Origin of the sequence: Actinophytocola sp., assembly GCF_035762905.1 — a bacterium.
GTDB lineage: Bacteria > Actinomycetota > Actinomycetes > Mycobacteriales > Pseudonocardiaceae > DASYTH01.
The window spans coordinates 1-57,671 of the sequence record NZ_DASUCC010000157.1 but is presented as its reverse complement, the minus strand read 5'-3'; the positions used below and the strand labels follow the sequence as shown (position 1 = coordinate 57,671).

The 57,671-nt window shown below is 72.3% G+C and carries 30 protein-coding genes, 13 tRNA genes and 1 pseudogene (1 of these 44 running past the window's edge); 30 read left to right on the top strand and 14 right to left on the bottom strand.

Translation table 11 applies throughout. The features are described from left to right. Positions 1-1,034 carry the 5' portion of a carboxylate-amine ligase gene (locus VFV67_RS35195; RefSeq protein ID WP_414636403.1) on the bottom strand. It extends 139 nt beyond the left edge of the window, so the window shows 1,034 of its 1,173 coding nt (coding positions 1-1,034); its start codon is at positions 1,032-1,034; its stop codon lies off the left edge, out of view. A 528-nt stretch (positions 1,035-1,562) separates the two neighbouring features. Between VFV67_RS35195 and VFV67_RS35190 the strand changes: the two genes are divergently transcribed. Continuing rightward, positions 1,563-2,549, top strand: a complete 987-nt coding sequence (locus tag VFV67_RS35190) for an alpha/beta hydrolase (RefSeq protein WP_326475042.1) — start codon at positions 1,563-1,565, stop codon at positions 2,547-2,549. 141 nt (positions 2,550-2,690) lie between these two features. On the opposite strand, the gene VFV67_RS35185 is transcribed toward VFV67_RS35190, so the two are convergent. Beyond that, the gene (locus VFV67_RS35185; protein WP_326475041.1) at positions 2,691-4,094 is read right to left on the bottom strand and encodes a hypothetical protein; all 1,404 of its coding nucleotides are present in this window, start codon (positions 4,092-4,094) and stop codon (positions 2,691-2,693) included. 238 nt (positions 4,095-4,332) lie between these two features. Between VFV67_RS35185 and VFV67_RS35180 the strand changes: the two genes are divergently transcribed. The 4 genes from VFV67_RS35180 to VFV67_RS35165 are packed head-to-tail and all read left to right on the top strand — an operon-like array spanning position 4,333 to position 5,733. After that, entirely contained in the window at positions 4,333-4,608 is a 276-nt protein-coding gene (locus VFV67_RS35180; protein WP_326475040.1) for an RGCVC family protein, read from the top strand. A 14-nt stretch (positions 4,609-4,622) separates the two neighbouring features. Next, entirely contained in the window at positions 4,623-4,781 is a 159-nt protein-coding gene (locus VFV67_RS35175) for a DUF6307 family protein (protein WP_326475039.1), read from the top strand. After that, positions 4,778-5,347, top strand: coding sequence for a DUF5994 family protein (locus tag VFV67_RS35170; protein WP_326475038.1), 570 nt, complete (start codon positions 4,778-4,780; stop codon positions 5,345-5,347). Before VFV67_RS35175 ends, VFV67_RS35170 begins: the two co-directional genes overlap by 4 nt. Then, on the top strand, positions 5,344-5,733 hold the full coding sequence (locus tag VFV67_RS35165) for an HPF/RaiA family ribosome-associated protein (RefSeq protein ID WP_326475037.1): 390 nt from the start codon (positions 5,344-5,346) through the stop codon (positions 5,731-5,733). The genes VFV67_RS35170 and VFV67_RS35165 overlap by 4 nt, the downstream gene beginning before the upstream one ends. A gap of 4 nt (positions 5,734-5,737) precedes the next feature. Here VFV67_RS35165 and VFV67_RS35160 read toward each other — a convergent pair whose 3' ends face one another. From VFV67_RS35160 to VFV67_RS35145, 4 genes are all read right to left on the bottom strand, one after another. Then, positions 5,738-6,211: a general stress protein gene (locus VFV67_RS35160; RefSeq protein WP_326475036.1), complete on the bottom strand. Its 474-nt coding sequence runs from the start codon at positions 6,209-6,211 to the stop codon at positions 5,738-5,740. Between the two features lie 82 nt (positions 6,212-6,293). Further along, complete coding sequence (locus VFV67_RS35155) at positions 6,294-7,127, bottom strand: ABC transporter ATP-binding protein (RefSeq protein ID WP_326475035.1); 834 nt, start codon at positions 7,125-7,127, stop codon at positions 6,294-6,296. Further along, positions 7,127-8,182, bottom strand: coding sequence for a FecCD family ABC transporter permease (locus tag VFV67_RS35150; RefSeq protein ID WP_326475034.1), 1,056 nt, complete (start codon positions 8,180-8,182; stop codon positions 7,127-7,129). Before VFV67_RS35150 ends, VFV67_RS35155 begins: the two co-directional genes overlap by 1 nt. Before the next feature lie 82 nt (positions 8,183-8,264). After that, positions 8,265-9,296: a FecCD family ABC transporter permease gene (locus VFV67_RS35145; protein WP_326475033.1), complete on the bottom strand. Its 1,032-nt coding sequence runs from the start codon at positions 9,294-9,296 to the stop codon at positions 8,265-8,267. 98 nt (positions 9,297-9,394) lie between these two features. Between VFV67_RS35145 and VFV67_RS35140 the strand changes: the two genes are divergently transcribed. From VFV67_RS35140 to VFV67_RS35130, 3 genes are read left to right on the top strand one after another with little or no spacing between them, the layout of a single operon-like run. Continuing rightward, the gene (locus VFV67_RS35140) at positions 9,395-11,071 is read left to right on the top strand and encodes an ABC transporter ATP-binding protein (protein WP_326475032.1); all 1,677 of its coding nucleotides are present in this window, start codon (positions 9,395-9,397) and stop codon (positions 11,069-11,071) included. Between the two features lie 20 nt (positions 11,072-11,091). Continuing rightward, positions 11,092-12,873 carry an ABC transporter ATP-binding protein gene (locus VFV67_RS35135; protein ID WP_326475031.1) on the top strand — a complete coding sequence of 594 codons (1,782 nt, stop codon included), beginning with the start codon at positions 11,092-11,094 and terminating at the stop codon, positions 12,871-12,873. A 34-nt stretch (positions 12,874-12,907) separates the two neighbouring features. Further along, positions 12,908-13,969 (top strand): iron-siderophore ABC transporter substrate-binding protein, encoded by a 1,062-nt coding sequence (locus VFV67_RS35130; protein ID WP_326475030.1) that lies wholly within the window; start codon positions 12,908-12,910, stop codon positions 13,967-13,969. 124 nt (positions 13,970-14,093) lie between these two features. Here the strand turns inward: VFV67_RS35130 and VFV67_RS35125 are convergent, their stop codons facing one another. The 3 genes and pseudogenes from VFV67_RS35125 to VFV67_RS35115 all read right to left on the bottom strand — a co-directional run. Next, positions 14,094-14,303: an MbtH family protein gene (locus VFV67_RS35125; protein ID WP_326475029.1), complete on the bottom strand. Its 210-nt coding sequence runs from the start codon at positions 14,301-14,303 to the stop codon at positions 14,094-14,096. Continuing rightward, entirely contained in the window at positions 14,300-33,001 is an 18,702-nt protein-coding gene (locus tag VFV67_RS35120; RefSeq protein ID WP_326475028.1) for a non-ribosomal peptide synthetase, read from the bottom strand. The genes VFV67_RS35125 and VFV67_RS35120 overlap by 4 nt, the downstream gene beginning before the upstream one ends. After that, a pseudogene (locus tag VFV67_RS35115) lies at positions 32,998-37,146 on the bottom strand (amino acid adenylation domain-containing protein); the annotation flags it as partial. The pseudogene VFV67_RS35115 and the gene VFV67_RS35120, both read right to left, overlap by 4 nt. 273 nt (positions 37,147-37,419) lie before the next feature. On the opposite strand from VFV67_RS35115, the gene VFV67_RS35110 reads away from it, so the two are divergent. The 3 genes from VFV67_RS35110 (at position 37,420) to VFV67_RS35100 (ending at position 41,335) form a co-directional block, all read left to right on the top strand. Continuing rightward, a complete protein-coding gene (locus VFV67_RS35110) occupies positions 37,420-39,168 on the top strand; it encodes an ABC transporter ATP-binding protein (RefSeq protein WP_326475026.1) in 1,749 nt (582 codons plus the stop codon). A 248-nt stretch (positions 39,169-39,416) separates the two neighbouring features. Then, the gene (locus tag VFV67_RS35105; RefSeq protein WP_326475025.1) at positions 39,417-40,304 is read left to right on the top strand and encodes an ABC transporter permease; all 888 of its coding nucleotides are present in this window, start codon (positions 39,417-39,419) and stop codon (positions 40,302-40,304) included. A gap of 14 nt (positions 40,305-40,318) precedes the next feature. Continuing rightward, positions 40,319-41,335: an ABC transporter substrate-binding protein gene (locus tag VFV67_RS35100; RefSeq protein WP_326475024.1), complete on the top strand. Its 1,017-nt coding sequence runs from the start codon at positions 40,319-40,321 to the stop codon at positions 41,333-41,335. A gap of 42 nt (positions 41,336-41,377) precedes the next feature. Here the strand turns inward: VFV67_RS35100 and VFV67_RS35095 are convergent, their stop codons facing one another. Then, the gene (locus VFV67_RS35095; RefSeq protein ID WP_326475023.1) at positions 41,378-42,553 is read right to left on the bottom strand and encodes an acyl-CoA dehydrogenase family protein; all 1,176 of its coding nucleotides are present in this window, start codon (positions 42,551-42,553) and stop codon (positions 41,378-41,380) included. A gap of 92 nt (positions 42,554-42,645) precedes the next feature. Here VFV67_RS35095 and VFV67_RS35090 point away from each other — a divergent pair, with 92 nt between their 5' ends. Continuing rightward, the gene (locus VFV67_RS35090; RefSeq protein ID WP_326475022.1) at positions 42,646-43,338 is read left to right on the top strand and encodes a winged helix-turn-helix transcriptional regulator; all 693 of its coding nucleotides are present in this window, start codon (positions 42,646-42,648) and stop codon (positions 43,336-43,338) included. 14 nt (positions 43,339-43,352) lie between these two features. On the opposite strand, the gene VFV67_RS35085 is transcribed toward VFV67_RS35090, so the two are convergent. After that, on the bottom strand, positions 43,353-45,794 hold the full coding sequence (locus VFV67_RS35085) for a helix-turn-helix transcriptional regulator (protein WP_326475021.1): 2,442 nt from the start codon (positions 45,792-45,794) through the stop codon (positions 43,353-43,355). Positions 45,795-45,977: 183 nt separating this feature from the next. On the opposite strand from VFV67_RS35085, the gene VFV67_RS35080 reads away from it, so the two are divergent. Both VFV67_RS35080 and VFV67_RS35075 read left to right on the top strand, forming a co-directional pair. After that, positions 45,978-46,844 carry an alpha/beta hydrolase gene (locus VFV67_RS35080; protein WP_326475020.1) on the top strand — a complete coding sequence of 289 codons (867 nt, stop codon included), beginning with the start codon at positions 45,978-45,980 and terminating at the stop codon, positions 46,842-46,844. A gap of 79 nt (positions 46,845-46,923) precedes the next feature. After that, the gene (locus VFV67_RS35075) at positions 46,924-47,346 is read left to right on the top strand and encodes an MmcQ/YjbR family DNA-binding protein (protein WP_326475019.1); all 423 of its coding nucleotides are present in this window, start codon (positions 46,924-46,926) and stop codon (positions 47,344-47,346) included. A gap of 22 nt (positions 47,347-47,368) precedes the next feature. On the opposite strand, the gene VFV67_RS35070 is transcribed toward VFV67_RS35075, so the two are convergent. Continuing rightward, the gene (locus tag VFV67_RS35070) at positions 47,369-47,989 is read right to left on the bottom strand and encodes an L-threonylcarbamoyladenylate synthase (protein WP_326475018.1); all 621 of its coding nucleotides are present in this window, start codon (positions 47,987-47,989) and stop codon (positions 47,369-47,371) included. An 858-nt stretch (positions 47,990-48,847) separates the two neighbouring features. Here VFV67_RS35070 and VFV67_RS35065 point away from each other — a divergent pair. The 13 genes from VFV67_RS35065 to VFV67_RS35005 all read left to right on the top strand — a co-directional run bounded on the left by VFV67_RS35065 (position 48,848) and on the right by VFV67_RS35005 (position 50,177). Beyond that, positions 48,848-48,923 (top strand) — tRNA-Arg (locus VFV67_RS35065). A 30-nt stretch (positions 48,924-48,953) separates the two neighbouring features. Next, positions 48,954-49,026: transfer RNA gene (locus VFV67_RS35060), tRNA-Gly, on the top strand. 72 nt (positions 49,027-49,098) lie between these two features. Beyond that, positions 49,099-49,172 (top strand) — tRNA-Asp (locus tag VFV67_RS35055). Positions 49,173-49,178: 6 nt separating this feature from the next. Continuing rightward, positions 49,179-49,252 (top strand) — tRNA-Leu (locus tag VFV67_RS35050). Between the two features lie 10 nt (positions 49,253-49,262). After that, positions 49,263-49,336 (top strand) — tRNA-Thr (locus tag VFV67_RS35045). 4 nt (positions 49,337-49,340) lie between these two features. After that, positions 49,341-49,419 (top strand) — tRNA-Leu (locus tag VFV67_RS35040). Between the two features lie 7 nt (positions 49,420-49,426). Then, a tRNA-Gln gene (locus tag VFV67_RS35035) sits at positions 49,427-49,498 on the top strand. A gap of 56 nt (positions 49,499-49,554) precedes the next feature. Then, a tRNA-Arg gene (locus tag VFV67_RS35030) sits at positions 49,555-49,626 on the top strand. Between the two features lie 5 nt (positions 49,627-49,631). Further along, a tRNA-Asn gene (locus VFV67_RS35025) sits at positions 49,632-49,704 on the top strand. Positions 49,705-49,839: 135 nt separating this feature from the next. Continuing rightward, a tRNA-Val gene (locus VFV67_RS35020) sits at positions 49,840-49,909 on the top strand. Positions 49,910-49,911: 2 nt separating this feature from the next. Then, positions 49,912-49,988, top strand: a tRNA-His gene (locus VFV67_RS35015). Positions 49,989-50,011: 23 nt separating this feature from the next. After that, positions 50,012-50,083 (top strand) — tRNA-Ser (locus VFV67_RS35010). Positions 50,084-50,106: 23 nt separating this feature from the next. Beyond that, positions 50,107-50,177: transfer RNA gene (locus tag VFV67_RS35005), tRNA-Cys, on the top strand. Between the two features lie 73 nt (positions 50,178-50,250). Here the strand turns inward: VFV67_RS35005 and VFV67_RS35000 are convergent. Beyond that, on the bottom strand, positions 50,251-52,092 hold the full coding sequence (locus VFV67_RS35000) for a hypothetical protein (RefSeq protein WP_326475017.1): 1,842 nt from the start codon (positions 52,090-52,092) through the stop codon (positions 50,251-50,253). Positions 52,093-52,187: 95 nt separating this feature from the next. Between VFV67_RS35000 and VFV67_RS34995 the strand changes: the two genes are divergently transcribed. The 3 genes from VFV67_RS34995 (at position 52,188) to VFV67_RS34985 (ending at position 57,510) form a co-directional block, all read left to right on the top strand. Then, positions 52,188-52,667, top strand: a complete 480-nt coding sequence (locus VFV67_RS34995) for a DUF1707 domain-containing protein (protein ID WP_326475016.1) — start codon at positions 52,188-52,190, stop codon at positions 52,665-52,667. A gap of 97 nt (positions 52,668-52,764) precedes the next feature. Continuing rightward, entirely contained in the window at positions 52,765-56,109 is a 3,345-nt protein-coding gene (locus VFV67_RS34990) for a TIM-barrel domain-containing protein (protein WP_326475015.1), read from the top strand. Positions 56,110-56,538: 429 nt separating this feature from the next. Continuing rightward, entirely contained in the window at positions 56,539-57,510 is a 972-nt protein-coding gene (locus VFV67_RS34985) for an acyl-CoA desaturase (protein ID WP_414636402.1), read from the top strand. A gap of 5 nt (positions 57,511-57,515) precedes the next feature. On the opposite strand, the gene VFV67_RS34980 is transcribed toward VFV67_RS34985, so the two are convergent. Continuing rightward, complete coding sequence (locus VFV67_RS34980; RefSeq protein WP_326475055.1) at positions 57,516-57,653, bottom strand: hypothetical protein; 138 nt, start codon at positions 57,651-57,653, stop codon at positions 57,516-57,518. Between the last annotated feature and the right edge of the window lie 18 nt (positions 57,654-57,671).

Sequence of the window (57,671 nt, the reverse complement as noted above, 5' to 3'; positions counted from 1 at the left end):
CGGACCACGGCGAGATCGCCGGCCTCGGCAAGCGCGGGGGACACCAGGTCGACAAGCTCGGCCAGCAGCCGGGCGGCCGCGACCGGACGCCCGGTCGGCAGGTGTACGGCCGGGCCGCGCAGGCCGTACCGGGCCGCCGACCACACCGCCGCCGCGGCCAGCTGCCCGTCGACTGGGGCCGCCTCCCGGCCGGCGGCGAGCTCGGCGAGCGCGGTGCGCACCAGGGCCCGGGACAGTGCGGCCTGCAACACCGCGCCGGCCACGGTGGCGGCGGTGTCGGCCACCCGCAGCTCCACCGTCGGCAGCCGCGGCGAGAGCCGGGCCAGCCAGAACGACTGGTGCCGGTCGGCCAGCACCCCGCAGTCCACCAGCGCATCGACCTGGTCGTCGTAGGCGGCCGCGGAGCCGAACCACGGCGCCAGACCCGACCCGGGAAACCGCGACTGGGTCACCATCCGCCAACTCGCGTATCCGGTGTCGGCTCCGCGGTCGAACGGCGAGTTCGCCGACAGCGCCAGCAACGTGGGCAGCCACGGCGCGAGGTGGTTGAGCACCCCGACGGCGGTGTCCCGATCCGGCACGCCGACGTGCACGTGACACCCGCACGAGTGGTAGTCGGCGACCACCCCGGCATACCTGGTGGCGATCCACCCGAACCGCTCGCCGGGACTGGGTGGCACCGGTGCGCCGGCCAGCACCGGGGTGCCGCTGGCGACCAGCCACAACCCGCCCGCCTCAGCCGCCGCGGCCAGGCGACGACGCCCCTGCTCCACCTGCCGCTCCAGCTCGGCCAGGTCCACGCAGACACCGGTCGCCGCCTCGACCTGGGTGCCAAGCAACTCGGCATGCACCGCCGCGTCCGGCGCCGGTCCTGGCAGACCCGCCGCCCGCACCAACACCTCGTCCGCCCCATCGACCGGTTGACCGGAAACCGGATCGACGAGCAGAAACTCCTCCTCCACGCCCACGGTCCGGCCGGCCCCGATCTCCTCCACCACCATGGCGGAGGAGATACCCCGTCCGCCCGCGCCCACACCCCGTGGCAGGCAGCAGACCGTCGCATGAGGACGCACCGACCGGTGACACGGGTGGAAGACCCGGGGTGTAGTGTCGGTCGTACCGAGAGTATTTCGTGTGCTGGCAATCAAGTCGGCGCCGTTCTCGGCGAATCCACCGGCCGCAGGGCGGCCACGGACAGGAGCACCGGCATGGTGCCGAGCCCGTACGTTCACCCCATTACCGCCGACGGCGGTCTGGTCTACCGGCGCAGCTAGCCCCTCACCGCCAGGTTGGACGTGGCTGGGGTCGTGATCACCAGCCGGCGCCTTCGCTCGGATCGGTGAGAAACCGCCGTTCACCCGCCGCGTCTCATCGCTGCTGCGACTCCTCGCAAACCCCGTCACCACCGCCGATCCCCACGGCGCAGCCGTCACCCCTTGCCGGCCGAGATACCCCCATGGTCGCCGAAGGGCGCTCGACGCCGCCGTGATCCGGCACCGCGATCGGTTCACCGAGAACCATCGCCACCCGGCCTTCGAACGGCCGCAACGAAAGGAACCACCGTGTCATCGCAATTCAGCAGAACCGTCGTTCTCGAGCCCGCCGCCCAGGCCTTCGCCGATGCCAACAACTCCCGGCCATACCTGTTCGAGCTCGGCGCCGAGCAGGGCCGCGCGGCCCTGCACCAAGTGCAGTCGGGCACGATCAGCAAGCCTGAGGCGGAGATCGCCGACCTGACCGTCCCCGGTGGACCCAACGGCGACGTCGCGGTCCGCATCGTCAAGCCGGTCGGCACCAGTGGCCCGCTTCCGGTCGTGCTGTTCGTCCACGGTGCCGGCTGGGTGTTCGGCGACACCACCACCCACGACAGGCTGATCCGCGAGTTGGCCGTCGGTGTGGGTGCCGCGGTGGTGTTCCCCGACTACCGGCGCTCCCCGGAGGCCCGCTACCCCTCGGCCATCGAGGAGTGCTACACCGTCGCCAAGTGGATAGTTGACAGCGGCGCGGAGCACGGTCTGGACGCGGCGCACCTGGCCGTGGCCGGCGACTCGGTCGGCGGCAACATCGCCGCTGCGCTCACCCTGCTCGTCAAGCAGCGCTCCGGCCCGACCTTCGCCGCGCAGGTGCTCTTCTACCCGGTCACCGACGCGTCGTTCGACACCGGCTCCTACCACCAGTTCGCCGAGGGCTTCCACCTGCGCCGCGACGCGATGATCTGGTTCTGGGAGCAGTACAGCACCGAGTCCCAGCGCGCCGAGATCACCGCCTCCCCGCTGCGCGCGACCAACGAACAGCTCACCGGACTACCCCCGGCGCTGGTCATCACCGCCGAGGCCGACGTCCTGCGCGACGAAGGCGAGGCCTATGCCGACAAGCTGCGTACCGCGGGCGTGGCCGTCACCGCGCAGCGTTACCCAGGCGCCATCCACGACTTCGTGATGGTCGACGCCATGGCCGACAGCAACGCCGCCAAGGACGCCACCGCACAGGCGATCCAGTTCCTCACCACCGCCCTGCGCCGTGGCCTGCCGCCGACGGCATCCAACTAACCAACACGACCGGGCGTGCTCCGCGATTGAGCGTTGCCGGAGGACATACCGGCCCGGCCCGGCGTTCGCCGAGCGCCCCGACAACGGGGGGTTCGGCGGACGCGCTCGTCGACCGGCGGCGTCGGCGATGCTTCCGTCCGGTCAGTGGCCGAACTGGGCTTCCAGTGCGCCGCGGCGGATGGCTACCTCGTCGGGGTCGTCGCCGAACACCAGCAGTTGAAGAGTGCTCTGCCGGACGGGGTTGTCGGTGCGGACGGTGTCGTGGCCGGCGATGGCGAGCAGGCCTTCGGCCGACAGTGCCGGCCGCAGTTCGGCGAGCAGTTCGGCGATCGGCGCGGGCACGGTCAGTTTCGTCGATTCGGCGGGCTGGTCGAGGGTGTCGGGTCGCACCGACTGCAGTGCCAGCAAGGGGATGGTTCCGCTGGTGATCCGGAAGTTCAGGTCGAGCATGACCAGTTGGCCGTCCCAGCTTTGGGCGCAGTCAAGGCTGCACAGGCCCCGGTAACCGAGGTCGGCAGCGCGCTGGGCGATCGCGACGCACTCGGCGAGCAACTCGGTTGGCGGCGGGGTGACCAGCCCGAAGATTCCGCCGACGTAGATTCCGGTGGCGTCGACGCGTTGTTCGGTGATGGCGAGAAGTCGCGCTCGGGCATCGACTCCGATGGAGAGCTGGATGCCCCAGTTGCGCCGGATCCGCAGGTATTCCTCGACCACGAACTCGCCGAGCACATCGGTGAAGGCCGGCAGCGTGATGTGGTCGCCCGCTCGGTGCAGATACACGTCGAGGCTGCCGCCGTGTGACTCGTCGGTCGCGGCCTTGAGTACCCAGGACGTGTCCGCCGGTGCCGCTTCGGCGAGTTGCCTGCGCGGTACGACCCTGCGGCGCGCTTGGAAGCGCGGATCGACGAGGGTGCTGATGCTGGCCTTGTTGTTCAGGTGGCCCACGAGCCGCGCACTCTTGACGGCGTGGTCGTCCGGGCACAGCGTGGTCGGCTGCGGGTATTCCATCGAGATCAGCAGACCGTCACCGATCGCCTCCCGCACGCGCGCGGCGAACTCCGCCTCGTCGCGGAACTCGCGCAGGTCGGTGCTGACCGGCAAACCGCCGTTGCGCAGCACCGCCAGCAGGGTCGGGTCGGTGCCACCCGCGCTGCAGATGACCGGTGTACCGGCGGCGACCGCGATGGGCCTTGCGGACAGCACGTCGCGGGTGTGGCGGTGCCTGCCCGGTGGCTCGGTGGGCGCCAGCGCCGGCCGCGCGCACATGGCGACGCCGGGACCGTAGACGTCGGCGAGAGCACTTGGGGTGGTGACGGCAGGCGAGCGCGGAGGGGAAAGGGTAATGGCGAATCTCCCGTGCGGTGCGGTCGAAACGTGTTGATATGACAAGGAAACAGCCGGCGCCCGCTGGCAGGCGGAGCTCACGAGCGAGATTCGTGAGACCGGTCGACGAACAGCCCAGACGCAAGCTGCCGGCGGGTCCGACCTGAGACGGCCGGGCGACCCTGCCTGCTCGATATACGGAACTCTACACGGTTCGTCCAACTGCCTTGCGCCTCGGAGGAAAACCCGGCCGCTGCCGTCACCTGTCGAGATTGATGACTTCATCGGGGCGCTGACCGCGTGGATGGCGAGTAGACTGTGAGGTATCCGGACACGATGACATTCCCGTTTCGAGGTGCCAGCCACGCCGGCTATCCAGGAACGGCCTCATGCCAGTCCGTCGACACCAGCGCACCGCTCCGATCGCTCCGCACCCAGCCACAGCGGCCGTCGAGCTGCCATGGTCCCGCACCGCCGTCGCGCCGGCCAGCACGCTTTGAGTACACAAAGGACAGAAAGGAGGTCGACCGCCATGCCGGTAACCGATGTGACCCCGGACGTCTCCGGCCACGCCGCCAGCGGTGAGGTTGCCGCAGAGTGTGCGGTATGTCCCCATCCCTGGACGTTCCACGATCGGATCGCGACCCGTTACTGCACCGCGACGGTCGCCGGGAAGTTCAACCGGGGTTGCGTCTGCACGGCCTACCCCGACGCCACGGAAATCCACAAGGAATAAGGAATGAGGACACGATGACGCACAACGGCACCTACGTCTCCCTGTACGACCTGAGGGTCAAGATGGTCCAGAAAGCGCTGCAGGACAACTCCGCACTCGACGACAAGCTCTCGTTCGACCTTGCGGTGCACGTGCTGCACGCCTTGGACCACATCCCCGAGAAGTCGCGTTGACCGGGCACGAGGCGTGGCCGACCTCGAACCCGGACACCGGCGCCGGCGCACCGGCGCCGGTGCGCGGCGGGGTGCGGTTACGGATGAAGCCGCACACGGCCACCCGCGGCCATGTGGACGGAGCCTGGTGGCCGCGATCCCACGATCCAGCCAGGGAATTCCCCGGGCTCGTGCTGGCGATGAGCTCATGGGTGGGCCCGGTCCGCCGGGTGTCCTATCACGTCGACGACTGGGACAAGACCAGGCGCGAGCTGACCGTGGAGGGCTGGTCGGTCACGGTGGTCGGGTTTCCCATGCTCGATGCGAACACGGTCGTGGTGACCGGGTCGAACCGGCGCCAGATGATGCTGCTGGTGGTGCCGCCGGACACGCCCGGCGGCCTCGCGCGGGCCGTGCTGAGGTCGGCGGCCGGACCGGACACCGTGGCCAGCGTCGAGGAAATCCTGGTGAGCAACGGTATCCGGCTCGACAGACGCACCCTGGCCCGGCCCGAGGTCGTGGAATCGGAACCGGGGCAAGGGAGAATGACCAGGCAGCCAGAGCTGGTCGAGCGGAGCCGCACGTGACCAACCCACCAAGCGCCGCACCCGACGGCCCTGCGCAGGACCCGACCGTGATCGCCCAGCGACTCAACCTCGCCACCGGATTCCAATCGTCCGAACGTGACTGGGTCGTCCACCGTCTGGCGGCACTGGGGTCGAGACTGCGGTCCTTCCCGGACACCCAGGTCGAGTTGGAGATCAGCATCAAGGAACGTCACGGTGCCGGTCAACGGATCACGCTGGAGTGCTGGATCAGCCGGAATCCCCGGCTGCATCTGGTGTCCACGTCGTCGGCCGGGGACGTGTCGGTAGCCGTCGGCGAGGTCCGCGACGACCTGATCCGTCAGATCGACGACGCCAAGACGCGCACCGAACATCGCGGCGGTCACGCTCGGCGGCCCACGCCATAGGGGTTCAGGCGGTCGCCGGGGCCTTCATCGACAGTGCCGCAAGCAGATTCCGGCCACGTTCGGCGGTGCGCGGCTGACACAGCACGTCATACCGGCGGGCGACGAGCTGGCTGTGCGAGAAGAAGTCGCGCTGCCCGTTGGTCGCGGCGTACCTGAACCCGGCGGAGGCGAGGCCGAATCCCACTCCGCCGACCAGGCCGATCAGAATCGGTAGCGGGCCGGCACCGGCCGTGAACAGGCTCAACAGCAAGCCGACGAACAGGCCGAGCCATGCTCCGGAGGCCGCTCCCGCGCCAAGCACCCGCTTCCAGGTGAGCCGGCCGGCCACTCGTTCGACGACCATGGGCTCGACGCCGACGATCGTGACACCCTGAACGGGGAACTCCTCGTCAGCGAGATGGTCGACGGCCCGCTGAGCCTCCTTGTAGGTGTCGTACGACCCGATCGGCCAGCCCTCCGGAAGTGTCGGCAGGTTCATGGTCGATGGGTGCTGTATGAGTGGTCTGGTCACACTCGTACCAACACCCGAGCAGCTCACGGTGATGGCGGATTCCGAATACTCACAGCTGATTCTCAGCGGACTTCACGACCGCAGCGGACCGCGTGCGCGAGCGGGTGACCGCGGGGATCACGAGCGGGGTTCCCGCCTCGGGGTCGATGATGACCCGGCAGGGCAGGCCGAAGACGTCCTTCACCAGCTCCGGGGTGACGATGTCGGCCGGATGGCCCTCGGCGACGATCGCGCCCGCGCGCATGGCGATGAGGTGGGTGCCGTAGCGGCAGGCGTGGTTGAGGTCGTGCAGCACGGCGACCAGCGTGCGGCCCTGCTGCTCGTGCAGGTCGGCGCAGAGGTCGAGCACCTCCACCTGGTGGGCGATGTCGAGGAACGTGGTCGGCTCGTCGAGCAGCAGGATCGGAGTCTGCTGAGCGAGCACGAGGGCCAGCCACACGCGTTGGCGTTGACCGCCGGAGAGCTCGTCGACCAGCCGGCCGGACAGGTCCGCGACCCCGGTCAGCACCATCGCCTCGGCGACCGCGGCCTCGTCGTCGTGCGACCACTGGCGCAGCAGCCGCTGGTGCGGGTAGCGGCCGCGGGAGACCAGGTCGGCGACGGTCATGCCGCTCGGCGCGATCGCGCTCTGCGGCAGCAGGCCAAGGCGCCTGGCCACCTCCTTCGAGGAGTAGGCGGAGATCAGCGCGCCGTCGAGGTACACGGCTCCCTCCCGGGGACGCAGGATCCTGGCGAGCGCGCGGAGCAGGGTGGACTTGCCGCACGCGTTGGGGCCGACGACCACCGTGAACTCGCCCGGTGGGATGCGCACGTTCAGCTCGCGCGCCACCACCCGCGCGTCGTAGCTCAACGTCACGTTCTCGGCCCGCAACGGCTCGTCCATCAGCCTCTGCCTCTCCGCCACTCGCGTCCGATCAGCCAGGCGAGGTAGACCCCGCCGATCGCGCTGGTCGCCACCCCGACCGGCAGCTGGACCGGAGCGAACACCCGCTGCGCGGCGAGATCGCTCACCGCCAGCAGCAGCGCCCCCATCAGCCCGGCGACGATCGGGCTCGGCCGGCCGCCACCGACCAGGCGGGCGGCGAGTTGTGGCGCGGCCAGCGCGACGAACACCACCGGACCGGCGGCGGCGGTCGCCACCGCGCAGAGCGCGACGCTGATCAGGATCAGCACCAGCCGGGTGCGCTCGACCGGAACCCCGACGGCCGTTGCGGCGTCGTCGCCGAGTTCCATCATCGGCAACCGGCGCGCGTAGCGGAGCACCAGCGGCACCAGCACGGCCAGCGCGACGGCGACCGGCGCGACGGCGTCCCAGCCGCGCGCGTTCAGCGAGCCGATCAGCCACACCTGCGCCGTGCGCGCCTGCTGCAGGGTCGAATGGATGATCAGGTAGGAGTTGACCGCCTCGAGCATCGCGCTGATCCCGATGCCGATCAGGATCAACCGGAAGCCCTGCACGCCGTTGCGGTAGGCGAGCAGGTAGATCACCACCGAGGTGATCAGGCAGCCGATGATCGCGCCGGCCGCGACCTGGTAGGCGTCGCCGTCGAAGACCAGGATCATGATCAGCGCACCGCTCGCCGCGCCGACCGTGAGCCCGACCAGGTCCGGGCTGCCGAGCGGGTTTCTGGTCAGGCTCTGGAAGAGCGACCCGCTGATCCCCAGTGCCGCGCCGACCAGCAGGCCGGTCAACAGCCGGGGCAGGCGAAGCTCGTTGACGATGAAGTCGTCGCCCGGCCGGCCTTCGCCGAACAGCGTGCGGAACACGTCGGCGGCCGGCATCGGGAAGTCGCCGATGGTCAACGCGGCGACGCCGACGGCCAGGATCGCCAGGAGCAGCACCGCGGCCACGAGCACCGAGCGCGGCCGCAGCCGCACCGACAACCCGCCGCGCGGCGTGCGGATGACCAGGCCGGGTCGCTCGATGGTGCTGGTCATGACATCGCCTCGCAAGCTCGGCGATGTCCGATCCGACGGCTCGCAAGCTCGGCGCCGGAACCGTGCTCAATGGCTCGCTCGCTCATGGCGCGGCGATCCGCCGACGCCGGCACAGCGCGATGAAGAACGGAGCGCCGAGGAACGCGGTGACGATCCCCGCCTGCAACTCCGCAGGGGCCACCACGACCCGGCCGACGATGTCCGCGCCGAGCAACAGAATCGCGGCCAGCACCATGGCGTACGGCAGCACCCAGCGGTGGTCCGGTCCGGTGATCATCCTGGCCACGTGCGGCACCGTCAGGCCGACGAACGCGATCGGGCCGGCGCCCGCGGTCGCGGCGCCGCAGAGCACGGTGACGGCCAGAATCCCGGCGGCCCGGGTGCGGCCGACGCCCGCGCCGAGCGCCCGCCCGGTCTCCTCGCCGAGCGCAAGTGCGTTGAGCGGGCGGGCCAGCAGCACCGTCACCACCAGGCCGGCCAGGATGAACGAGGCCACCTGCTCGACGACCGGGGCCTTGCGCCCGGCCAGCGAACCGACCTCCCAGAACCGGAACTCGTCGAACGCCCTCGGGTCGAGGTTGAGCACGACGTAGATCATCGCGCTGAGCGAGAAGCTGATCGCGGCGCCGGCCAGCACCAGGCGCTCGGGGCTCGCCGCCGCCCCGGTCGAACCGAGCGCGTAGACGACGACCGAGGCCACGCCCGCGCCGAGGAAGGCGAGCCAGATGTAGCCGCCCATCGAGGTGATCCCGCCGTAGGCGATACCGATCACCACCGCGGCCGCCGCACCCTGGCTCACCCCGAGCAGGCCGGGGTCGGCGAGCGGGTTCCTGGTCAGCGCCTGCATGAGCGCGCCCGCGGCCCCGAGCGCGGCACCGACCAGGATGCCGAGCAGCGTCCTGGGGATCCGCAGGTCATGAATGATGATCGCGTTGCTGGACCCGTCGTTGGTCCATAGCGCCTCCCACACCGAGGCGAGCGACATGCCCTTGGTGCCGACCGCGACGCTGGCCAGCGCCACGACCGCCAGAACGCCGAGCGCGACGAGCAGGCCGACGCCGCGGGCCAGGGCCGACCGCGACCGCACCGCTGCCGGTCGGGTGTCGGTTGCCACGCGTCGACCTCTTCTTGATCTCCGGTAGGTAGGTTAGGCAAGGCTAACAGTAAGCTGAGGCAATCCTAATAAAGTCGCCGGTCCGGAGGTGCCGAGCCATGCCGACGGGACGCGCCGTCCTGCGCACCGCGACCTGGGGTCAGCGCCGCTACCTGCTGCCGGCCGCCGTGCTGTTCGCCGTGCACCAGGCCGGCGAGGCGATGGTGCCGGTGGTGATCGGTGTGATCATCAACGAGGCGGTGGCCACCGGCAGCGCCGGCGCGCTGCTGACCTGGCTGGCGGTGCTCACCGGGGTCATCGCCGCGCTGTCGTTCGCCTACCGGTTCGGTGCCCGGGCGGGGGAGCGGGCGTCCGAGCAGGCCGCCCACGACCTGCGGGTCCGGCTCACCGAGCGGATCCTCGACCACCGTGGCGGCGCCGAGGTCGGCCGGCTGCCCGGCACGCTGGCGAGCATCGCGACCAGCGACGCCAAGCGGGTCGGCCTGCTCGGGTTCGCGCTGCCGCTCGGGCTCGCCGCGGTCGGCGGTCTGCTGGTCGGCGGGTTCGCGCTGCTGTGGATGTCGGTGCCACTCGGGCTGCTGGTGCTGCTCGGCGCTCCTCCGCTGCTGTGGCTGGTGAACCTGCTCGGCCGGCCGCTGGAGAGCCGAAGCGACGTCGAGCAGGAGCGCGCCGCACATGCCTTCGGCGTTGCCGCGGACCTGGTCGCGGGCCTGCGGGTGGTCAAAGGCATCGGCGCCGAGGCGGCCGCGGTGGCCCGCTACCGGAGCACGAGCCGCGACGCGTTCGCCGCGACCATCCGCGCGGCCTGGGCGCGGGCCGCGTACGGCGGTGCCATGCTGATCATGAACGGAGTATTCCTGGCGCTGGTCGCGCTGCTCGGCGGCTACCTGGCGATCCGGGGGCGGATCAGCATCGGTGAACTGGTCGCGGCGGTCGGGCTGGCGCAGTTCCTGCTCGGGCCACTGGACGTGTTCGCCTGGGTCGGCTCCGAGCTCGCCGCGGCGCGCGCGTCGGCGGCGCGGATCGCGGAGATCCTGGCCACGCCACCACTGCTGGCGCAGGGCGACACCGCACTGCCGGATCCGCCGCGGGGCGCGTTGCGGCTAAACGGGCTGGTCTACGAAGCGCTGCGGGACTGCAGCCTGGACGCCCACCCCGGCGAACTGCTCGGGGTCGCCGCCGAGCCCGCCGAGGCCGCCGCCCTGCTGCGGTGCATCGGCCGGGCCGCTGACCCCGAGGCGGGCACGCTCGAGTTGGACGGCGTCGCGCTCACCGAGGTGGCGCCCGCCGAGGCCCGGCGCGCCATCCTGGTCGCCGCGCACGACGCCGACCTGTTCGAAGGCTCCGTGCTGGACAACGTGCTGGCCGCCGCCCCCGGCGGATCGCCGGCCGCGGCCATGGCGGCCAGCGGTGCGGACCAGGTGGTCGAGTCGCTGCCGAACGGCCTGGACACCCCCGTCGGCGAGGGCGGCCGGACGCTGTCCGGCGGCCAACGCCAGCGGGTCGCGCTGGCCAGAGCGCTGGCCGCCGAGCCGGCCGTGCTGGTGCTGCACGACCCGACCACCGCGGTGGACGCCGTGACCGACGCCAAGATCGCCTCGGGCATCCGCGAGCTGCGCGCCGGCCGCACCACGATCATGGTCACCACCAGCCCAGCCCTCCTCGCGGTCAGCGACCGCGTCGTGGTGCTCGACGACGGCCGCGTTCGCACCGAGGGCACCCACGCCGAACTGGTCGACCGCGACCCCGCCTACCGGACGCGGGTGCTCTCGTGAGCCGTGAGCGGGAGCGAACCATGGAACACCGTGAGCGGGAGCGAACCATTGAACACGGTCGGCTGCCTACCGCGACACCGCGGCGGACCCGGGCCGTGGTCGCCGGGCTGCTGCGGCGGCATCGGGGGCTGACCGCTGCGGCGGTGGCGACGATGATGGCGGCGACGGCGTCCGGGTTGGTGGCGGCGCCGGTGCTGGGCCACATCGTCGACCTGGTTGCCGGTGGCGGCGAGGCCGGTGGGCTGGTCGGGCCGGTGCTGTTGCTGGTCGGCGTTGCGCTGGCGCACGGCATCCTGGCCACGCTGGGGGTGGCGCTGGTGGCGCGGCTGGGTGAGGGCGTCCTGGCCGGGCTGCGCGAGGTGTTCGTGGAGCGGGCGCTGGGGTTGCCGTTGGACCAGGTCGAGCGGGCCGGGTCGGGGGACCTGACGTCGCGGGTCACCAACGACGTGACGGTGATCGGCACGGCGGTGCGCGAGGCGTTGCCGGAGTTCGTGCGGGCGGTGCTGATCATCGGGCTGACCCTGGTCGGCCTCGCGGTGCTGGACTGGCGGTTCATGGTCGCGGCACTCGTGGCGGCGCCGGTCCAGCTGTGGACCGTGCACTGGTACGCGCGGCGGGCCGGACCGCTGTACGCCACCCAACGGGTGGCCGCCGGGGACCTGCAGCATCAGCTGTTGGGCACGATCGGCGGCGCGCCGACGGTGCGGGCGTTACGGCTGACCGCCGAGCATCGAGACCGGGTGACCGCGCGCTCGGCCGACACCGTCGAGCTGACCATGCGCGGTATCCGGCTGCAGACCCGGTTCTTCGCGCGGCTCAACCTGGCCGAACTGATCGGCCTGGCGGCGGTGCTGGTGGTCGGGTTCCTGCTGGTGCGCTCCGGCGCGGCGACGATCGGCGCGGCGACCGCGGCGGCGTTGTACTTCCACGGCCTGTTCAACCCGGTGAACACCGCACTCGCGCTGGTCGACGACGCGCAGGCGGCGTCGGCGAGCCTGGCGCGGCTGGTCGGCGTGGTCGACCTGCCGGCCGCCCCCACGCCGGAGCGCACCGCGACCCCGGTGGACGGCGCGGTGAAGGTGGTCGACCTGGCGCACGAGTACGTGCCGGGTCACGAGGTGCTCCACGGCGTGCACATCGACATCGCGCCGGGGGAGCGGGTGGCGCTGGTCGGCGCGAGCGGCGCGGGCAAGAGCACGGTGGCCAAGCTCGTCGCCGGGGTGCACCGGGCCACCCGGGGGTCGGTCAGCCTCGGCGGGGTGGATCTCGCCGAGCTGGCCGCCGGCGAGGTCAGGCGCACCGTCGTGCTGATCACCCAGGAGGTGCATGTCTTCGCCGGCACGCTGGCCGAGGACCTTCGGCTGGCGCGGCCGGGGGCGAGCGACGAGGAGCTGCGCGCGGCCCTGGAGCGGGTCCACGCGGACTGGGTGACGGCGTTGCCGGACGGGTTGACGACCGTGGTCGGCGCGGGCGGACACCGGCTGACCGTGGCGCAGGCGCAGCAGCTCGCGCTGGCGCGGTTGGTGCTGGCCGATCCGCCGGTGGCGATCCTCGACGAGGCGACCGCGGAGGCCGGGAGCGCGGGGGCCCGGGAGTTGGAGGCGGCGGCGGAGCGGGCGCTGGCCGGGCGTACCGGGGTGGTCGTGGCGCACCGGCTGACGCAGGCGGCGGCGGCCGACCGGGTGGTGGTGCTCGAGGCGGGGCGGGTGGTGGAGACCGGCCCGCACGCCGAGTTGGTCGCGGCCGGCGGGCGGTACGCGGTGCTGTGGCGGGCCTGGGCGTCGGGCCGCTTGACGGATTAGTTAGGTTAGGCAAACCTACATTGGAGGATCCAGGATGCACCGTCACGTCGACGCCTTAGCGCGACGCCGGCCGGTGGCGGCCGCACTCGTCACCGCCGCACTCGCCGCGGGCCTGCTCAGTGCCTGCTACCACGCCGAGACCCCGGCCACATCGACCACGTCCGGTCCGGCCGGCACCTACGTGCCTGCGGGGTTCCCGGTGACCGTCACGCACAAGTACGGCACCACCGAGATCACCGACGTGCCGCAGCGCGTGGTCGCCGCCGGCTTCCGCGACCAGGAGTACATGCTCGCCCTCGGCATGGTCCCGGTCGGCATCCGCGACTGGTACGGCCCCGAGCACCCCTACGAGCAGTGGCCGTGGGTCGGCCCGGCGCTCGGCGGTAAGCCGGCTCCGGAGATCCACAGTGGCTTCGACGAGCTCAACCTCGAGAAGATCGCGGCGCTGCGGCCCGACCTGATCACGACCGTCTACTCCGACGTCAGCAAGGAGGTCTACGACCAGCTCTCCAAGATCGCCCCGACGGTCGCCCAGGGCGCCGGCGCCGAGGACTTCACCATGTCCTGGCAGGACGAGACCAAGCTGATCGGCCAGTCGCTCGGCCGCGCCAAGCAGGCCGACGAGCTGATCGCCAGTACCGAGAAGTCGTTCACCGACGCGGCGGCCGCGCACCCCGAGTTCAAGGGCAAGACGATCGGCGTGCTGCAGTTCGGCGACCCGGGCAAGTTCTACGTGCTCAACCCGACCGACCCCAAGGCGCGGTTCTTCACCGACCTCGGCTTCACCGTCCCGGACAGCCTCGTGCAGCTGGTCGGCTCGGAGTCCAACAAGGAGGTCAGCTTCGAGCGTCTCGACCTGCTCGCCGACCTCGACCTCGTGGTGTGGCTCTCCGGCGAGGACCCCGACTCCAAGGCGCTCGAGGACGGCGTCAACAACGACCAGCTCTACCAGAGCCTCAAGTCCGTCAAGGAAGGCCGCGACATCTTCCTCACCAAGGGCAGCGACGCCCTGGCCTGGGGCAGCCCACTGAGCCTGCCGAGCGCGCTCACCGACATCGTTCCCCAACTCACCCCCGCCCTCGACGGCAAGCCGTAGCCCAACCGCTGAAGGACACCGCAGGCCAGCCGGGCGGGCGGAGCGTTTACCAACCACACACCCCAGTAGGGCGGCGCCGCAGGCGCCGCCCTACTGGGGTGTGGGCCGGGCGGGGTCCTCGTTGTCAGCCGCCCATGGCGCGGACGAGGTTGGCCGGGCGCATGTCGGTCCAGTGCGACTCGATGTGGTCGAGGCAGGACTGGCGGGCGGCGGGGCCGTGGGTGATGCGCCAGCCGGCGGGGACGTCGATGAAGGTGGGCCAGAGGCTGTACTGGCCCTCGTCGTTGACGAGGGCGTAGTACTCGCCGTCGGGGTTCTCGAACGGGTTGGTCATGGGGTGCTCCTTGCGTTGACGAGCGCTTCGAGGGCGCGGAACCAGGTGTGCGCGAGGTTGGCGACGGAGTCCTCGGACAGGACGCCGCACGGCCAGGACCAGGTGGCTTCCAGGACCGGGCCGCCGGGCAGGTCGCGGGTATGGGCGTTGATCGAGAGCGGGTGGCTGACCGGCATGTCGGGGTCGGCGTCGACGTCGGCGGCGTCCTCCTCGGCCGCATAGGACCAGTCGGCGTCCTGCGGGTAACCGAACCGGCCGAGGTAGTTGAACTCGATCGGCGGGGACGGGAAGCCGGCGAGCACCGGCCCGGTCTCCGGGTCGAGGTGGCGGAGCAGGCCGTAGCCGATGCCGGCGTCGGGCAGCGTGGCCAGGTGGTCGCGGACCCGGTCGACCACTGCGGCGGCGTCGCGCGGGGTCAGCGTGGACAGGCGTGCGTCGCCGGTGTCCAGCCGGACCGGGTAGACGGTGGTGAACCAGCCGACCGTGCGGGACAGGTCCAGATCCGGGGCGAGGTGCTCCGCCCGGCCGTGACCCTCCAGGTCGACCAGGACGGTGCGGCCGCCGCCGCGCCACTCGGCCACGGCCAGCGCGAGCGCGGCGAGCAGCACGTCGTCGATGCGCGCACCGTAGGCCGACGGCACCGGGCCGAGCAGCGCGGCGGTCGGACCGGTCGGCAGGGTCAGGGTGAGCACCCGTTCGGTGGCGGCCACGTCGAGCCGGGGGTCGAGCGGGCGGGTGAGCGGGATCGGGTCGGCCTCGGCGAGCACGCCGGTCCACAGCGGCAGCTCGGCCCGCCGGGACGGGGCCAGTTCGCCGAGGAGCCGGGCCCAGCGGCGGAACGAGGTGCCGGCGGGCGGCAGATCCGGGGTTCGCCCGGCCGACACGTCGAGCCAGGCGGCGGCGAGGTCGGGCAGCAGGATCCGCCAGGACACCCCGTCGACCACCAGGTGGTGGATCATCAGCAGCAGCCGGCCGGGAGTGTCCACACCGGAGTCGAACCAGACGGCGGAGACCATCCGGCCGGCGACCGGGTCGAGCCGATCCCGTGCGGTGACGGCATGTTCGGCGATGGTCGGGGTGAGATCGCCGGTCACCTCGACCCTGGTCAACCAAATGTCCACAGTGGATGGAACGTGCAGGGTCCAGTCGACGAGCCGGGCGCGCAGCAGATCGTGCCGCTCCAGCACGGCGGACAGGACGGAGCGCAGGGCGGGCTCGGTGAGCCCGGCCGGGGTGCGCAGCAGCGCGTACTGCTGGTAGCCGGGGAACGGCCCGCCGAGCTCGCGCAGCCAGTGCATCACCGGGACCAGCGGCACCACGCCGGTCCCGTCGGACGCGGTCACGCCAGCACGCGCCGGGGTGGCCACCGACGCCAGGCCGGCCACCGACCGCTCGGTGAACACCTGGCGTGGGGTGATCCGCCAGCCGGCGGCTCTGGCCCTGCTGACCAGCTGCATGGCGACGATGGAATCGCCGCCGGAAGCGAAGAAGTCGTCGTCGGCGCCGAGCGAGGGCAGACCGAGCACCTCGGCGGCCACTGCGGCGAGCGCGGTCTCGACCGGGCCGGACGGGGCGCGGCCGGCCGAGCTGAAGTCGGGCTCCGGCAGGGCGTCGCGGTCGAGCTTGCCGCCGGGCAGCACCGGCAGCCGGTCCAGCACCACGAGCGCGGCGGGCACCAGGTAGGCGGGCAGCGCGGCGGCGACCGCGCGGCGCAGCGACCCGGCGTCCAGGGTGGCGCCGGGCAGCGGAACGGCGTAGCCGACCAGCCGGGCGACGGGGCCGGGTCGCACGGTCACCACCGCGCTCGCCACCCCGGGCTGGGCGGCCAGCACCGACTCGATCTCGGCCGGCTCGACCCGGAAGCCGCGCACCTTCACCTGGTCGTCGGATCGGCCGCCGTACTCCAGCCGGCCGTCCGTGGTCCACCTGGCGAGGTCGCCGGTGCGGTACATGCGGGCCGAAGACCTGCTTGCAGGGTCGAGCATGGACTCAGTGCCGAACGGGTCGGCGACGAACCGCTCGGCGGTCAGCGCGGCCTGGCCGAGGTAGCCGCGGGCGAGCCCGGCGCCGGCCAGGTACAGCTCGCCGGTCACGCCCGGCGGCACCGGGCGCAGCGCAGCGTCCAGCACGTAGGCGGCGGCGTTGGCGACCGGGCGGCCCACCACCGGCCGCGCGCTGTCGCGGACGTGGCCGACCAGCGCGTCCACCGTGGCCTCGGTCGGACCGTAGAGGTTGACCCCCTCGGTGCCGGGCAGGCCGCGCAGCCGGGTCCACAGGCCCTCGGAGACCGCCTCGCCGCCGAAGCCGAGCAGGGCCAGCGGGCAGTCGTCGGCCAGCCCGGCGTCCAGGAGCTGGGTCAGCACGGACGGGGTGACCTCGATGAAGTCCAGCTCGCGGGCCCGGATCAACGCGGCCAGCAGCTCCGGGTCGCGGCGGGTCGGCTCGTCGACGACGTGCACCGCGTGCCCGTCGAGCAGCCAGAGCTGCGGCTGCCAGGAGGCGTCGAAGGCGAACGACCAGGCGTGCCCGACCCGCAGGTGCCGCCGGCCGGTGCGGTCCTTGGTCGGTTCGTAGAGGTCGCGGCGGTGGCTGGCGAACAGGTTGGCGACGCCGCGATGGGACACCACGACGCCCTTGGGTCGCCCGGTCGAGCCGGACGTGTAGATCACGTACGCCGGGTTGTCCGGGTGCGGCGGGGTGCCGAGGTCGTGCTCGTCGGCGTCGGGCAGCGGGGAATCCAGCAGCAGCACCGGAATCTCGGTGTCCGGGCGAAGCTCCGACGTGCTGAGCACCAGTACCGGGGCCGCGTCGGCGAGCATGCCCGCGGTCCGCTCCGCCGGTTGATCGGGGTCGAGCGGCAGGTAGGCGCCGCCGGCCTTGTGCACGGCGAGGATCGCCACCAGCGCGTCCTCGGTGCGGGGCAGCGCTAGCGCGACCACCCGCTCGGGCCCCACGCCGGCCGAGGCGAGCAGGCGGGCCAGCCGGTTGGCCCGGGCGTTGAGCTCGGCGAAGGTCAGCATGACCAGCTCCGAGCCCGAGCCGGCGACCACGGCAGGGGCGTCCGGGGTGGCCCGGACCTGCGCCTCGAACAGCTCCGGCACGGTGCTGGCGGCCAGCGGCAGGCCGGTGCGGTTCCACTCGGTCAGCACGCGGTGCCGTTCGGCCGCCGACAGCACGTCGACGGTGCCCACCGGCGCATCGGGGTCGGTGGCGAGCGCGCGCAGTACGGCGGCCATGCCGGCGGTGATCCGGGCGATCGCGGCGTCGTCGAACAGGTCGGCGCGGTACTCGGCGGTCAGCACGAGGTCCTCGCCGGCCTCGACGGCCCAGGTCAGCGGATAGTGCGTGGCGTCCTGGCTGTGCCGCTCCTCGACGGCGAGGCCGCCACCGAGGGACGGATCACCGCCCGGGTAGCTCTCGAACACGACCAGGGTGTCGAACAGATCGCCGGCACCGGCGTGCTGGGCGATGTCGGACAGACCGAGGTACTGGTGGGCCATCAGCGCGGACTGCTCGTCCTGCAGCCGGGTCAGCAGCGCGCGCCGGCTCTCCTGCGCCCGCGGCCGCACCCGGACCGGCACGGTGTTGATGAACAGCCCGATCATCGACTCGACACCGGGCAGCTCCGGCGGGCGCCCGGACACCGTCGCCCCGAACACCACGTCGGAGCGGCCGGTGAGCGCGCCGAGCAGCACGCCCCAGGCCGCCTGCACGATCGTGTTGAGGGTGACCCCGGTGGCGCGTCCGAGCGCGACCAGGTCCGCGGCCGGCAGCCGGACCTCGCGGCGCGACGGGATCAGCGGCGACCGGTTGGGCTCGGCCGGCACCAGGTGCGTCGGCGACTCCAGCCCGGCGAGGGCGGCGCGCCACGCGGCCTGCGCGGCGGAGCGGTCCTGGACGGCGAGCCACGCCAAGTAGTCGCGGAACGGCGGGGTCTTGCCGGGCGTGCCCGCGTAGAGCCGGGACAGCTCGGCCAGCAGCGGCGTGGTGGACCAGCCGTCCAGCAGCAGGTGCTGGTGGGAGATCACCAGCCGGTGCTCGTCGGGGCCGACCCGGACCAGCGCCGCCCGCAGCAGCGGGGCGACGGTCGGGTCGAACCGGCGCCGCTCCTGGGCCAACAGCTCGTCCCAGTCGTCCTCGCCGGTCCAGTCGGCCGTGCGCCACGGCAGGTCGACGCGCTCGGGCACCACCGCGACGGCGCGGCCGGAGGACAGGTAGCGGAACGAGCAGCGCAGGTTGGGGTGCCGGTCGAGCAGTGCCTGCAACGCGGCGCGCAGCCGGGCCGGGTCGACCGGGCCGTGCAGGTCCAGCGACATCTGCACGGTGTAGACGTCGAGGTCGCCGGCATCCAGCGAGGCCAGGAACAGCAGGCCGGACTGCAGCGGGGTCAGCGGCAGCACCGCACCGCCGGCCTCGGCGGCCTCGGCGTGGGTCAGGGTGATCAGGTCGGTGGCCGGCGGCTCGGATCGGGCCGCGGCCGGCGCGACCGCTGTCATGGCCGAGGCGATCCTGGCCACGGTGCGGCGCCGGAACACGTCCCTCGGCGTGATCACCATGCCGTCCGCGCGCAGCCGGCTGACCAGTTGGATGGCCACGATGGAGTCACCGCCGACGGCGAAGAAGTCGTCGTCGGCGCCCACGGCCGGCAGCCGCAGCACGGCGGCGACGTGCCCGGCGACCAGCGCCTCGGCCGGGGTGGTCGGTTCCCGACCGGTGCTGTGCGCGGCGAAGTCGGGGGCCGGCAGCAGGGCGCGGTCCAGCTTGCCGCCGGCCGTGACCGGCAACCGGTCCAGACCGACAACGGCGGCCGGGACCAGGTGCTCGGGCAGCGTCTCGGCCAGCGTCGCCCGCAGTGCGCTGGTGTCCAGCGCGGGGACGACGTAGGCCACCAGCCGCCCGTCGCGGACCAGGGCTTCGGCGGCCGCGACCCCGGGCAGCGCGCGCAGGGCGGCGGCCACCTCGCCCGGCTCGACCCGGAAGCCGCGGATCTTGACCTGGTCGTCGGCCCGGCCGAGGAACTCGATGCCGGCGGCGCCCCGCCGGGCCAGATCGCCGGTGCGGTACATCCGTTCCCCCGGCGCCCCGAACGGATCGGGCACGAACCGGGCGGCGGTCCGGCCGGGCGCTGCGAGGTAGCCGCGGGTCAGCCCGGCGCCGGCCAGGTAGACCTCGCCGACGACGCCGTCCGGCACCGGCGAGAGCCCGGCGTCGAGCAGGTGGACGCGGGTGTTGGCGACCGGACCCGAGCGGTCCGGGTGCCGGCCGTAGGCATCCACGGTGTACTCGGTCGGCCCGTACAGGTCGTGCGCCGACAGGCCCGGCACCTCGCGCAGCCGCCGCCACAACGCCGGCGGGACGCTTTCGTTGCCCACCACCAGCACGTCCGGCGTGTACCGGTCGAACAGGCCGTGCCGCTCCAGCTCCACCAGGTAGGTCGGGGTGACGTCGAGGTAGCCGATCCGGTGCGCGCACAGGTAGTCGAGCAGCGCGGGCGGGTCGGTGCGGGTGGTGTCGTCCAGCACGTGCAGCTCGTGCCCGGCGAGCAGCCACAGCACCGGCTCCCACGACGCGTCGAACCCGAACGGCGCGGTGTGCGCGACCCGGCGCACCGCACCGTCGGGAGTACCGGACGGAATCAGGTCGGCGAGCTGGCCGGCGAGCAGGTTCGCCAGGCCGCCGTGCGTGCCGACCACGCCCTTCGGCCGGCCGGTCGACCCGGACGTGTAGATCACGTACGCGGCGGCGTCCGGCCGGTGCGGTGCCGGGTCGACCGGAGCACCCAGCTCGACGGAGGTGAGCACGTGCGCGGGACCGGCGTCCGCCAGCATCAGCGCGCGGCGGGCCGGTGGGTGGTCGGGATCGAGTGGCAGGTAGGCCGCGCCGGCGGTGAGGACGCCGAGGATGGCCGGCACCAGCTCCGCGCGCGGCAGGTCGAGGGCGACGACCTGCTCGGCGCCGATGCCCCGGGTCCGCAGCGCACCGGCGATCCGGCGCACCCGCTCGCCCAACTCGGCGAAGGTGAGCCGGCCGGCCGGGGTGACCAGCGCGGTGCGGTCCGGATGTGCCCGCACCGCGGCGAACAGCGCGGCCGGCACGCCGGCGCCGGCAGGCAGCGAGCGGCCCTCGTTGCGCAGGTGCCGGCGTTCCCCCGGCGCCAGCACGTCGACCCGCCCGATGGCCCGGTCCGGGTCGGCGACGACGGCCCGCAGCACCCGCAGCAGCCGCTCGCCGAGGACGGCGACGGTGGCCCGGTCGAACAGGTCGGCGCTGTACTCGATGCCGGCCTCGATGGTCGGGCCGCGCTCAACGAAATCGAACGACAGGTCGAACTTCGAGGTCTCCGAGGCGATCCGTCCGGTCCGCGCTTCGACGCCGTCCAGTTCGAGCCCGTCGCCCGCGGCGGCGAGATAGACGACCATCACCTGGAACAGCGGGTGCCGCGACAGCGAGCGGGGCGGGTTGAGCGCCTCGACCACCCGGTCGAACGGCACGTCCTCGTGCTCGTAGGCGGCCAGGTTCGTCTCCCGGACGCGGGCCAGCAGCTCGCGGAACGACGGATCGCCCGACGTGTCGGTGCGCAGCACGAGCGTGTTGAGGAAGAAGCCGACCAGGTCGTCAAGGGCGGTGTCGGTGCGGCCGGCGATCGGGCTGCCGAGCGGGATGTCCTGGCCGGCCCCGAGCCGGTGCAGCAGCACCGCGACCGCGGCCTGCACCAACATGAACATGCTCACGCCCGCATCGAGCGCGAGCGCCCGCAGCCCGTCGGCGGTGGCCTCGTCGAGCGGCACCGCGACGGTGCCGCCACGGGCGCTGACCTCGGCCGGGCGGGGCCGGTCGGTCGGCAGGGTCAGCTCGTCCGGCAGGTCGGCGAGGGCCGAGCGCCAGTAGGCGAGCTGGCGGGCGGCCAGGCTGGCCGGGTCGTCCTCGGCGCCGAGCAGATCCCGTTGCCAGAGCGCGTAGTCGGCGTAGGTCACCGGCAGCGGCGCCCACTGCGGGGGGACGCCGCGCAGCCGGGCGGCGTAGGCGTGCGCGAGGTCGCGGGTGAGCGCGGCGTCGGACCACTCGTCGGTGGCGATGTGGTGCAGCAGCAACAGAAACACGTGCTCATCGGAGCCGACCTCGAAGAGCCACGCGCGCACCGGCGGTTCGCGGTCCAGCGCGAACGGGTGCCGGGCGGCGCTGGCCAGCCGCTCGTCGACCACGGCATCGGAGACCCGCTCCAGGTCCAGTCGCGGGGCCGCGTCGACGACCCGCTGCACGGGCCGGCCGCCGCGCTCCTCGACCAGCGTGCGCAACGTGGCGTGCCGGGCGGTCAGGTCGGCGAGGGCGGCGCGGAGGGCCTCGACGTCGAGCCGGCCGGACAGCCGCCAGGTCATCGGGATGTTGTAGGTGGGGCTCGGGCCGGAAAGCCGGTCGAGCACCCAGAGTCGTTGCTGGGCAAAGGAAAGCGGTACGTCGACGGTCCGTGCGGCGGGGCGCAGCGGGGGCCGGTCGTCGGTGCCTGCGCCGAGCAGGCGGGCCAGCCCGGCGACGGTCGGCGCGTCGAAGACCATGCGCAGCGAGACCGACGAGCCGAGCGTCGAGCGGATCCGGCTGACCAGGCGCATGGCCAGCAGCGAGTGCCCGCCGATGGCGAAGAAGTCGTCGTTGATTCCGACGCTGTCCACGCCCACCTCGGGCCGGTCAAGCACCCCGGCGACCAGTTCGGCGAGCGCGCGTTCCAGCGGGGTGCGCGGCGCGCCACCCGTGCTCGGGCCCCGTGCCGGCGCGGGCAGGGCGGCCCGGTCCAGCTTGCCGTTCGCGGTCACCGGCAGTTCGTCGAGCAGCACGAACACGGCCGGCACCATGTGCTCGGGCAGCGTGGCGATCAGGTCGGCCCGCACGGCGTCGAGGTCGGGCGTGCCGACCAGGTAGCCGACCAGGGCGTTGTCGCGCAGCACGACCACGGCGGAGCGCACGTCGTCGCGCGCGGTCAGGCGCGCCTCGATCTCGCCGAGCTCGACCCGGAACCCGCGCAGCTTCACCTGGTGGTCGACCCTGCCCCGGAACTCCAGGACGCCGTCGCGCTGGCGGGCCAGGTCGCCGGTGCGGTACATGCGCGAGCCAGGCCCACCGAACGGGTCGGCCACGAACCGCTCCGCGGTCAGGCCGGCGCGGCGCAGGTAGCCGGTGGCGAGCTGGACCCCGGCGAGGTACAGCTCACCGGTGACCCCGTCCGGCACCGGGCGAAGCGCCGCGTCCAGCACGTAGGCCGAGGTGTTCCACACCGGCCGGCCGATCGGCCCGGGGTCGCCGGACCACCAGGTGACGTCGACCGACGCCTCGGTCGGCCCGTAGAGGTTGTCCAGCCGGACACCCGGCAGCACCTCGGCGAACCGGGCGGCCAGCTCCGCCGGCAGCGCCTCCCCGCTGCAGATCACCCGGCGCAGCGACGCGCACCCGGCCACGCCCGGCTCCTCGAGGAAGGTGTCCACCATCGACGGGACGAAGTGCAGGGTGCCGATCCCGTGGCGCCGGATGGTGCGCACCAGGTACGCCGGGTCGCGGTGGCCGTCGGGCCGCGCGACCACCAGGGTGGCGCCGGCCATCAGCGGCCAGAAGAACTCCCACACCGACACGTCGAAGCCGGCCGGCGTCTTCTGCAGCACCACGTCGCCCGGGCCGAGCCGGTACTCGTCCTGCATCCAGGCCAGCCGGTTGGCGATCCCGCGGTGCGGCACCACGACGCCCTTGGGCCGGCCGGTCGAACCCGACGTGTAGATCACGTAGGCCGGACTGTCCGGGCCGACCGGCACCGGGTCGCGCAGCGGCGCACCCTCCTCGAGACCGGTGATCACGTGCGCGGGCGCGGCGTCGGCCAGCATGAACTCGCGTCGCCGCACCGGAAGACCGAGGTCGATCGGCAGATAGGCGGCGCCGGCCCGATGCACCGCGTGCAGGGCGACGACCAGGTCGATGGAGCGCGGCAGCGCGACGGCCACCAGCGACCCCGGCCCGACACCCCGGTCGCGCAGGTGGCCGGCCACCCGGGCGACCCGCTCCTCCAGTTCGCCGTAGGTCAGGGTGGTCGGCGCGGTGTCGTCGGCGAAGACCAGCGCGGGGGCGTCCGGGGTGCGGGCCGCCTGGGCGCGGAAGGCCTCCGGCAGCGTGGCGGTCGGGACGGGGCGCCGCTCGCCGTGCAGCACGGAGTTGCCGGGCAGCAACGTGCCGAGCCGGCTCCCGGGATCGGCGGCGACCTCGCCGAGCAGCCGACTCAGTTGCTCGATGAGACGGTCCGCGCCGGCCGGGCCCAGCCGGTCCAGCGCGTACTGCACCAGCACGGTGAGCCGGTCCGGGGTGTCCACCAGGGTCACGTGCAGGTCGAACTTGGCGGCGCCGGGGTCGGCGTCGAGCCACTCGGTGGCCAGGCCGAGCACCGGATCGCCTGCGGCATCCGCGCCACCGCGCTGGTGGTAGCCGAGCATCACCTGGAACAGCGGGTTGCGGCCGGCGACCCGGGCCGGGTTGACCGCCTCGACGACCCGCTCGAACGGCACCTCGGCGTGGTCGAACGCGGCGAGGCCGGTGGCCCGGACCCGGCCGAGCAGCTCGGTGAACGTCGGGTCGCCCGAGGTGTCGGTGCGCAGCACGATCGTGTTCACGAAGAAGCCGACCAGGTCGTCGAGCGCGGCGTCGGTGCGACCGGCGAACGGCGCGCCCAACGGCACGTCCTCGCCGGCCCCCAGCCTGGTGAGCAGCGCCGCGACCGAGGCGTGCAGCAGCATGAACATGCTGGTCCCGGTGTCCGAGGCGAGCGCGCGCAGGCCGGCGACGACCTCCGGCGGCAGATCGGCCCTTACCGCGCCGCCGCGTCCGGTCGGGTTGGCCGGCCGGGGCCGGTCCACCGGCAGGTCGATCTCGTCCGGCAGCCCGGCCAGCGTCTCGCGCCAGTACCCCAGCTGATCATCATCGGGCAGGGCGCGCTGCCAGAGGGTGTAGTCGGCGTACTGCACCGCAAGCGGCGCCCAGCCCGGCTCCCGGCCGGCCGCGCGCGCGAGGTACGCGGCGGTGAGGTCGGCGAGCAGCGGCCGGTCGGACCACTCGTCGGTGGTGATGTGGTGCAGCACGATGACCAGCACGTGGTCGTCGGCGCCGAGCCGCAGCACGGTGACCCGGATCGGCAGATCGGCGGCCAGGTCGAACGGGCGGCGCACCTCCTCGGCCAGCCGGTCGTCGAGCGCCTCGGGCGTGCAGCGGGCCAGCGTGAGGTCGACGTGGGACGCCACGACCCGCTGGTACGGCTCACCCTCGTGCTCACCGAACACGGTGCGCAGCGACTCGTGCCGGTCGAGCAGGTCGCCGAGGGCCAGCCGCAGCGCCGCCACGTCGAGTTCCCCGCGCAGCCGCATGGCCAGCGGGAAGTTGTACACCGCCGACGGGCCGGTGAACCGGTCGATCAGCCACAGCCGGCGCTGCGCGGGGGAGAGCGGCACCCGGTCCGGGCGCACGGCCGGCGTCAACGCCGGACGCGACGGTCCGCGCCGCGCGTCGGCGCGGCCGGCCAGCTCCTGCGGGGTCGGCGCCTCGAACAGGTCGCGGATCGCCAGTTGCACGCCAAGTTCGACCCGTGCCCGGCTGATCAGCCGGGTGGCCAGCAGCGAGTGCCCGCCGAGGTCGAAGAAGTCGTCGCCGGCCCCGACCCGCTCGATGCCGAGAACCTCGCCGAACAGCGCGCAGATGGTGACCTCGGTCGGGGTGCTCGGCGCCTGCCCGCCCCCGGTGGCGACCGGTTCGGCGGCCGGCAGCGCGGCCCGGTCCAGCTTGCCGTTCGGGGTGAGCGGCAGTGCCGCCACCGGCACCAGCACCGACGGCACCAGGTAGTCGGGCAGCACCCCCTTGAGGTGCTCCCGCAGCCGTGGCAGCAACTCGAGCACGCCGCGGGCCGCGGCCGGGTCGTTGGCCAGGTCGTTCGGCGCACCGCCGGCGCCGAGATGGCAGCCGGTCAGCGGGCCGGTGGCGGTGGTGAGGACGGCCTCGTAGGTTTCCCCGCCGGGCACGCAGACCACCCGGTAGCCGAGCCGGGCGCCCAACTCGGCGACGTCCTCCGGCTCGACGCCGCCCGGGTCGCCCTCGACCCGGGGGTTCGGGATTCCGGTCAACCGCACCGTTTCCCCGGTCGGCTCGGCCGGCCACGGCACCGCGGGCGCGCCGGAGACGTCGGTGCCGGCGCCGGTGTGCAGCAGCACGTCGTACCGGTGCCGGGTCAGCTCGTTGTGTGCCCGCCCGCCCTTCTGCCTGATGTCGACCCCGGTGAACCCGGGCCGCCCGGCGAACCAACCGGGATCGATGACCAGTTCCTTCTCCGTCCACGCCCGGCGCCCGGTCGCGGCGTGGAAAGCCTCCAGCGTGGCCAGGTTCCGCACGTCGCCGACGAAGATCGACCCGCCGGGCGCGAGCAGCGGCCGCAGCCCGTCGAGCACGCCGGCCAGGTGCTCGGCGCTCGGGAAGTACTGGACCACCGAGTTGATCACGATGACGTCGAAGTAGCCGGTCGGCAGCCCGTCGGTGACCGTGGCGTCCTGGCAGCGCAACCGCACCCGCGCGGCCAGTTCGGGGTCGGCGGCCACGTCCCGGGTGAGCTTGGCGATCATGGGTGCGGAGAAGTCGGTCGCCCAGTACTCCTCGACGTCGCGGGCCAGGCCGGAGAGCAGCAGGCCGCTGCCGACGCCGACCTCGAGGATCCGGCTCGGGCCCAACTCGCGGATGCGGCGCAGGGTGTGCGCGCGCCACTCCCGCATCTCCTCGACCGGGATGGGCGCACCGGTGTAGCTGGAGTCCCAGCCGTCGAAGCGCTCCTCGACCACCGCGGTCGGGATGACGTCGTACTCGTCGTCGTAGACCTGCTGCCAGCCGCCGACGTGCGCGGCGTCCGCCTCGGCGCGGTCGGGCGAGGCCGGCACGACGTAGCCGACCAGCCGGTTGCCGGCCGCGATGACCGCGGCGGCGGCGACCTCGGGGTGTTCGGCGAGCACGGCGGCGACCTCGCCGGGCTCGACCCGGTAGCCGCGGATCTTGACCTGGTCGTCGGCGCGGCCGATGAAGTCGAGCAGCCCGTCCCCCCGCCAGCGGACCAGGTCACCGGTGCGGTACATCCGCTCGCCCGGCCCGCCGAACGGGCAGGCGACGAACCGTTCGGCGGTCAGCGCGTGCCGGCCGAGGTAGCCGCGGGCCAGCCCGACCCCGGCGATGTAGAGCTCACCGGCGACCCCGGGCGGGACCGGGCGCAGCCGGGCATCGAGCACGTAGGCCCTGGTGTTGTGGATCGGCCGGCCGACGGTCGCGGTCACACTGTCGTCGGTGCCGCCGCCCAGCGTGTTGATCGTGTACTCGGTCGGCCCGTAGAGGTTGTAGCCGGTGACGCCGGGCGTGCTCAGCAGGGCCGACCAGACCTGCTCGGGCACGGCCTCGCCGCCGAGCAACACCAGCGGCGGCAGGTGGTCGCCGTCGAGCAGGCCGTGTTCGATGAGTTGGGCGGCGTAGGTCGGGGTCACGTTGACCACGTCGATGCGGTGCTCGGCGCAGTAGCCGGCAAGGGCCTGCGGGTCGCGGCGCAACTGCTCGTCGCAGACGTGCACCTCGTGGCCCTCGACCAGCCAGAGCAGTTCCTCCCAGGACATGTCGAAGGAGAACGACACGGTGTGCGCGATGCGCAGCCGCCGGCCGGCCCGGTCGACGACCGGGCCGAAGATCGCCTCGCGGTGGTTGTGCTGCATGTTGGTCAGTCCCCGGTACGGGGTGACCACGCCTTTCGGCCGGCCGGTCGAGCCCGAGGTGTAGATGACGTAGGCGGGATGCTCCAACCGAAGCGCCGAACCGGGATCGAACTCGTGCACCGGGCCGTCGTCGAGCGCCTCGATCGCGGCGGCGATCGCCGGGTCGTCGAGCAGCATCGGGTCGCAGTCCGGCAGCAGCGCGGCGGTGGCGCTGGTGGCGAGCACGCAGACCGGGCGCGCGTCGGTGAGCATGAACGCCAGGCGCTCGGCCGGGTAGTCGGTGTCCAGTGGCAGGTAGGCGGCACCCGTGCGGAGGACGGCGAACAGCGCGGCCACCATGTCGGCGGCGCGCGGCAGCGCGAGCGCGACCACCCGCTCCGGGCCGGCGCCGCCGGCGATCAGCCAGCGGGCCAGCCGGTTGATCCGCGACTCCAGGTCGGCGTAGGTCCACGTGCCGGCCGCCGTGACCAGCGCGGTCGCCGCCGGGGTGCGGCCGGCCTGCTCGGCGAGCAGGTCGGCGATGGTGCGGGTGCCCAGCGGCGTGGCGGTGTCGTTCCAGCGCACCAGCACGTCGTGGCGCTCGGCCGTGGTGAGGGTCTCCAACTCGCCGACCCGGGTGTCCGGCTCGGTCACCAGTCGGTGCAGCACCGCGACCAGCCGGTTCAGGATGGCCTCCGCGGCGGCCTCGGTGACCTGGTCCGGCCGGCGGTACAGGCCGACGGCGATCCGCTTGGTCGGCGTGATGACCAGGGTGAGCGGGTAGTGGGTGGCGTCGGCGTACCCGACGCCCGCGATGCCGTGCCTGGCCCGGAAGTCGGAGTCGTCGCTGATGAAGTTCTGCAGCACCATGATCGTGTCGAAGAGCTGCTTGTGCCCCGACTCGTGCTGGATGCGGGCCAGGCCGAGCCAGTCGTGGGTCATCGTGGCCGAGCGTTCGTCCTGCAGCCGGTGCAACAGCGCGGCCACGGTCTCCGCGGGGTCGAGGCCGACCCTGGCCGGCACGGTGTTGAGGAACAGCCCGATGATCGACTCCACGTCCGGGACGTCGGCCGGGCGGCCGGACACGGTGGCACCGAACACCACGTCGTCGCGGCCGACCAGCCCGCAGAGCACGATTCCCCAGGCAGCGCTGACCAGCGTGTTCAGCGTGACGCCCAGGCCGCGGACGGCGGCTCGGATCCGGTCGGACTCGGCAAGGCCGAGCTCCACCCGGCAGGTCCGCGGGGTGACCGGCTCGGTCGGGCGGCCGGGGAAGACCAGCGTCGGCTCCTCGATCCCGGCGAGCGCCGCCCGCCACGCCCGGGCGGCCACCTCGGTGTCCTGCTCGCCGAGCCACGCCAGGTAGGCCCGGTAGCTGCCGCGGCGCGGCACCGGCTCGCCGGCGTAGAGCGCGAACAGGTCGCTGAACAGCAGGTCGGACGACCAGCCGTCCCAGAGCAGCAGGTGGTGGGTGATCACCAGCCGGCAGCGGTGCGCGCCGAGCCGGATGAGCGTCACCGCGAGCAGCGGCGGGCGGGCCACGTCGAACCGGCGGGCCCGGTCGGCGGCCATCGCCGCGTCCAGGTCGCCCGGTTCGGCACCGCTGAGGTCCAGCACCGTCAGCGGCGGCTCCAGGTCCGTGGCGATGACCTGGGTATCGCCCGAGAAGCCGGCCCGCAGCGTCGGAGTGCGGTCGAGCAGGGATTTCAGCGCGTGCCGCAGCCGGTCGGCGTCGAGCATCCGGTCCAGATCGAAGTGGTCCTGGACGGTGTAGATGTCGTTCCCGTAGGAGGCGAGGAAGAGCAGGCCCTCCTGCAGCGGCGAGAGCGGCCAGTGCGTCTCGTCGTGCGCGGCCCGGTCGGCCAGGTCGGTCAGCGCCGCGCTGAACTCGCGCGCCAGCTCCTCGACCTCGGCGCCGGACCAGTGCGCGACGAGCGTGCCGTTCTCCTCGGCGACGTCCAGGGTCAGCGCGTACGGCTGCTCGGTCTCGTCGGTGGCGCCGAGCGGCCCGGTCAGCCAGTCGCCGGTGTCGGCCCGGCCGAGGTAGTTGACCAGCACATCGGCCCGGCCGAGGCCGGCGAGCACCGGTATGGCCTGCGGGTTGAGGTAGCGCAGCAGGCCGAACCCGGCGCCGCCGTCCGGCGCGGCCCGCACCTGCTCGCGGACCCGCGTCCGTGCGGCGCCCACGTCGGCCGGGTCGATCCCGGTGAGGTCGAGCCGAACCGGGTGGATCGTGGTCAGCCAGCCGACCGTGCGGGTCAGATCGACAGCCGCACCGATGCCCGACCCGGCGAGCAGGTCTTCGGCATCCCGGCCGTGACCCTCCAGGTCGACCAGCAGCTCCGGCCGGCCGCGCCGGGCCATGACCAGCGCCAGCGCGGTGAGCAGGGCATCGGTGACCGGGCCGGGCACGGCGGGCAGGGTGGTGGTCAGCCGGGTCCGCCCGCCGGTGGTCGCGAGCTCGGCGCCGGGCCGCAGGGTCCGCATCCAGTGCGGCAGCTCGGCGAGCCGCTCGGGCGCCTGGGCCGCCTCGCTGAGGCGCCGCGACCAGGTGCGCAGCGACGTCGGCACCGGATCGAGCGCCTCGCCGGCCCACGCGGCGGCGAGGTCGGGCACGAGAATCCGCCAGGACACCCCGTCGACGGCGAGGTGGTGCACGGCGAGCAGCAGCCGCTCGGCGTCCGGATACCAGACCGCGGCCAGCATGACTCCGGCCTCGGGGTCGAGCAGCCGGGCCGCGGCGTGCTCGTCGGGCTCGCCGGCCCGGGTCAGCATGGTGACCGGGGCGCTTGGCCGGACGGCGAGGGTCCACAGGCCGGGCACCGGGACGGTGAGCTTCAGGCGCAGCGCGTCGTGCCGGTCGACCAGGGCGGTCAGCGCGGCGCGCAGCCGGGCCTCGTCGGCGCCTGCCGGGGTGCGCAGCAGCAGGTGCTGGCTGAACGTGGCGATGGGGCCGCCCCGCTCGCGCAGCCAGTGGGTGACCGGCAGCAGCGGTAGGTCGCCGACCCCGTCGTCGTCGCCACCGGGCGAGGTGATCACCGGCGCGGCCTCGGGGCCGAGCGCGGCGGCGAGCCCGGCCGGCGTGCGGTGCCGGAAGATCTGCCGGGGAGTCAGCTCGACGCCGGCCCGCCTGGCCCGCGCCACCAGCGTGATCGACACGATGCTGTCGCCGCCGAGGGTGAAGAAGTCGTCGTCCACGCCGACGCCGTCCAGTCGCAGCACTCCGGCGAACAGCTCGCACAGCAGCCGCTCCCGCTCGGTGCGCGGCGCGTGGCCGGAGGTGACCCGCCGGGGCGCGGGCAGCGCGGCGCGGTCCAGCTTTCCGTTGCCGGTGACCGGCAACGCGTCGAGCGGCACGAGCGCGCTCGGCACCAGCGCCGCCGGCAACGTCTCGGCCAGTTCGGCGATGACCCGGTCCACATCGAGGTGGCCGGCTGGCACGACGTAGCCGACCAGTTGGTCGTCGCGAACGATCACGGCGGCGTGGCGCACGTCCGGCCGGGCGGTCAGCGCGGCGGTCAGCTCGCCGGGCTCGACCCGCACGCCGCGGATCTTGACCTGGTCGTCGGTGCGGCCGAGGTAGTCCAGTGCCCCGTCCGGCCGCCAGCGCGCCAGGTCGCCGGTGCGGTACATCCGCGCTCCGGGCGCGCCGAACGGGTCGGCCACGAACCGCTGCGCCGACAACCCCGGCCGGTCCCGGTAACCCCGGGCCAGCTGCACCCCGGCCAGGTACAGCTCGCCCGGCGCGCCGACCGGCACCGGCCGCAGCGCGCCGTCCAGCACGTAGGTCCGCGTGTTCCACACCGGCCGGCCGATCGGCGCGCCGGGTTCGGAACCGTCGGCGCGGGTGACGTCGACCGCGGCCTCGGTCGGGCCGTAGAGGTTGTGGATCGGCACCCCGGTCAACGCGCGCCAGCGCTGCGCGAGCTCGGCCCCGAGTGCCTCGCCGCTGCACACCAGCCGGCGCAGCGAGCCGGCCCAGCCGGATTCGTCCACCGCACCAAGGAAAGCCGCCAGCATCGACGGGACGAAGTGCACCGTTGTCACCCGCTCCCGCGCGATGACGTCGGTGAGGTACGCGGGATCGGTGTGCCCCCCTGGCCGGGCCAGCACGACCGCGGCACCGTGGCAGAGCGCCCAGAACAGCTCCCACACCGACACGTCGAAGCCGGTCGGGGTCTTCTGCAGCACCCGGTCGGTCTCGTCGAGCGGGAACGCGTCCTGCATCCAGGCCAGCCGGTTCACGATCGCCCGGTGGCTGATCACGACCGCCTTGGGCTTGCCGGTCGAGCCCGACGTGTAGATCACATACGCCGGATGGTCCGGATGTGGCCGTACCGAGGGAAGTTCCGCGCCCCCGACCTCGATGTCGGACATGGTGAGGACCGCGGCGGGCCGGGCGTCGTCGAGCAGCGCGGCGCGCCGGGCCGCGGGCAGGTCGGGCTCGAGCGGCAGGTAGGCCGCCCCGGTGCGCAGCACCGCGAGCAACGCCACGATCAGCTCGGCCGAGCGCGGCACCGAGACCGCCACCACCGACTCCGGCCCCACCCCGCGCTCGGCGAGCCTCCGCGCCAGTTGCCCGGCCCGCCGGTGCAGCTCGGCGTAACTCAGCGTCGTGTCCTCGGCGATGACGGCGGGCGCGTCCGGGGTGCGGAGTGCTTGCGCGGCAAGGAGTTCGGGCAGTGTCGTGGGCGCGACGTCGACGGCGGTGTCGTTCCACTCGTGCAGCACCCGGTGCCGCTCGGTCGCGGTGACCACGTCGAGGGTGCCGTCGGCGATCGACTCGAGCGCCCGGACCAGCCAGCCGGCCAGGCGCCGCGCGGTGGTGTCGTCGAGCCGGTGGTGCAGCCGAAGCTCGAGGCGCTCACCGGGGCGGGCCACCAGGTAGAGCGGGTAGTGCGCGGCGTCGCGCACGGCGAACGCGGGCAGGTCCGGGGTCTCCGGCCAGTTCTCGATCACGGTGATCGTGTCGAAGAGCTCGCCGTGCTCGCGCTGGATGTCGGCCAGGCCGACGTGTTGGTGATCGAGCAGCGCCGTCTGTTCGTCCTGCACTCGGCGCAGCAGGTCGGGTCCGCCCAGCCGGACCCGCACCGGCACGGTGTTGATGAGCAGACCGACCATGTCGGCGACGCCGGGCACCTCGGGCGGCCGGCCGGACACCGTGGTGCCGAACACGACGTCGGTGCGCCCGGTCAGCGTGCCGAGCACGACCGCCCAGGCCACCTGCACCGCGGTGCTGACCGTGGCGCCCGCGGCCCGCGCCGCACCGATCAACCGGGCGGTGGTGTCCGCATCCAGCACGCTGACCACGGCCGAGGGCACCTCGCCTGCCCGCCCGCGCTCCTCGGGCGCGACCAGCGTCGGACCGTCGAGCCCGGCGAGCGCCGCCCGCCACGCCGCCGCGGCCGCGTCGGCGTCCCGGCTGGACAGATGCGTCAGGTAGTCGCGAAACGGTGGCGCCGGTGGCAGCGAGCCGCCGCGGTAGAGCGTGAGCAATTCGCGCACCAGCACGGGAATGGACCAGCCGTCGAGCAGCATGTGGTGATGGGTGAGCGCGAGCCGGTAGGACATGGGCCCGACCCGGACCAGCAGCATCCGGACCAGCGGCGGGACGGCCGGGTCGAACCCGACGGCCTGCTCCTCGTCCAGCAGCCTGGCCAGCTCGCCGTCGCGCTTGTCGGCATCGTGCCCGGTGAGGTCGACCTCCTGCCACGGCAGCTCGACCCGCCTCGGCACCAGCGCGACGTTGCGCCCGGCCTTGCTCTGCCGGAATGCCGCGCGCAGGTTGGGGTGCCGGTCCAGCAGCGCCTGCCCGGCGGCCCGCAGCGCGTCGGCGTCCACCGTGCCGTCGAGGTCGACGGTGAGTTGGCTGGTGTAGAGGTCGATGCCGTCGGCGTCCAGCAGCGTGTGGAACAGCAGTCCTTCCTGAAGCGGGGTGAGCGGGAGGATGTCTTCCAGCCGGGTCACGATGACTCCCATTCCGCTTCGAACTCGTCGATCTCCTCCTGACTCAGCTCGACCATGCCGAGGTCGGAGGGGGTGTGGCCGCCGGCACCCGGGCGGGCGGCGTGCGTGGCCAGCCCGGCCAGCGCGGCGAACCAGGCATCGGCCAGCTCCCGCACCGATTCCTCGCCGAGCAGGTCCCCGGGGAAGGCCCAGGTCACGCCCAACTCGGGTCCGCCGGCACCGTCCGAGGTGAACGCGTTGATCTCCAAGGTGTACGGGGCGACCGGCATGGCGTCGTCGAAACCGCCGGCCAGCACGCCCGCGCCGGGCAGCGGGGTCCAGTCCTGGCCGGTGGCCACGGTGAACCGGCCGAGGTAGTTGAAGCTGATCTGCGGCGCCGGCCGCGCCGCCAGTTCGGCGGCGGTGTCCGGGTTGAGGTGCCGCAGCAACCCGTAGCCGATGCCGTGGTCCGGGATGGCGCGCAGTTGCTCCTTGATCCGTTTCAGCGCGGTGCCGGCGGCCGGCCCGCCGGCGAGCGCCTCGGCGCGGTCGAGCGGGCCCGGATCGAGCCGGACCGGGAAGACGCTGGTGAACCAGCCGAACGTTCGGGAGAGGTCGACCCCGGCACCGAGCTGCTCCTCCCGCCCGTGTCCCTCAAGCGCGACCAGCACGTCGGACCGGTCCTCGGAGCCGTTGTCGGACCGCCAGCCGGCGACGGCCAGGGCCAGCGCGGTGAGCAGCACGTCGTTGATCCCGGCGTGGAACGCGGCCGGCACGGTGGTGAGCAGCGGCCTGGTGTGCTCGACCGGCAGCCGCAGTGTCAGCCTGCGCACCGAGCGCAGATCGCCGATCGGGTCGAGTGGGCGCGGGGTGAGCAACGGGTCCACACCATCCACAATGGACGTCCATAGTGGAAGCTCCGCCGCCCGGGGGCCGCTTTCCCTGTGCAGCAGCTCACTCCACGGCCCGAACGGGGTACCGGCCGGCTCCAGTGCCGCACCGGCCGCGGCGGCGGCCAGGTCCGGCAGGAGAATCCGCCACGAGACCCCGTCGACCACCCAGTGGTGCACCACGAGCAGCAGCCCGGCGTCGCACCGCACCGCCTGGATCAGCACGCCACGCTCGGGGTCGAGCCGGCCGGCGGCTTCGGCGGCCAGCGCCGCGATGTCCGCCCCCGGCGCGGTCGACAGCACCGACGCCGCGGCCACCGACCCCGGCGGCCCGACGGTGAACGTCGCTGCCGCGCGGTCGATCCGGGCCCGCAGCACGTCGTGCTTGTCCAGCACCGCCTGGATGATCGGGACCAGTTCCGCCTCGGCGAGCCCGGCCGGCAGGCCGACGAGCATGGACTGGCTGAAGGCGGTGACCTCCCCGCCGGACTCGTCGAGCCAGCGCATGATCGGGGTGAGCGGGAACGTGCCGACCCCGGAGACCACCGCCTGCCGCCGCACCTCGGTGGCCACCCTGGCGAGCCCGGCCACGGTGCGGTGCTCGAACACGGCCCTCGGCGTGATCGTCAGACCGGCCTCGCGGGCCAGGATGACGAGCTGGATGGACACGATGCTGTCGCCGCCGACGGCGAAGAAGTCGTCGTCCGCACCGACTTCCGGTAGGCCGAGCGCCTCGGCGAACAGCCGGCAGAGCAGCCGTTCCCGCTCGGTGCGCGGCGCCGTTCCGCTTGCCAGCGCGGCGAAGTCCGGCGCGGGCAGTGCGGCGCGGTCGAGCTTTCCGTTGGGCATCACGGGAAGCGCCGGCAGCGGCAGAAACGCGGCCGGCACCATGTGCTCCGGCAGCTTCGCCGCGACGTGCCCGCGCACCGCCTTCATCAACGCGTGCACGTCGCGAAACCCGGCCGGCGTGTTGGCCAGCGGGCGGTCCGCGGTGCCCCGCCGGTAGATCTCGGCCGGCAGCTCCGTGCGCGCGAACACCAGATCCAGCTCGCCGTCCAGGCCGTCCCCCGCCCAGCTGGCCGCGAACCGGTAGCCGTGCTGTTCCGCCTGCGCCGCAACGACTTCGGGATCGATCCCGGACGGCACGAGCCGGCCGTTGGGCACACCCCGGATCCGCAGCGACGGATGACCGGCGCGCAGCTCCGCGGCCAGGTCGACGGGCCAGTCCAGCTCGAGGCCGGGCGCGGCGGCCCGCACCGGCGCGGTGTGCAGCACGACGTCGTACCGGTACCGGCTCAGCTCGTTGTGGTAGTCGCCCCGCTTCACCCGCAGGTCGACCGAGGTGATCCCGGGCAGTTCCAGGGATACGAAGAAGTCGGGGTCGAGTAGCAGCTCGCCCTCCCACTCCAGCGGCGTCCCGGCCGCGAGCCGCTCACGCAGCCGCAGGTTCCGCACATCGCCGACGAAGATCGAACCCCCGGGCGCCAGCAGCTCCGCCGCGCCCCGCAGCACCCTGACCAGGTAGTCGACGTTGGGGAAGTACTGCACCACCGAGTTCAGCACGATCGTGTCGAAGTACCCGGCCGGCAACCCGCGCAGGTCGTCCGCGGGCTGGGCGCGCAGCTGCACCGGCAGTCCATCCGCCCGGGACCGCAACGCGGCCACGGCGTGCTCGGACAGATCCGTTCCCCAGTAGGCCTCGCAGCCGCCGGCGAGCGCGGTGAGGATCAGCCCGCTGCCGACGCCCAACTCCAGCACCCGCCTCGGCTGCAGCGCCGCGATGCGCTCGACGGTCGCCGCCCGCCAGGCCCGCATCTGCGGCAGCGGGATCGGCGCGCCGTCGATGCTGCTGTTCCACCCGGCGAAGCCCTCGTCGCCGCCGCCCTCCGCGGCGTACAGCAGCTCGTGCAGGTCCTTCCAGTCTCCGACCACCCCGTCACCGGTTCCGGTGGCCGGCACCACGTAGGCCACCAGCCTGCGTCTGCCGTCGCCGTCCTCGCGGGCCAGCACCGCGGCCGCCGCGACCGACTCGTGTGCCAGCAGCACCGACTCGATCTCGCCCGGCTCGATCCGGTGACCGCGGATCTTGACCTGGTCATCGACCCGTCCGAGGAACTCCAGCGCGCCATCGGCGTTGACCCGGACCAGATCGCCGGTGCGGTACAGCCGCGAACCCGGCACACCGAACGGGTTGGCGACGAACCGCTCCGCGGTCAGCGCCGGCCGGTTGAGGTACCCGCGGGCGAGCCCGGGCCCGCCGAGGTAGAGCTCGCCCTCGGTCACCGGCCGCAGCGCCTCGTCGAGCACATGCGCGTCGGTCATCGGGTCGGCGACCCCGATCGGCACCACCGGGCCACGCAGCCGGTCCGGATGCGACTCGCCGAGCGTCGAGTTCACCGTCGCCTCGGTCGGGCCGTACGCGTTGAACATCCGCCGGCCCCGCCCGTAGCGCGCGACCAGCTCCGGCGCCACCCGCTCGGTCCCGGCCAGCAGCGTCGCGCCGGCCGGCAGTTCGCAGTCGGCCGGCAGCACCGCGAGCAGGCTCGGCGGCAGGATCATGAACGTGACGCCGTGCCGGTTGGCGTAGTCGGTCAGCTCCCGTCCCGGCACCCGCCGCTGCGCCGGTACCACGATCAGCCGCCCGCCGGAGAGCAGTGCCAGGCACAGGTCCCAGAACGCGACGTCGAAACTGGGCGAGGCGAACTGCAGGATGCGGTCGGCCGGGCCGATACCGAACCGCTCGGTCTGGGTGGCGACCAGCTTGGCCACACCGCTGTGGGACAGCACGACGCCCTTGGGTAACCCGGTCGACCCGGACGTGTAGATCACATAAGCGGCGTTGCCGGCGTGCACCGGCCCGGCCGGCGGATCGGCCGGCCACCGCGGCTCGCACTCGTCCAGCAGCACCCGCGGCACCGCGGGTTCCGCCGGCAGCCGCCGCGCCAGTTCTCCGGTGGTGACCACGCAGACCGGCGCGGCGTCGCCGAACAGGTAGGCGATCCGGTCGGCCGGGTAGTCGGTGTCGATCGGCAGGTAGGCCGCGCCGCTCTTGAGCACCGCGACCTCGGCGACGATCATGTCGACCGACCGGCCGACCGCGAGCGCCACCACCCGCTCGGGCCGGGCACCCGCGTCGAGGAGCCGGTTCGCCAACCGGTTGGCCCGGGCGTCCAGCTCGGCGTAGGTCAGAGTGGTCAGCGCAGTCTCGTCCTCGAACACCACCGCGACCGCGTCGGGCGCGGCCCGGACGCGCTCACCGAACAGCTCTGGCCAGGTCGGTACGGACATCAGCACGGGCACCTTTCAGCAACCCCCACCAGCGCCCGGCCCCCGCCGCCACCGCACAGGTCCACCGCCATCCCCGATCTCCTGGCACCGATCCACTTAGGTGAGGCTAGCTTAAGTTAGCTTAGGCTTCGCTAGTCCATCCGGGGAGCTGGCATGGAGACGGTGAACCTTCGGTCTACGGTGGAATGACCGGGTCGCCGCGCTGGTGTCCGGTTGTCTGGGGCAGTTGGGGGACCGCTGGTCCGGGATGGGAGATCGTCGGTGCGCACGCGGTTGGAGCCACCAACGTGGCGGGTGCTGCTGGGCTATGTCCGGCCGTTTCGCCGGGTGCTGGTGATCGGTGCGGTGTTGAGCCTGTTGACCGGGGCGAGCGGGCTGGCGCTGCCGCTGGTGGTGCGGGAGCTGATCGCCGGCCTGCAGTCCGACCGGGGTATCGCGGGTCTGCTGGTGTTGATGAGCGTGCTGGTGCTGGCCAACGCCGGGATCGGGGCGTTCGGCTCGTTCCTGCTGGAGCGCACCGCCGAGTCGGTGGTGTTGACCGCCCGCCGGCAGTTGGTGTCGCGGCTGCTGTGGTTGCGGGTGCCGGCGGTGGACGCGGCCGAGCCGGGGGACCTGATGTCGCGGGTCACCGCCGACACCACGTTGCTGCGCCAGGTGAGCACCGGCGCGCTGGTTTCCGCGGTGACCAGCACGCTCATGCTGGTCGCGACCGTGGTGTTGATGGCGCTGCTGGATCCGGTGCTGCTCGCGGTCACGCTGGTCGCGCTGTGCCTGGCCCAGGTGGTGGTGCGGACCATCATTCCGCGGATTTCCCGCGCGGCCAAGCAGGCGCAGGAGGCGGTCGGGGCGATGGGTGCCGCGTTGGAGCGGGTGCTGGGCGCGCTGCGCACGGTCAAGGCCTCCGGTGCCGAGCGGCGCGAGCGGGACCGGCTGCACGACGCGGCGTTACAGGCGTGGCGTGGCGGTGTGCGGGCGGCGAAGTGGGAGGCGGTGGCCGGCAACATCGGTGGCCTGGCCATGCAACTCGCGTTCATCACGGTGATCGGTCTCGGCGGGGCCCGGGTGGTCTCCGGCGCGATCGATGTCGGCACCCTGGTGGCGTTCCTGCTGTATCTGCTCTACCTGATGCCGCCGATCCGGGACCTGATCAACGCGGCCACCCAGTACCAGCGTGGCGCCGCCGCGGTGGCCCGGATCCGCGAGGTCGACACGCTGCCGGCCGAGCCGCACGACGACCCGGCCTCGCCGCGGCCGGACCGCTCGCCGGCGTCGGTGACCTTCGAGCAGGTGCGGTTCCGGTACGGTCCCGAGCTTCCCGAGGTGCACCACGGGGTCAGCTTCACCGTCCCGGCCGGCGGCATGACCGCGTTCGTCGGTCCGTCCGGCGCCGGCAAGACCACCATCTTCTCCCTGATCGAACGCTTCTACGAACCCGACTCCGGTCGGGTGCTGATCGACGGCACCGACGTGCGGGACTGGCCGCTGGCCGACCTGCGGGCTTCGATCGGCTACGTCGAGCAGGACGCCCCGGTGCTGTCCGGCACGCTGCGGGAGAACCTGCTGTTCGGTGCGCCAACAGCAGGCGCCGAGGAGGTGGCCGCGGTGCTGACCACCACTCGGCTCGACGGCATGGTCGAGCGGCTGCCCGACGGCCTGGACACCCCGGTCGGGCACCGCGGCATCAAACTCTCCGGCGGCGAACGGCAACGCATCGCCATCGCCCGCGCCCTGCTGCGGCACCCGCGGCTGCTGCTGCTCGACGAGGTCACCTCCCAACTCGACGCGGTCAACGAGGCCGCGCTGCGGGAGACCATCGCCGACGCCGCGGCCAGCACCACCGTGCTCGTCGTCGCGCACCGGCTGTCCACCGTCACCCGCGCCGACCGCATCGTCGTGCTGGACACCGGAGTGGTCCGCGCCATCGGCAGCCACGCCGACCTGGTCGCCACCGACCCCCTCTATGCCGAACTCGCCGCCACCCAACTCCTGGCCGCCGCGGACTCCACCTGACGCCGGGGACAGGTGCCACGCTCCTTGTGCGCCAACGACACCCATCCGTTCCGCCCGCCGACCAGCGGCGGCGCCGGATTCGGCGACGGGTTGAACACGCTGTCCCCGATGAACCTCCACTCAGGACAGTGGGACGGTCGGACCCGGATCTTCTTCATCCGCTTCAGCACCGGCACCGGCCTGTCCGGCGAAGCGATCACGCACCGACGCGCGCCGGCCGCCTCCGACCACGGCTCTAGACTTCTCGAATGCGCGGCGGAGGCAATGGCGGAAAGCTCGTCGGTGCAAGACATGTGCTGGTCCGCGGCGACCGGGCCCGGTACTCGCGGCCGCTCGACGATCGGGTTCATGGCGAGCCCGCCCGGCGTCCACGGGGAACCTGGAGTTCCCGGCGCGGCTTCGTCGCGCCCCTGGTCTTCGGCGTCGTACTGCTGAGCACGTGGCAGGCGCTGACCGGAAGCGGTGTGGTGTCGACCTTTTTCCTGCCCACGCCGGGAGTCGTGGCCGAGACGCTCGGTAGAGGCCTGCTGCAGGGTTCGGTGCTGAACTACACCTGGATCACGCTCGTGGAAAGCCTGCTTGGCAGCTTGCTGGGTGCGGTGGTCGCGATACCGTTGGGCTATGCGATCGCGCGCAATGCGTTGGTAGCGGCCATGCTGCAGCCGTATCTTGCGGCGTTGCAGGCGATTCCGGCGGTTGCGTTGGCTCCGTTACTGGCGTTGTGGCTGGGTTACGGGTTGACACCGGTGGTGGTGTTGTGTGCGTTGTTGGTGTTCTTTCCCATCGTGGTGAACACGACGCTCGGCTTGCGGACCCTGGATCGGGAAGTGCTTGATGCGGCCCGGGTCGACGGGGCGACGAGGTGGCGGCTGTGCCGGCACGTGGAGGCGCCGCTGGCCTTGCCCAGTGTGCTCGCGGGTCTGCGGACCGGTGTCACCTGGTCGGTCACCGGTGCGGTGGTGGGGGAGTTGGTCGTGGGCGGCAGTGGTCTGGGTCAGTTTCTGGCCGTGCAGCGTGATTACGCGGATTCGGCAGGGCTGTTCGCGACGCTGGTGGTGCTCGCGGCGCTGGCCGCGGCGCTGCACGGCGGTGTACGCCTGGTAGAAGGTTGGGTATCGCGGCGAGTCGGGGAGTGACAGTGGGATCAGGGATGCGAGCGAAGAGGATCACCGGCCTGTGGTGCCTGGCCGCGGTCGCCGTGGCGGCGCTGACCGGATGCGCCTCGCCGCCGGAGCAATCCCAGGGCGTCGGCGGAAAGAACCTGACGATCGGTCTGGCCTACATTCCCAACATTCAGTTCGCGCCGTTCTACCTTGCGGAATCGCTGGGCTACTACCGCGACGCCGGGTTGACCATCACGTTGCGGCACCACGCCCTGGCGGAGGATGTCTTCGGCGCGCTGACGGCCGGCCGAGAGGATGTGGTCTACGCGGGCGGTGACGAGATGCTGCAGGCGCGGACGCAGTCGGTGCCGGTGGTGAACGTGGCGACCCTGTACGGCCGCTATCCGGTGTCGCTGATGGTCCGGGAGGATTCCCCGATACGCACCCCGGCCGATCTGCGGGGTCGCAACATCGGCGTGCCGGGGCCCTTTGGCGAGACGTACTTCGCGCTGCTGGCACTGCTGCAGAGTGCCAACCTCACCACGTCCGATCTCACCGTGACCAACATCGGGTTCACCCAGGTCGCCGCACTCGCCGGCGGCAAGGTGGACGGGGTGATCGGCTACCTCAACAACGAAGCCGTCCAGTTCAAGGAGATGCGGTTGGCCGTGCGCACGATCACCTTGGCCGACGTGCTGAATCCGTTGCCGTTGGTGTCCAACGGTCTCGGCGTGGCCCAGAGTGTGCTGGCGGCCAACCCGGCGGATATCAAGACGTTCGTCGCGGTGACCCTGCGGGCGATCGAGGAGACCATCGCCAATCCCCAGCAGGCCCTGGACATCAGCAAGCGGTACGTGCCGGGTCTTGAGGACCCGGCCAAGGCGGCCGGCGCCAAGGCCGTGCTGGACGCGACCATCCCGCTGTGGCGTACCCACCAGGGCCGCATGGGCTCCAACGACCCGGACACCTGGCGTGCCATGGCCGACTTCATGAACGCCTACCAGCTGATCCCCAACCCGGTCGACGCCACGCAGGCCTACACCAACGACTACCTCCCCACCTGAGAAATCGTCGGCACTCGTGCCGGGACCGAGGCCGACGCACCGCTACTCCGTGACGCCCGGATCGCCCAGCGCCAGCTTTCCGGCGTAGGTCAGGGTGATCTCCGGCGTGAACGGGTGGAACGTGCCGGCCCGGACATCGCGGTAGGCGCGCTCAAGCGCGGAGCTGCGGAAGTAGGACCGGCCGCCGAGCACATCCATGGCCAGGTTGACGACCTCGATCGCCTCGGTCACCACCTGACGCTTGGCCAGCATCACGGTCGCCAGCGCCGACGGGCCGACCGCGTAGTCTTCGCCCAACTCATCCAGCGCGCCCATCAGCGCCCACCAGCCACCGCGCAGCTTGGCGTCCATCAGACCCACCTGGCGCTGGATCCGGGGCGCGCCCGTCGGCGCCCGCGAACCGGCTTCGGCCACCGCGACGTCGCGAGCGGCAGCGGCGATGCCGAAGTACGTGGCGCCGACCACCGGGGCGAAGTGCAGCGCGGCGGCCGCCAGCGGCACCCCGAACTCGCCGTACGGACGCCGGCCGGTGATCTTGTCGGCGGGCACGAACACGTCGTCGAACACCACGTCATGGCTGGCGGTGCCGCGCATGCCGAGCGTGTCCCAGGTTTCCTCGATCCGCACCCCCTCGGCCGACAGCGGCACGCTGAAGTGCAGCACCTCCCTCGGTTCGTCGTGCACCGCGCAGGTGGCCACGACCGTCGCGGCCGGCGACTGGCTGCAGAACGCCTTGCGTCCGCTCACCCGGAAGCCGTCGCCGTCGGGCACGGCGGTCGTGGTCGGCCACAGCCAGTCCGACCCGCCGCTGGTCGCGATCACGATGCCGTCGGCCGCCACCCGGCGCAGCACCCCCTCGGCATCCGGGGCGCCGTTGCGCCGCCGGAAGGCCTGCATCAGCGTCAGGTACACGTGCATCGCCGCGGACAGCCCGGTCGCACCGTCGTGCCGGGCCAGTTCGGCCTGTGCGTAGCAGGCCTGGCGCCACGTGGCGCCGAGTCCGCCGAGCTCCTCCGGTACGGCCAGCGCCAGATAGCCGTGCTCGCGCATGGCGGCATACGGCTCGGCCACGAAGCTGGCGTCCCGGTCGTGCCGGGCGGCATGTTCGGCGGCCACCGCGCCGATCCGGGCGGCCAGGCCGACGAACCGGGTGTCGTCGGCGCGAGCCGGGATCGGAAACGTGCCGGACCCCGCCTGGGATGTCTCTGTGATCGTCATGGCCCGACGCTACGAACCGCGGAGACGGCGAAATAGTACAAAGACTGAACCGCGGGCGTAACGGATCAGATCATCGGCCACGACTACCTACCATGCGGACCTACGCGCAGTACTGCCCCATCGTCCGGGCCGTCGAGGTGCTCGGCGAGCGCTGGACGCTCTTGATCGTGCGGGACATGCTGAACGGCGGCAGCCGGTTCAACGAGATCGCCCGCGGGCTGCCGGGCCTGTCCCGGGCGTTGCTGTCCCGGCGACTGCGGCAGTTGCAGAACGCCGGCCTCGTGGTGCGTTCGGCCGACGGCTACCAGCTCACCCGCGCCGGCCAGGACCTGCGCCCGCTGGTGTTCGGGCTGGCCGACTGGGGCGCGCGGTACGCGTTCGGCGACCCGCGGCCGGAGGAGCTCGATCCCGAGGTGCTGATGTGGTGGCTGCACGGCCGCATCGACATCAGCGAGCTCGCCCGGCGGGCGGTGATCCAGGTCGAGATCACCGACCGGCACAGAAAGTTCTGGCTGGTGCTCGAACCGGGCGACGCATCGATCTGCTACACCGACCCGGGCTTCGACGTCGACGCCGTGCTGAGCGCGGACCTGCCGACGCTGTTCCGGATGTGGGAAGGCGAGATCGAGCTGCTCGACGCCATCCGGGCCGGCACGATCAGCCTGACCGGGCGAAGGTGGATCGTGCGCGGCCTGCCCCGCTGGCTGCAGCTGTCACCGATCGCCGCCAACGTGCGGGCCGCCCGCGCCGGAGCGGACGTGCCTGCGATGTCCACCATGGACTGAGCGGCGACGCTTCGTCAGTCGAGGAAGCGCACCAGTTCCACGCGGGAGCGGACCCCCAGGCGGGTGAAGATGTTGCGCAGGTGGTGTTCGACCGTTCGTTGGCTCAGGAACAGGTGGGCGGCGACCTCGCGGTTGGTGGCGCCCTCGGCGACCAGACGGGCTATCTGATGCTGTTGCGGGGTCAGCTCGGTGGTGCGGTCAGCGCGGGAACTGGCCGCCGGTTCGCCCGCCGCCCGTAGCTCGGCGCGTGCCCGGTCGACCCAGTGGTCGGCCTCGTGGCGCGCGAAGTGGCCGATCGCGTCATGCAGCAGCTCCCGCGCCCGCCGCGGTTTCCGGTTGCGGCGCAACCGGTTTGCGTAGAACAGCTCGGTCTTGGCCAATTCCATCGTCGTGCCGCTCACGCGGTGCAGCCGAATCGCCTCGATGAAATGCTCGTCGGCGTCCGGACCGTCGGAGATCAGCGCATGACAGCGGTGCGACACGGCGATCCGAGACGAAGTTCCCATGCACTGTGCCCATTTCTCGTATCCTCGCAACGCCGAGTCCGCTGTGGATGGTTTGCCGCAGCGGACCGCCGCCTCCACGATGTCGGGAGTCGCCAAGGCCTGCACTCCCGCGTGCACGCCACCGGCCATGGTGGACCTCATGCGTCGCAACGCGTCCGCCGGCCGGTCCCGGACCAGGTCCACACACGTGAACGCCCATGCGCCGAGCGTGCCCGACCGGCCGAGGCCGCGGTGGCGCACCTGTTCAGCGGCGGCGTCGATCCGGTGCAGCGCCGTGTCGGTGTCGCCGCGCAATGCCGCGAGCAGCGCGAGGAGCATGAGGTGGTCGGCCACGGCGTTGTGCTGGCCGGCAGCGGTCGCGGCGTGCACGCCCTCGAATGCCGCGGTGAGGACGAGTTCGTGCTCGTCGGCCATCAAACCCGACAGCGCCCGATAGGTCAGCGCCCAGGGCACGAGCGTGGCCACGCCGCTCTCCCGCGCCGCGGTGACCGCCCGGTCGGTCAGTTGGTGTGCTTTGGAGGCGTCGCCGAGCACGTAGGCCGCGTGCCCGCCCCAGATCTTGGACTTCGCGTCTGGCAGGTGTTCGGCGAGGGCGACCACGGAACGCAACGCGGGCAACGCCTCGGCATGCTTTCCGGCGAAGCTGGCGGCGGTGCCGATCAGGTGGTCCAGGGTCAGGCGCGACTCGGGTTGCTCGTCGAGCAGGCGCCACTCGGCCGCGGTGCCGGCGATCTCGCCGTGCAGCACGTGGTCGCCAGCGATGGCCGCGGCTTCGCCCGCGAAGCCCAGCGCCGTGACGGCGAGCGCGCGGTCCTGGCCGAGGAGCTCGCCGGCCGCGCGGGCGAGCCGGTGTGCGGCCACATCGGGCCGGCCGGCGCCGACCTCGATGCCACCTTCCACCAGGTCGGCCAAGGCCCGTACCTCGACGCGGTCCGACAGCGTCTTGACTTCGCGCAGGGTGGTCCGCGCTCGGTGCGGCAGGCCGTGGTGCCAGTGGTCGAACGCAGCGGTCAGCAGGCGGCACGCGCGGACCTCCGGCGCGGTGGTCAGGGCGGCGGCTCGGCCATGGTCGCGGGCGGCGGCGGCGAAGTCGCCACGGCGACGCGCGCCGACCGCGGCTTCGGCAAGCCGGTCGGCGTGCGCGTCGCGGGTGCCGGGCAGCAGCGCGGCTTCGTGCCAGGTGCGTCGGGGGCCGTCGGGCAGGGTCTCGGCGAGCCGCGCGTGGGCGGCGTAGCGCGCGGTCACCGGGAGTTCGGCCCGCAGCGTCGCCCGCACGAGCGGTCGCGGGTCCATCAGGGGTGCGGCCTCCTCCACGGCGGCGAGCTCCAGACCCGGCGTCCGCGCCAGGGTGTCCACGTCCACCTCGTCGTCGACCAGGGTCATCGCCAGGGCATGCCGCGCGTCCGGCGACAGGGCGTCGAATCGCGCACGCAGCCAGGCGCGCAGGGAACTGCCGAGCGGCAACGCCTCTGGTGGCGGCGCGGCTCCGCCGAGCTGTGCGCTGGTCAGCGACCGCGCCAACTCCACCAGTGCCAACGGGTTGCCGCTCGCTGTGCGGGCCAGGTCGTCGGTCAGCTCGGCGGACAGGCCCGGCAACAGGTCGCGCAGCACCCGGACGCTTGTGACGTGGTCCAGCGGTTCGACCTCGACGCACGGCAGCCCGTAGGACAGACCCTCGGTGGCGATGAGCACCGCGACCGGCTCGGTGTCGAAGTCGGGCAACGCGTCAACCAACCAGCTGAGGTCAAGGCGGTGTGCGTCGTCCACGCACAGCAGGACGCGGCGCGAATCGGCGGTGAAGTCAGCGGCGGCCAGCCGCGCGGCGCGTAGCAGCGACGTCTTGCCGGACCCGAACTCCCCGCGTAGCACCAGCGCGCCACCACGGCCGGTGCGGGCGCGGGCGAGCAATGCGTCCACGGCGACGCGCTGCCGGTCGCGACCGCGCAGCATCTCTCCTTTCTGCCACACCTGGTCCGCGGGCGGAAGGGGCCGATCCGACGGTAGTTCTACCGATACCGGCCGCCGGACTGGTTGCGGTGCCGGCCGCACAGAACCGGTAGGTGTGCCGATGCGAGCGTTCCGCCGGTGATCGAGGGTCGTTGCTGTCCGTGTCCCCGCATAAGCGAGGTGTTTATGGGACTCCGCAGTGTGACCCACGCGATCCCCGTACTGGCCGTACTTCTGGTCGGCGTCACAACGCCGTCGGCCCACGCCGCTGCCAGCCCCTTCGAACGCGGCCCCGCGCCGACCACCGCGAGCGTCGAGGCGACCCGCGGACCGTTCGCCATCGCCACCACGACCGTCTCCCGGTCGTCGGCGTCGGGCTTCGGCGGCGGCACGATCTACTACCCCACCAGCACCGCCGAGGGCACCTTCGGCGCGGTGGCGATCTCACCCGGTTTCACCTCGACGCAGTCCGCCATCTCGTGGCTCGGCCCGCGCCTGGCATCCCAAGGGTTCGTGGTGATCACCATCGACACCCTGTCGACCCTCGACCAACCCGACAGCCGCGGCGCCCAACTGCTGGCGGCACTGGACTACCTCACCCGCACCAGTTCCGTCCGGACCCGGATCGACGGCAACCGGCTGGGCGTGATGGGCCACTCGATGGGCGGCGGCGGCAGCCTCGCGGCATCCCGGACCAGACCCTCCCTGCAGGCCGCGATCCCGTTGACCCCATGGCACACCACGAAATCCTGGTCGACCGTACGGGTACCGACGATGATCATCGGCGCGGAGAACGACACCACCGCGTCGGTGGCGGCGCACTCCGAGCCGTTCTACGTCAGCCTCGGGGCGGCTCCGGACAAGGCATACCTGGAGTTGAACGGCGCCAGCCACTCCGCGCCGACCCGCGCCAACACGACCGTGGCCAAATACAGCATCTCCTGGCTCAAGCGCTTCATCGATGACGACACCCGCTACGACCAGTTCCTGTGCCCGGCGCCGGCCCGGAGCACGCTGATCGAGGAGTACCGGGCCACCTGTCCCCACTCCTGACCCACGCAAGGTGGCGGGACGGCCGCAGCGGGAGGGGCCGTCCCGCCGGTGGCTTCGAGCGCGCCGTAGCCTGCTTGCCATGTCGGCTGGATCGCGCCGGGCGCGGCTGAAGGATGTGCACGAGCTGGCGTCGGGCATGCCCCATGTCACGGTCGTGCACGGCTCGGGTGGCAACCCGGTGTACCAGGTTGGCCAGAAGTCATTCGTGTTCTTCCGCAACCCCCGGCCCGATGCCGTGGATCCCGAAACCGGCGAACGCTACCCGGACGTGATCGTGTTCTGGGTGCCGTCCGAGTCCGACAAGCAGGCCCTGGTCCAGGATGACGGGTCGCCTTTCTTCACCACACCGCATTTCAACGGTCACCCCTCGGTACTGGTCCGGGCCAGCCGGATCGGCGAACTCACCCTGCGGGAACTGACCGAAGTGGTCCAGGACGCCTGGCTGTCCCGAGCCTCGACCGCCAGAGCCGCCGCCTGGCTACGGGCTCGAGGAGAGCAATGACCTGGGAGAAGGCGCTGGCGAACTACTCGAACCGGGACGGATCGCCTGCGCCCTTGCGGACGATCTCCGGCTGATCGCGCGAGAAGTCGATCACGGTGGTCGGCTCGGTGCCGCCCTGGCCCGAGTCGAGCACGACGTCGATGACGTTGTCGAGTTGCTCCTTGATCTCCCAGCCCTGGGTCAGCGGGACAGTCTGGCCGGGCAGTTGCAGGGAGCTTGACACCATCGGCTCACCGAGCTCGGCGAGCAGTGCCCGGGCGACGATGTGGTCCGGGATGCGCACGCCGACGGTCCGCTTGCGGGGATGCTGGAGCCGGCGCGGCACCTCGTCGGTCGCGCGGACGATGAACGTGTAGCTGCCCGGCGTGGCCGCCTTGATCGCACGGAACACGGTGTTGTTCAGATACACCAACTGGCCAAGCTGCGCGAAGTCGTCGCACACAAGGGTGAAGTGGTGATCCGCACCGAGCGCCCGGATGGTACGGATGCGATCCAGTCCCGCTCGGTTGCCCAACCGGCAACCCAGGGCGTAGCACGAATCGGTCGGGTAGGCGATGACTCCGCCATCCCGCACGATCTCGGCTGCCTGACTGATTGCGCGCGGTTGGGGGTTCTCCGGGTGCACTTCCAAGTACATCGCCATGACCAGAGCTTAGGAGACGCGCCTGAGGTGCTGCGCCTCGTGGGCTCGGACCCGCCGACCGGCCGACTGCCGAGGACCGTCCCGCGACCGACTCGATGGATCATCCTCGACGCCGATGGCGCAGCGCCGCCCGCCCTGACCAGCGCGTACGGGTGCTCGACCCCGGCCCAGCCTGCTGCTGGTCGCGCCGTTCCGGGTTCACTCCGCTGCTCAGCGTGATGACGAGCCGCGCACGCACCGGCTGTTCTGGTGGCCGGGCCAGCCGGGGGCGGCACCGACGCAACGGTCACCAGCCGTCGGCGGCCGCCATGCGTTCGAACATGGGGAACCGCTGCCAAGATTTAATACCGTTGACGGGCGGACATCGACGAGGCAATGATGAATTATCACGCTGACAGCCAACACGGGAGAATGTGATGACGAACATGTGGGAGCGAGGGGCGTGGCGCCGCGACGCGCGCACCGCGCTCGCGTGTCCGTCCCGCTGCCCGCAACATCCCATGTGGCATGAGTATGAGCAGCTGAGCGGTACCGCCGGCTCCCCGCCATGACCGATATCCGCGTCATGCCAAGGAGCCGCCCATCGGGAATCCGAACCGGGCGGCTTCGTTGTTTCGCGGGCACATAGTAATTACTCATTGTCGGCGAGCTTTCGGAAGCGGAACGGATTCCAAACCCGTTTCCCGGGGGTTCGACTCCTCCCGCCGGCGCAACACCCATGCGGTTTGCCGCGCGGGTCCGATGGTTGACAACTCCACAGTGGAGCAGACATACGCTCCCTCGGTCGCGGCCCGCGCAGGTCGACGCGGGCCGGCGCCCGGACGGCACGAGTTCCGCTCCGGCCCGCACCACCAATTTGCCCCTGTAGCTCAGTGGACAGAGCGGCGGCCTTCTAAGCCGACGTGCGCAGGTTCGAGTCCTGCTGGGGGCGCCACCCGGACCGACCAGCGGTCCAGGGTTGTTTGCGGTCGTGGTGAACTCGGCGGACACGTCGGTCTTCCAAACCGAAGCAGCGGGTTCGATGCCCGCCGGCCGCTCGACGGGCAGCATCGCCGTGACTGCTCGTGCACGGTACTGGCCGGCGGGCGGCACCGTTCGCCGCCGGCACTGCTCACGTGGCCCAGCGGCAAGGGCACCGCACTGTCGATGCGGCGATTCGCGGGTTCGAGTCCCGTCGTGAGCGCTGTCCGCGGTTCTAGCCCAATCGGCAGAGGCACCTGGTCGAGAGCCAGGCCAGTCGGGGTTCGACTCCCCGGAGCCGCACGGATCCCTTGCCTCTCAAGCTCATTCGGTCAGAGCGCCCGTCTCGTAAACGGGAGGAGCCGGGTTCGACTCCCGGGGGAGGCTCCCCGCCCTTGTAGCCCAATCTCGGTAGAGGCAACGGGTTCAGAACCCGTCCAGTCCAGGTTCGAATCCTGGTGAGGGCACCATCGACCATCCCGGTTGGTGTAGCCGGCAGCACGACGGACTTTGGATCCGTTCGCCCAGGTTCGAACCCTGGACCGGGAGCCGCCGCGCGCGGGTGCCCGGCCGCTCGCAACGCCCGCTGGAAGTCTCGACCCAATGCCCCTGTGGTCCAACGGACACGACACCGGCGTCCGGAGCCGGGAATGCGGGTTCGACTCCTGCCGGGGGCACTCATTCCTCTGCGGTGCAACAGGTTGCATGCCCGGCTGTTAACCGGGAGGTACCAGGTTCGAGTCCTGGCAGAGGAGCGGCCCTCGATCGCCACGGCGGTTCGAGGCGACGGGGAACGCGCCGGCGCGCAGCTGATCCTTGCAAGATCATCGTGGAGGGTTCGACACCCTCGTTCTCCACCGCGACCGTCCACCCGGACGGTTCGGCGAACCTCCCGTGCTCCTCGGACGAGCATCCGCCCGACACGCGGGCGGCCGCGCGGTTCGACTCCCGCCGGGACGACTGTGGCCGAGGCTGAAGTAGACGAGGCGCCAGATTGTGGATCTGGTCCAAGCCGGTGCGAGTCCGGTCGGTCACCCCAACCACGCCGCACCCGTGCGGCACCGCGCGGAGCCCGGCGGCTACCCGGGGCTCATAATCCCGGGAGGCCTGGTTCGACACCAGGACGCGCGACCATCGCACGCCGGCGTGGTGGGTGGGGCCTACGTCACGACGGTCGTGGGGCGGCCTGCAAAGCCGTCAGGTCCGGGTTCGACTCCCGGGTAGGTCTCGACCGCTGCTCCACTGTGGACGAGGTCGCCGCTGCGGAGCCGGATTCCGTCTGACCGCATCGTTCCTGATCATCAGGTGGACTTGCGGATGAGGCCGGTGTAGCCGGCGATGGTGAGGGTGGCAAGTCCCCATACCGCGGCCTGGATGATCCAGAGGAACACGGTGAATGTTTGGCCGGCGGGGGATTCGGTGTCGAGGTCGCAGCGGGTGCGTAGGCCGGTGGGGCCGAGGGGGAGGCCCCGATCGAGGCCGAGGCCGATCAGTTCGACGGTGGAGCAGGGGGTGTGCGCGGTGGCGGAGGTGGTGGTGTGTTCGGCGGCGTGGCGTCCAGGGCCGGTGCTGGTGTGCCCGGCCCAGAGGCTGATCAGGCCGGCGGCGGCGAGTGCGGCGAGGAGGGCCAGGGCGGTGCGGCGGGCGCGGTAGCCGTATCCGGCCAGTGCGCCCCACAGCCAGTGGACGCGGCGGGTGAGCCGGCCGCCCAGCGCGGCGGGAGCGCGGTGGCGCAGGTCCTGTTGCTGGGTGATCAGGATGCGCCGGGCGTTGCCGTCGTGTCCGGCGGCGCGTTCGACCGCGGCCAGCCGTTGGTAGGGCGAGGGTCGGTATTCCTTGGTGTGGCGCCGAATCAGGTGCAGCCATTGCCGGGCGTCGACCGGGGCGAGCGAGGTGTAGGTGAAGTCGTTGAGGTCGATCGTGCCGTGTCCGCAGGGGGCTTGGTCACAGATGACCTCGGCGGGGAAGTGCACCCCGCCGGCCACGGTCGTCTCGTGCAGGTCGACCAGTGGGCCGGACGGGTTGGTGACCGTCGCGTCGGCCAGGGTGAACCGGCCGCCGATGCGGGCGGTGGCCAGGCGGACGGTAGCGGCTTCGCCGGTCCCGGACATCCGTACCCGCTCGACGTGGATGAGGCCGCGGACCTGGAGTTGCTCGGCGAACAGGGCGGGGCCGGAGTCGTTGGTCAGCTCCGAGTCGACCACGCGCAGCCCGCCAAGCCGCGCGCCGAGCAGCCAGATCGCGCCGCCGTCCCCGGTCCCGGCCATCCGCGCGTGGAGCAGGACGATGGTGTCCTCGATGTGCAGGCCGTCGGCGTAGAGGGCCGGCCCGGAGTCGTTGCGCGCCTCGACTTCGACCAGGTAGAGGTCGTCGCCGAGGCGTGCGCTCGCCAGGCAGATCGCGCCGTTGTCCCCGGTGCCGGAGAGCCGGGTCCGGTGGAGCAGCAGATCGCCGCCGACGGACAGACCGTCGGCGTGCAGGGCCGGGCCGGCGTGATTGCCGAGCTCGGCGTCGTCGATGGTGAGCCGGCCGCCGATGTGCGCGCCGCACAGGTCGATCGCGCCCTGCGCGCCGGTCCCGGACACCCGCGCCCGGTCGAGGAACATGCTCCGAGCGACCTCCAGGTCGGCGGCGTCCAGCGCGGGACCGGAGTCGTTGCCGATCTCCGTCTCCGTCAGGTCGAGGACACCATCGACCTGCGCATTGCCCAGACAGACCGCGCCCGTCGCCCCTGCCCCGGAGATCCTTGCCCGGCGCAGGATCAGGTCCCCGCCGACGCGTACGCCATCGGCCTGGATACCGGCGATTCGGCTGCCGCTGAGCACCAGCCGGGGCAGCACCGCCCGGGTCAGGTCGACCCGATCGTCGATGACGCAGTCGACCAGATCCAGGCCCGTTACCGCCGTGACGTAGTCCAGGTCCAGCGTGCCGACGATCCGGGCGCCACGAATCCGGACACCGCGCGGATCCAGTTCGCCCCGGCGGCCAAGAAGCAACTCCCGGATCAGCCCGGCGCGCACCCGCAGGCCCGGATCCTCGCTGCTGGCCAGCACATCCACGCCGTGCTCACCGCACGCCAGCACGCTCCCGGCGCGGGCCGCCGCCACCAGCGCCAGCTCCCGGTCAGTCAACCCGTCAAGCATCCCGGTTCCTCCTCGCGCCGACCGCGCCGGCCGAAAGTAGCGGAACAGGCGGCGCTGACTGCGCTCTTCGTTACGACGTCACGTATCGTGACGCCGTGGGTGATCCGATCGATCCGGACGCACTGCGCATCGGCACGCAGGAGCGCGAGGACGCTGTGCGGGTTCTCGGCGAGCACTTCGCCGCCGGGCGGCTGCCGATGGACGAGTACGAGCAGCGGGTCGGCGCGGCGCTCGAGGCGCAGGCCCGCGGCGACCTGCGGCCGCTTTTCCGAGATCTGCCCGCGCCCTACCCGCCGTTCATGGCTCCGCCGCCGCCCGCGCCGCTGATCCCGGTGCCGACGGCCCCGCCGGTCGAGCTGGCCGTCTACTCGGAGAAGTCCCGGATCGCCGCCGGCCTGCTGCAGATCCTGCTGCCGTTCGGCACCGGCCGCTTCTACACCGGTCACATCCACATCGCCGTTCTTCAACTGGTCCTGGTATTCACCGGGATCGGCGTCATCTGGTCCATCGTCGACGGCATCCTGCTCATCGCCAACGGCGGCACCGACCGCTACGGTCGCCCGCTGCGCCTGTAGGCAACCGTGCCCGGCCCGGCCAACCGGCCATTGTGGACAGTCGGCGGCATCGCCCATCATTGACAACGGGACGGCACCGCGGGCATCGTCATCCAGTATGGCGAATACCACTTCGCGTAGCCGGTTCTCGTCTCGGCTGTTTCGCCCGGTGGTGTTGCTGGGGGCTGTCCTGTCGTTGGTCGCCGGGCCGCTCGCCACCGCGGTTCCGGCCGGTGCGGATGCCGCGTCGTCGGTACAGCGGCATGGTGCGACGGTCACCGCGGGGCCGGTGCGCATTCAGGTGATCAGCCCGACGTTGCTGCGGTTGGAGTACGCCGAAGACCGCCGGTTCGAGGATCGGCCTTCGTTCGTGGCGGCCGCACGGGATCTCCGGCCGAGTCGGTTCACCGTGGTCGACACGCGCGCCGAGCTGCGGGTTCGCACCGACGCGGTGGAACTGCGGTACCGCAAGGGTTCCGGCCGGTTCCAGGAGACCAACACCACGCTCGAGCTGATGGTCGGCGACCGCCGGGTCCGGGTACACCCGGCGTTCGGTTCGCCCGCCCGGCCGGACGCGCTCGGCGGCTGGTATCGCGGTCTGGACTACTACCCGGAGCAGGCCGGGCCGGTGGAGGGGATCAGGCTGCACGAGGGCCTGCTGCACCGCGACGGCTGGTACCTGCTCGACGACACGGCGACCGCGTTGCGCACCGCGGACGGCTGGGTCACACCCCGGCCGGCGCGCACCGGTGCCTACCAGGACGGCTACCTGTTCGGCTACGGCCACGACTATCAGCGGGCGCTGCGCGACCTGCGCACATTGACCGGGCCGACGCCGCTGCTGCCCAAGTGGGCGTTCGGGAACTGGTTCTCCGAGTACCAGGCCTTCAGCGACCGGGACTACCGGGACAGCCTGCTGCCCGCCTTCCGGGCCAACGAGGTGCCGATCGACGCGCTCGTGATCGACACGGACTGGAAGGCACCCAACGCCTGGGCGGGATGGAACTGGAACTCGGAGTTGTTCCCCGATCCGCCCTCCTTCCTGCGCTGGACCGCCAGCCAGAACCTGCAGACCGTGCTCAACGTGCACGCCGCGATCTCCGCAGACGACCCCCGCTACGCCCAGGCGCAGGCGCTGGCCGGGGGCCGCATCGCGCCCGCCACCCGCAGCTTCGCCCCGACCGCGCACCGGTTCGACTGGACCGACCGGGCGCAGTACGACGCCTGGCGCTGGCTGCACGAACCGTTCGAGAACCAGGGCGTCCGCCAGTGGTGGCTGGACTACTGCTGCGACGACAGCACCGCCGCCGTCGCCGGGGTGACCCCGGACAGCTGGGTCAACGAGCGCTACCAGCGGGATGCCGAGGCGCGCGGGCTGCGCGGGTTCGCCCTTTCCCGCATGGGAGCGTCGTTCCCGGACTACACCACGCCCGGCGGGTCGGGCGCGTGGGGCGAGCACCGCAGCACCGTGCACTTCACCGGCGACACCATGGCGGACTGGCCGAGCATCGCCTTCGCGGCCGCGATGACCCCGGCCGAGGGGTCGGTCGGGGTTTCCTATGTCAGCCACGACATCGGCAGCTTCGCCGGCCGGCACCTGCCGGAGGACCTCTACCTGCGCTGGGTGCAGTTGGGCGCGTTCCAGCCCATCCTGCGGTTGCACTCCGACCACGGTGACCGTCTGCCGTGGGAGTACTCGGCGGCGGTCGCCGGTCCCGCGATGGACTTCCTGCGGTTGCGTGAGTCGTTGGTGCCTTATCTGTACGCGGCGGCCCGGGAGTCCTACGACAGCGGACTGCCGATGGCCAGGGCGCTGTACCTGGAGTGGCCGGACCGCGACGAGGCCTACCGGCACCCCACCCAGTACCTGCTCGGGCCGGACCTGCTGGTCGCCCCGGCCGTCGTGCCCGGCCTGGCAACGACGTCGATGGTCTGGTTCCCGCCCGGCACCTGGACCGACGTGTTCACCGGCGAAACCTATGCCGGACCGGCGACCGTGCCGGTGACCGCCACCCCGCAGCGGTTCCCGGTGTTCGCCCGCGCCGGGGCGATCGTGCCGCGCGCCGCGGACGCACCGAACGTCGCCACCCAGCCGGCCGACGCGCTGACGCTCACGGTCTATCCGCACGGATCCGGGCAGACCTCGCTCTACGACGACGCCGGTGAGGGACTGGGCTACCGCGATCACCAGTACGCCACCACCGCCGTGCGCTACGCCGAGCACGCCGGACAGTCCGAGCTGAGGATCGAGCCACCGGTCGGGCGCTACACCGGCCAGCCGGCCGCCCGCGCGTACACCGCGGTCTTCGTCGACGTCACCGAACCGCGGCGGGTCACGGTGAACGGTCGTGCGGCGCAGCATCGTTACGAGCCGGCCAGCCGGACGCTGACCGTCGACGTGCCGCCGGTGCGGCGCGGCAGCGGCGCGGTCGTGCGGCACGACGGGCGGGCGGTGACCGTGCCGCCGGCACCCGCCGTCGACTTCGCGCTGGAGGCGCCGGACGGCTTGGTTGCCGGCGTGCCCAGCCGCGTGGTCGGCACCGTGCGCAACTCCGGTCCGCGGGCGGTCACCGGCATCACCGTCACGCTGCCGCAGCCGGACGGCTGGACGATCACACCCACCTCGCCGACCACGGCCGCTCGGCTCGAGCCGGGAGCACAGTTCGCCGCGACGTTCCAGGTCACCGCACCCGGCCCGGCCCGCGGCGGCGAGTTGCTCGGTCACGCCCGATACGTGCGTCCGGACGGGAGGGCCGTCACCCTGCCCGCGGTCGTCGCCGTGCGCCCCCGGCCGATCCAGGTGACCTTCCGGACCCTCGCACCGCCGGGCACCCCGGCCGGCGACACGCTCTACCTGCCGGGCAACATCGAAGCGTTGGGTCCGTGGGACCCGGGCAAGCTCGCCATGACCGACCGCGGCGGGGGAGTGTGGGAGGCCACCCTGACCATCGACGACGGCTCCGAGCTCCAGTACAAGTACACCCGGGGCAACTGGGACACCGTCGAATGGTGGGGCGGGATCGTCAGCACGAACAACCGCAGCGTCGTGATCGCCGGCGATGCCGAGGGCACCATGCTGGTCGACGACACCTCGACCGCCTGGGACGACCCGTCGGTACCGGACATCCACAAGGCGCCCCGAACGTGGCGGGATCCCGTGGTCGTGTCGACCACACCCGAGGCGGGTTCAAGCGGACCCGCGCCGGCGTCGGTGACCGTGCGGTTCCAACGTGACGTGGACCCGACCGGGCCCGACTTCTCGGGCTCGGTGACGGTGAGCTCCGGCGGCACCGCGGTGACCGGCACGGTGACCGAGCTGACGCCGGGAATACTCACCTGGTCTCCGGCCGCGTCGCTACCGGCCGGCACCTACGCGGTCGAGGTCGCCGCCGTGCGCAGCGTGCTGAGCGCGGACAGCGTGCCGATCCAGCGGCCGTACCGCTACACGTTCACCGTGACCTGATCCGGCCAGGTGAACGTGTAGCGGTACCGGGCAAATATGAAGCCCGGGTGGCGGCTGCCCCCTCGGTGCGTACACTCGGGCCAGGCACCGTTCAGTGGCGCGACCGCGTGGATCGCGGCTGAACGGTTCTGCCCCAGACCCCGGCAGTCAATCCGCACCAAGCGTGACGACACCGGGAGGCCCTTGTGCCACCTACGGAAATCGATCTACCACCATCCGGACCGGGCCGGCTGTCGCCGCATGCGGTGGAATCGCCTGGCGGCCCTATCCGTCTATTGTGGACTGAGATGTCCAAGCGGACCGTGGTCAGGCTGGCCGCCCAGCGACATCGGGTGGGAGTTTGAAACGGTGCCGGTCGGTGTATTCCACCGTGGTCACCCCGGTCCCCGGTGACGAATCCCATTGCAGTCATCCTCCGGGAGGTCGCAGTTGACGAGCACGCTTGATCGCCGTGGCACGGATTCCGAGCCGCCGTGCGGAACCGGTCCGGAACCCATGCTGTCGGCGGAGAAGAGCCCGTTGCAGATGTTTCTGGTGAAGGTGTTCGTTGTCGTGCCGCTGCTGGCGTTGGTCGCGGCGGTACCGCTCGCGTGGGGGTGGGGCCTGGGGTGGGTCGACGTCGCGCTGGCGGTGTTCTTCTACACGCTGACGACGCTGGGCGTGACGGTCGGGTTCCACCGGTACTTCACGCACGGCGCGTTCAAGGCCCGTCGCGGGGTGCGGGTGGCGCTCGCGGCGATCGGCAGCATGGCCATGCAGGGCCCGGTGATCGGGTGGGTGGCCGACCACCGCCGCCACCACGCCTACGCCGACCGCGACGGCGATCCCCACTCACCGTGGCTGTTCGGCACCTCGGCGGCCGCACTGGCCAAGGGTTTCTGGCATGCCCACCTCGGATGGATGCTCGGCCGGGAACAGACCAACGCCAAACGGTTCGCCCCCGACCTGTTGGCCGACGCCGACATCCGGCGGATCGACCGGTTGTTTCCCGTGCTGACCGCGGTCACCCTGCTCGCGCCGGCGATCCTCGGTGGTCTGATCACCCTGTCCTGGTGGGGCGCCCTGACCGCGTTCTTCTGGGCCAGCCTGGTGCGAATCGCGGTGGTGCACCACGTCACCTGGTCGGTGAACTCGATCTGCCACATGATCGGCGAGCGACCCTTCCAGGCACGCGACAAGTCCGCCAACTTCTGGCCGCTGGCCATCGCCTCCATGGGCGAGTCCTGGCACAACTCCCATCACGCCGACCCCGTCTGCGCCCGCCATGGAGTCCAAAGGGGACAGATCGACATCTCCGCGCGGGTCATCTGGCTCCTGGAGAAGCTGGGCTGGGTCACCCACGTCCGCTGGCCCCGACCCGAACGCCTGGCCCGCAAGCTCAAACCGGCCGCGCGGAGTTGATGATCTCAGGCAGTGGGGTTGGGGGATGGGGTGAGGATTTGGTCGGGTTCGAGGGTGCCGGTGACGATGTGCTGGGCGGTGTCGCTGAGCCGGGCGTTGTGGCTGCGGGCGTAGTTGCGTAGGGCTTGGAAGGCTTGGTCCATGTCGAGGCTGCCGGCCTG

Bases quoted from the DNA above. Each gene is read 5' to 3' on its own strand.
- VFV67_RS35180 (WP_326475040.1), top strand. From the start codon at position 4,333: ATGGTCCCGCACCGCCGTCGCGCCGGCCAGCACGCTTTGAGTACACAA.
- VFV67_RS35175 (WP_326475039.1), top strand. From the start codon at position 4,623: ATGACGCACAACGGCACCTACGTCTCCCTGTACGACCTGAGGGTCAAG.
- VFV67_RS35160 (WP_326475036.1), bottom strand. From the start codon at position 6,211: ATGAACCTGCCGACACTTCCGGAGGGCTGGCCGATCGGGTCGTACGAC.
- VFV67_RS35155 (WP_326475035.1), bottom strand. From the start codon at position 7,127: ATGGACGAGCCGTTGCGGGCCGAGAACGTGACGTTGAGCTACGACGCG.
- VFV67_RS35150 (WP_326475034.1), bottom strand. From the start codon at position 8,182: ATGACCAGCACCATCGAGCGACCCGGCCTGGTCATCCGCACGCCGCGC.
- VFV67_RS35140 (WP_326475032.1), top strand. From the start codon at position 9,395: ATGCCGACGGGACGCGCCGTCCTGCGCACCGCGACCTGGGGTCAGCGC.
- VFV67_RS35135 (WP_326475031.1), top strand. From the start codon at position 11,092: ATGGAACACCGTGAGCGGGAGCGAACCATTGAACACGGTCGGCTGCCT.
- VFV67_RS35130 (WP_326475030.1), top strand. From the start codon at position 12,908: ATGCACCGTCACGTCGACGCCTTAGCGCGACGCCGGCCGGTGGCGGCC.
- VFV67_RS35125 (WP_326475029.1), bottom strand. From the start codon at position 14,303: ATGACCAACCCGTTCGAGAACCCCGACGGCGAGTACTACGCCCTCGTC.
- VFV67_RS35105 (WP_326475025.1), top strand. From the start codon at position 39,417: ATGCGCGGCGGAGGCAATGGCGGAAAGCTCGTCGGTGCAAGACATGTG.
- VFV67_RS35100 (WP_326475024.1), top strand. From the start codon at position 40,319: ATGCGAGCGAAGAGGATCACCGGCCTGTGGTGCCTGGCCGCGGTCGCC.
- VFV67_RS35095 (WP_326475023.1), bottom strand. From the start codon at position 42,553: ATGACGATCACAGAGACATCCCAGGCGGGGTCCGGCACGTTTCCGATC.
- VFV67_RS35090 (WP_326475022.1), top strand. From the start codon at position 42,646: ATGCGGACCTACGCGCAGTACTGCCCCATCGTCCGGGCCGTCGAGGTG.
- VFV67_RS35085 (WP_326475021.1), bottom strand. From the start codon at position 45,794: ATGCTGCGCGGTCGCGACCGGCAGCGCGTCGCCGTGGACGCATTGCTC.
- VFV67_RS35080 (WP_326475020.1), top strand. From the start codon at position 45,978: ATGGGACTCCGCAGTGTGACCCACGCGATCCCCGTACTGGCCGTACTT.
- VFV67_RS35075 (WP_326475019.1), top strand. From the start codon at position 46,924: ATGTCGGCTGGATCGCGCCGGGCGCGGCTGAAGGATGTGCACGAGCTG.
- VFV67_RS35070 (WP_326475018.1), bottom strand. From the start codon at position 47,989: ATGGCGATGTACTTGGAAGTGCACCCGGAGAACCCCCAACCGCGCGCA.
- VFV67_RS35000 (WP_326475017.1), bottom strand. From the start codon at position 52,092: ATGCTTGACGGGTTGACTGACCGGGAGCTGGCGCTGGTGGCGGCGGCC.
- VFV67_RS34990 (WP_326475015.1), top strand. From the start codon at position 52,765: ATGGCGAATACCACTTCGCGTAGCCGGTTCTCGTCTCGGCTGTTTCGC.
- VFV67_RS34980 (WP_326475055.1), bottom strand. From the start codon at position 57,653: ATGGACCAAGCCTTCCAAGCCCTACGCAACTACGCCCGCAGCCACAAC.